This is a genomic window from Agromyces sp. NPDC058126, from assembly GCF_042884595.1.
Lineage (GTDB): Bacteria > Actinomycetota > Actinomycetes > Actinomycetales > Microbacteriaceae > Agromyces.
In genome coordinates this window covers 678703-736373 of the sequence record NZ_JBHVTS010000003.1, presented here as the reverse complement: position 1 = coordinate 736373, position 57671 = coordinate 678703, and the positions used below count along the sequence as shown (strand labels likewise).

50 protein-coding genes (2 of these 50 only partly in view) are annotated in these 57671 nt (G+C 72.0%); 37 read left to right on the top strand and 13 right to left on the bottom strand.

All coding sequences use genetic code 11. The features are described from left to right. The 12 genes from ACFVTR_RS12490 to ACFVTR_RS12435 all read left to right on the top strand — a co-directional run. On the top strand, positions 1–1484 hold the final stretch of the coding sequence (locus ACFVTR_RS12490; RefSeq protein ID WP_387037686.1) for an Ig-like domain-containing protein. 3763 nt of this gene lie to the left of the window's left edge; 1484 of the gene's 5247 nt are visible here — the last part of the coding sequence; its start codon lies beyond the left edge, outside the window; it ends in the stop codon at positions 1482–1484. A 46-nt stretch (positions 1485–1530) separates the two neighbouring features. Beyond that, positions 1531–2499 carry an AAA family ATPase gene (locus tag ACFVTR_RS12485; protein WP_387037684.1) on the top strand — a complete coding sequence of 323 codons (969 nt, stop codon included), beginning with the start codon at positions 1531–1533 and terminating at the stop codon, positions 2497–2499. Then, the gene (locus ACFVTR_RS12480; RefSeq protein WP_387037683.1) at positions 2496–3794 is read left to right on the top strand and encodes a DUF58 domain-containing protein; all 1299 of its coding nucleotides are present in this window, start codon (positions 2496–2498) and stop codon (positions 3792–3794) included. The genes ACFVTR_RS12485 and ACFVTR_RS12480 overlap by 4 nt, the downstream gene beginning before the upstream one ends. After that, the gene (locus ACFVTR_RS12475; protein ID WP_387037681.1) at positions 3791–6103 is read left to right on the top strand and encodes a transglutaminase domain-containing protein; all 2313 of its coding nucleotides are present in this window, start codon (positions 3791–3793) and stop codon (positions 6101–6103) included. Before ACFVTR_RS12480 ends, ACFVTR_RS12475 begins: the two co-directional genes overlap by 4 nt. Positions 6104–6112: 9 nt before the next feature. Beyond that, positions 6113–6667, top strand: coding sequence for an FHA domain-containing protein (locus ACFVTR_RS12470; protein WP_387037680.1), 555 nt, complete (start codon positions 6113–6115; stop codon positions 6665–6667). Positions 6668–6809: 142 nt separating this feature from the next. Beyond that, the gene (leuC, locus tag ACFVTR_RS12465; RefSeq protein ID WP_387037678.1) at positions 6810–8258 is read left to right on the top strand and encodes a 3-isopropylmalate dehydratase large subunit; all 1449 of its coding nucleotides are present in this window, start codon (positions 6810–6812) and stop codon (positions 8256–8258) included. Further along, positions 8258–8878, top strand: coding sequence for a 3-isopropylmalate dehydratase small subunit (gene leuD / locus ACFVTR_RS12460; RefSeq protein WP_387037676.1), 621 nt, complete (start codon positions 8258–8260; stop codon positions 8876–8878). Before leuC ends, leuD begins: the two co-directional genes overlap by 1 nt. Further along, positions 8875–10242 (top strand): UDP-N-acetylglucosamine 1-carboxyvinyltransferase, encoded by a 1368-nt coding sequence (murA, locus tag ACFVTR_RS12455; RefSeq protein WP_387037674.1) that lies wholly within the window; start codon positions 8875–8877, stop codon positions 10240–10242. Before leuD ends, murA begins: the two co-directional genes overlap by 4 nt. A 7-nt stretch (positions 10243–10249) precedes the next feature. Next, positions 10250–11026 (top strand): lysophospholipid acyltransferase family protein, encoded by a 777-nt coding sequence (locus ACFVTR_RS12450; protein WP_376945796.1) that lies wholly within the window; start codon positions 10250–10252, stop codon positions 11024–11026. Next, the gene (locus ACFVTR_RS12445) at positions 11016–12155 is read left to right on the top strand and encodes an NAD(P)H-dependent glycerol-3-phosphate dehydrogenase (protein ID WP_387037672.1); all 1140 of its coding nucleotides are present in this window, start codon (positions 11016–11018) and stop codon (positions 12153–12155) included. The genes ACFVTR_RS12450 and ACFVTR_RS12445 overlap by 11 nt, the downstream gene beginning before the upstream one ends. Beyond that, on the top strand, positions 12055–13146 hold the full coding sequence (locus ACFVTR_RS12440) for a D-alanine--D-alanine ligase family protein (RefSeq protein WP_387037670.1): 1092 nt from the start codon (positions 12055–12057) through the stop codon (positions 13144–13146). The genes ACFVTR_RS12445 and ACFVTR_RS12440 overlap by 101 nt, the downstream gene beginning before the upstream one ends. 8 nt (positions 13147–13154) lie before the next feature. Continuing rightward, a complete protein-coding gene (locus ACFVTR_RS12435) occupies positions 13155–14054 on the top strand; it encodes a hypothetical protein (protein WP_387037669.1) in 900 nt (299 codons plus the stop codon). A gap of 15 nt (positions 14055–14069) precedes the next feature. On the opposite strand, the gene ACFVTR_RS12430 is transcribed toward ACFVTR_RS12435, so the two are convergent. Both ACFVTR_RS12430 and ACFVTR_RS12425 read right to left on the bottom strand, forming a co-directional pair. Beyond that, complete coding sequence (locus tag ACFVTR_RS12430) at positions 14070–14585, bottom strand: DUF3515 domain-containing protein (RefSeq protein WP_387037667.1); 516 nt, start codon at positions 14583–14585, stop codon at positions 14070–14072. Positions 14586–14631: 46 nt separating this feature from the next. Further along, positions 14632–16299: a substrate-binding domain-containing protein gene (locus ACFVTR_RS12425; RefSeq protein ID WP_387037666.1), complete on the bottom strand. Its 1668-nt coding sequence runs from the start codon at positions 16297–16299 to the stop codon at positions 14632–14634. A gap of 206 nt (positions 16300–16505) precedes the next feature. Here ACFVTR_RS12425 and thiL point away from each other — a divergent pair, with 206 nt between their 5' ends. Then, positions 16506–17522, top strand: coding sequence for a thiamine-phosphate kinase (gene thiL / locus ACFVTR_RS12420; RefSeq protein WP_387037664.1), 1017 nt, complete (start codon positions 16506–16508; stop codon positions 17520–17522). On the opposite strand, the gene rsmD is transcribed toward thiL, so the two are convergent. Next, positions 17492–18085, bottom strand: coding sequence for a 16S rRNA (guanine(966)-N(2))-methyltransferase RsmD (gene rsmD / locus ACFVTR_RS12415; protein WP_387037662.1), 594 nt, complete (start codon positions 18083–18085; stop codon positions 17492–17494). The genes thiL and rsmD overlap by 31 nt on opposite strands. A 48-nt stretch (positions 18086–18133) precedes the next feature. On the opposite strand from rsmD, the gene ACFVTR_RS12410 reads away from it, so the two are divergent. The 11 genes from ACFVTR_RS12410 (at position 18134) to mutM (ending at position 31648) form a co-directional block, all read left to right on the top strand. Then, positions 18134–18964 (top strand): hypothetical protein, encoded by an 831-nt coding sequence (locus tag ACFVTR_RS12410; RefSeq protein ID WP_387037661.1) that lies wholly within the window; start codon positions 18134–18136, stop codon positions 18962–18964. Then, positions 18961–21171, top strand: coding sequence for an ATP-dependent DNA helicase RecG (locus tag ACFVTR_RS12405; RefSeq protein ID WP_387037659.1), 2211 nt, complete (start codon positions 18961–18963; stop codon positions 21169–21171). The genes ACFVTR_RS12410 and ACFVTR_RS12405 overlap by 4 nt, the downstream gene beginning before the upstream one ends. A gap of 51 nt (positions 21172–21222) precedes the next feature. Then, complete coding sequence (gene coaD, locus ACFVTR_RS12400; protein WP_157423978.1) at positions 21223–21714, top strand: pantetheine-phosphate adenylyltransferase; 492 nt, start codon at positions 21223–21225, stop codon at positions 21712–21714. Beyond that, on the top strand, positions 21711–22742 hold the full coding sequence (locus tag ACFVTR_RS12395) for an AAA family ATPase (protein ID WP_387037657.1): 1032 nt from the start codon (positions 21711–21713) through the stop codon (positions 22740–22742). Before coaD ends, ACFVTR_RS12395 begins: the two co-directional genes overlap by 4 nt. 1 nt (position 22743) lies before the next feature. Continuing rightward, the gene (locus tag ACFVTR_RS12390; protein ID WP_387037655.1) at positions 22744–24180 is read left to right on the top strand and encodes a DUF58 domain-containing protein; all 1437 of its coding nucleotides are present in this window, start codon (positions 22744–22746) and stop codon (positions 24178–24180) included. Then, complete coding sequence (locus ACFVTR_RS12385; RefSeq protein WP_387037654.1) at positions 24170–26557, top strand: DUF3488 and DUF4129 domain-containing transglutaminase family protein; 2388 nt, start codon at positions 24170–24172, stop codon at positions 26555–26557. The genes ACFVTR_RS12390 and ACFVTR_RS12385 overlap by 11 nt, the downstream gene beginning before the upstream one ends. An 11-nt stretch (positions 26558–26568) precedes the next feature. Next, on the top strand, positions 26569–27138 hold the full coding sequence (locus tag ACFVTR_RS12380) for a YceD family protein (RefSeq protein ID WP_387037652.1): 570 nt from the start codon (positions 26569–26571) through the stop codon (positions 27136–27138). Positions 27139–27140: 2 nt separating this feature from the next. Further along, positions 27141–27344, top strand: a complete 204-nt coding sequence (rpmF, locus tag ACFVTR_RS12375) for a 50S ribosomal protein L32 (RefSeq protein ID WP_022887809.1) — start codon at positions 27141–27143, stop codon at positions 27342–27344. 46 nt (positions 27345–27390) lie between these two features. Beyond that, positions 27391–28101, top strand: a complete 711-nt coding sequence (gene rnc / locus ACFVTR_RS12370) for a ribonuclease III (RefSeq protein WP_387037768.1) — start codon at positions 27391–27393, stop codon at positions 28099–28101. A gap of 111 nt (positions 28102–28212) precedes the next feature. Continuing rightward, the gene (locus ACFVTR_RS12365) at positions 28213–30681 is read left to right on the top strand and encodes a hypothetical protein (protein ID WP_387037650.1); all 2469 of its coding nucleotides are present in this window, start codon (positions 28213–28215) and stop codon (positions 30679–30681) included. Between the two features lie 55 nt (positions 30682–30736). Continuing rightward, positions 30737–31648, top strand: a complete 912-nt coding sequence (mutM, locus tag ACFVTR_RS12360; protein ID WP_387037648.1) for a bifunctional DNA-formamidopyrimidine glycosylase/DNA-(apurinic or apyrimidinic site) lyase — start codon at positions 30737–30739, stop codon at positions 31646–31648. Positions 31649–31727: 79 nt separating this feature from the next. Here mutM and ACFVTR_RS12355 read toward each other — a convergent pair whose 3' ends face one another. The 3 genes from ACFVTR_RS12355 to ACFVTR_RS12345 form a co-directional block, all read right to left on the bottom strand. Further along, positions 31728–32198, bottom strand: coding sequence for a hypothetical protein (locus tag ACFVTR_RS12355; RefSeq protein WP_387037647.1), 471 nt, complete (start codon positions 32196–32198; stop codon positions 31728–31730). Next, the gene (locus ACFVTR_RS12350) at positions 32183–32743 is read right to left on the bottom strand and encodes a hypothetical protein (RefSeq protein ID WP_387037646.1); all 561 of its coding nucleotides are present in this window, start codon (positions 32741–32743) and stop codon (positions 32183–32185) included. Before ACFVTR_RS12350 ends, ACFVTR_RS12355 begins: the two co-directional genes overlap by 16 nt. Before the next feature lie 155 nt (positions 32744–32898). Continuing rightward, complete coding sequence (locus ACFVTR_RS12345) at positions 32899–33456, bottom strand: dihydrofolate reductase family protein (protein WP_387037645.1); 558 nt, start codon at positions 33454–33456, stop codon at positions 32899–32901. Positions 33457–33555: 99 nt separating this feature from the next. On the opposite strand from ACFVTR_RS12345, the gene ACFVTR_RS12340 reads away from it, so the two are divergent. After that, positions 33556–34188: a TetR/AcrR family transcriptional regulator gene (locus ACFVTR_RS12340; protein WP_387037643.1), complete on the top strand. Its 633-nt coding sequence runs from the start codon at positions 33556–33558 to the stop codon at positions 34186–34188. A gap of 9 nt (positions 34189–34197) precedes the next feature. On the opposite strand, the gene ACFVTR_RS12335 is transcribed toward ACFVTR_RS12340, so the two are convergent. Beyond that, a complete protein-coding gene (locus tag ACFVTR_RS12335; protein ID WP_387037641.1) occupies positions 34198–35268 on the bottom strand; it encodes a GNAT family N-acetyltransferase in 1071 nt (356 codons plus the stop codon). A gap of 185 nt (positions 35269–35453) precedes the next feature. Between ACFVTR_RS12335 and smc the strand changes: the two genes are divergently transcribed. Beyond that, on the top strand, positions 35454–38981 hold the full coding sequence (gene smc / locus ACFVTR_RS12330; RefSeq protein WP_387037639.1) for a chromosome segregation protein SMC: 3528 nt from the start codon (positions 35454–35456) through the stop codon (positions 38979–38981). 54 nt (positions 38982–39035) lie between these two features. On the opposite strand, the gene ACFVTR_RS12325 is transcribed toward smc, so the two are convergent. From ACFVTR_RS12325 to ACFVTR_RS12315, 3 genes are all read right to left on the bottom strand, one after another. After that, a complete protein-coding gene (locus tag ACFVTR_RS12325; RefSeq protein ID WP_387037638.1) occupies positions 39036–39659 on the bottom strand; it encodes a hypothetical protein in 624 nt (207 codons plus the stop codon). Between the two features lie 98 nt (positions 39660–39757). After that, the gene (locus tag ACFVTR_RS12320; RefSeq protein ID WP_387037636.1) at positions 39758–41419 is read right to left on the bottom strand and encodes an alpha-amylase family protein; all 1662 of its coding nucleotides are present in this window, start codon (positions 41417–41419) and stop codon (positions 39758–39760) included. Beyond that, positions 41416–42384 (bottom strand): TIGR03885 family FMN-dependent LLM class oxidoreductase, encoded by a 969-nt coding sequence (locus ACFVTR_RS12315; RefSeq protein ID WP_387037635.1) that lies wholly within the window; start codon positions 42382–42384, stop codon positions 41416–41418. The genes ACFVTR_RS12320 and ACFVTR_RS12315 overlap by 4 nt, the downstream gene beginning before the upstream one ends. Positions 42385–42530: 146 nt before the next feature. Here ACFVTR_RS12315 and ftsY point away from each other — a divergent pair, with 146 nt between their 5' ends. Genes ftsY through ffh form a run of 3 tightly spaced genes read left to right on the top strand, consistent with a single transcriptional unit; the run spans position 42531 to position 45541 of the window. Continuing rightward, a complete protein-coding gene (ftsY, locus tag ACFVTR_RS12310; protein WP_376945774.1) occupies positions 42531–43406 on the top strand; it encodes a signal recognition particle-docking protein FtsY in 876 nt (291 codons plus the stop codon). 9 nt (positions 43407–43415) lie between these two features. Next, positions 43416–43904, top strand: a complete 489-nt coding sequence (locus ACFVTR_RS12305) for a hypothetical protein (RefSeq protein WP_387037632.1) — start codon at positions 43416–43418, stop codon at positions 43902–43904. A gap of 50 nt (positions 43905–43954) precedes the next feature. Beyond that, complete coding sequence (ffh, locus tag ACFVTR_RS12300) at positions 43955–45541, top strand: signal recognition particle protein (RefSeq protein WP_387037631.1); 1587 nt, start codon at positions 43955–43957, stop codon at positions 45539–45541. 63 nt (positions 45542–45604) lie between these two features. On the opposite strand, the gene ACFVTR_RS12295 is transcribed toward ffh, so the two are convergent. Beyond that, positions 45605–46774: a glutamate--cysteine ligase gene (locus ACFVTR_RS12295; RefSeq protein WP_387037629.1), complete on the bottom strand. Its 1170-nt coding sequence runs from the start codon at positions 46772–46774 to the stop codon at positions 45605–45607. 174 nt (positions 46775–46948) lie between these two features. Here ACFVTR_RS12295 and ACFVTR_RS12290 point away from each other — a divergent pair, with 174 nt between their 5' ends. From ACFVTR_RS12290 to ACFVTR_RS12260, 7 genes are all read left to right on the top strand, one after another. Beyond that, entirely contained in the window at positions 46949–47614 is a 666-nt protein-coding gene (locus ACFVTR_RS12290; RefSeq protein WP_387037627.1) for a GntR family transcriptional regulator, read from the top strand. 123 nt (positions 47615–47737) lie between these two features. Then, entirely contained in the window at positions 47738–48895 is a 1158-nt protein-coding gene (locus tag ACFVTR_RS12285; protein WP_387037626.1) for an NAD(P)/FAD-dependent oxidoreductase, read from the top strand. Further along, complete coding sequence (locus ACFVTR_RS12280) at positions 48892–49206, top strand: (2Fe-2S)-binding protein (RefSeq protein WP_387037624.1); 315 nt, start codon at positions 48892–48894, stop codon at positions 49204–49206. Before ACFVTR_RS12285 ends, ACFVTR_RS12280 begins: the two co-directional genes overlap by 4 nt. Continuing rightward, complete coding sequence (locus ACFVTR_RS12275) at positions 49203–50660, top strand: FAD-dependent oxidoreductase (protein WP_387037622.1); 1458 nt, start codon at positions 49203–49205, stop codon at positions 50658–50660. The genes ACFVTR_RS12280 and ACFVTR_RS12275 overlap by 4 nt, the downstream gene beginning before the upstream one ends. Before the next feature lie 123 nt (positions 50661–50783). Next, entirely contained in the window at positions 50784–51716 is a 933-nt protein-coding gene (locus ACFVTR_RS12270) for a dihydrodipicolinate synthase family protein (protein ID WP_387037620.1), read from the top strand. After that, entirely contained in the window at positions 51716–52717 is a 1002-nt protein-coding gene (locus tag ACFVTR_RS12265; RefSeq protein WP_387037618.1) for a proline racemase family protein, read from the top strand. Before ACFVTR_RS12270 ends, ACFVTR_RS12265 begins: the two co-directional genes overlap by 1 nt. Continuing rightward, positions 52714–54261, top strand: coding sequence for an aldehyde dehydrogenase family protein (locus tag ACFVTR_RS12260; protein WP_387037766.1), 1548 nt, complete (start codon positions 52714–52716; stop codon positions 54259–54261). Before ACFVTR_RS12265 ends, ACFVTR_RS12260 begins: the two co-directional genes overlap by 4 nt. Positions 54262–54444: 183 nt before the next feature. On the opposite strand, the gene ACFVTR_RS12255 is transcribed toward ACFVTR_RS12260, so the two are convergent. Then, the gene (locus ACFVTR_RS12255; RefSeq protein ID WP_387037617.1) at positions 54445–55428 is read right to left on the bottom strand and encodes a proline racemase family protein; all 984 of its coding nucleotides are present in this window, start codon (positions 55426–55428) and stop codon (positions 54445–54447) included. Continuing rightward, positions 55428–56366: an ornithine cyclodeaminase family protein gene (locus ACFVTR_RS12250; protein ID WP_387037615.1), complete on the bottom strand. Its 939-nt coding sequence runs from the start codon at positions 56364–56366 to the stop codon at positions 55428–55430. Before ACFVTR_RS12250 ends, ACFVTR_RS12255 begins: the two co-directional genes overlap by 1 nt. Positions 56367–56541: 175 nt before the next feature. Between ACFVTR_RS12250 and ACFVTR_RS12245 the strand changes: the two genes are divergently transcribed. Further along, positions 56542–57671 carry the 5' portion of an ABC transporter substrate-binding protein gene (locus tag ACFVTR_RS12245; protein ID WP_387037613.1) on the top strand. The gene runs 634 nt beyond the window's last position, so 1130 of the gene's 1764 nt are visible here — the first part of the coding sequence; the start codon lies at positions 56542–56544; its stop codon lies beyond the right edge, outside the window.

Here is a 57671-nt window from a genome sequence, read left to right as displayed (position 1 = left end):
CGACGTTCACGCCGCGCACCGAGACGCTCGAGGCCGGCGAGGCCCCGCTCCAGATCGACCTCCGGTCGTCGACCTACCAGCCGAACCCCGACAACATCGAGCGTGTCGAGTACACGAACCTCCAGGGCACGTCGAGCGACTTCACGGCGTCGATCGACGGCGGCGACCTCACCGTCTCGTCGCCGCGCGGCGTGCAGGCCGGCACCGCGACGAGGCTGAGCTTCGACCTGAAGTTCGAGTCGTTCACGGTGCCCGGCTACGTCGACGTCAAGGTCGTCTCGTCGACGCGGGCGGCACCGCAGGCGGTCGACGACGGCCCCTACGAGATGGTCCGCAGCGATTCGCGCACGATCGACGTGCTCGCGAACGACTTCAACCCGTTCAACGCCGAGGGCGAGCCGCTGCGCATCGTCGCCGCCGAGATCGACTCGCAGAACGTCGGCGCGAACGCCTCGGTGACGCACACGGCGTCCGATCTCACCGTGCGCACCGGCCCGTCGTTCACCGGACAGCTCAGCGTCATCTACCGCATCGGCGATGCGACGCTCGACCCGCTCCGCGAGGTGCAGGGCCGGGTCACGATCGAGGTGCGCGACCGGCCGGATGCGCCGACCGTCACCGACATCGCGAGTGGCGACCGCAATCTCCGGCTGACGTGGCGCGCGAACGCGACGAACAACTCGCCCATCACCGGCTACGTGGTCTCGGCGAGTCCGAGCGGCGGAGGACCTTGGAACTTCGGCCCGGAAGCGGCCGGTTCGGCTCAGACGATCAGCGGCCTGACGAACGGCACCGCGTACACCTTCACGGTGCGTGCCGTGAACGAAAAGGGCACCTCCGACGCGTCGAACTCGATGAGCGCCACGCCGTACGGCACACCGACCGCCCCGACGAATGTTCGCCACGGCTCCGTCGGCTATGCGAACGCAACGGTGGACGTCGCCTGGGACGCCCCCAACGACACCGGCGGTGGCGGCGTGGAGTACCGCACCAGAATCAACAGCGGAGGATGGTCGGGCTGGCAGAACGGTCAGTCGCGTCAGTTCGGCGGACTCGGTGCCGGTACCTACACCGTGGAGGTCCAGGCGCGCAACAACGGCAGCGGTCAGACCGGCCCCGCGGGATCGACCCGCTTCACCGTCGAGAACGCGCCGCCGCCGCAGGCATCGGGCACGATCGGCAAGGGCCCGAGCCGCACATGCGACAGCGGCGGCAGCGGGTGCGGCAATGTCCGCATCAGCTGGGCGAACATGGACCCGGGCCGCTATCAGGTGTACGTGACCGTCAACGGTTCGTGGAGCAACTGGAAGGGCACCTACGACGTCGGAGCGGGCGGGAACCTCGAGCTGCAGAACCACCTCGGCCGCCGCGCGGCGGGCGAGACGATCGCGGTGCGCTTCGAGAACGTCAGCGGCGGAACGTCGAAGACCCTCGGCGCGATCAGCGGTGCCCAATGGAACAGCCTCGGATTCAACTCGTGGTGAGCCCACGAGCGAAACGACTCGCAATCAGCAGGAGAGAGACGCACACATGTCAGTGACCGAAGAACAGGCCCTGTGGTTCCAGGACGCCTTCTCGAAGCTCGTCGACAACATCGACCGCGCGATCCTCGGCAAGCGCGACGTCATCGAGCTCGTCGTGACGGCGCTGCTGTCCGATGGCCACGTGCTGCTCGAGGACTTCCCGGGCACCGGCAAGACGGTGCTCGCGAAGGCCCTCGCGAACACCCTCGACGGCACGAACTCGCGCATCCAGTTCACGCCCGACCTGCTGCCCTCCGATGTCACCGGCGTGACGATCTACGACCAGGGCAAGGGGCAGTTCGAGTTCCACCGCGGCCCGATCTTCGCGTCGATCGTCCTCGCCGACGAGATCAACCGCGCCTCGCCGAAGACCCAGTCCTCCTTGCTCGAGGTCATGGAGGAGGCGCGGGTCACCGTCGACGGCGTCGGCTACGAGGTCGGCAGCCCGTTCATGGTGATCGCGACGCAGAACCCCGTCGAGCAGGCGGGCACCTACTCGCTGCCCGAGGCGCAGCTCGACCGCTTCCTCATCAAGACCTCGCTCGGCTACCCCGACCACGACACGGCGGTGACCCTGCTGCTCGACTCGGCGAACCGTGCGCGGGCGTCGAAGGTGTCGCCGATCATCGCGCCGAGCTCGATCACGACGATGTCGCAGCTCGCGAGCGAGGTGTACGTCGACGCGGCGGTGCTGTCGTACCTCAACGAGCTCGTCTCGGCGACGCGCGACCACAAGGACGCCGCGCTCGGCGTCAGCATGCGCGGCGCGCTCGCCCTGGCGCGTGCGGTCAAGACCTGGGCGATCGCGCACGGGCGCACGTTCGCGACGCCCGACGACGTGCGCGAGCTCGCGGTGCCGGTGCTCGCGCACCGCATCATCGTCGATCCCGAGTCGGAGTTCGCGGGAGTCACGGCCGAGGACATCGTGGGTCGTGTCCTCGTCGAGGTGGCGCCCCCCGCCTACCGGGCGGCATGACCGCCGAGTCCCGCGCGCCGCAGGCTCCCTCGCAGGCGCGCATCGCAGTGCGCGCCGTCGCACGATCGCTCGCGGCATCCGCCCGCTCGCTCGGCGCCGCCCTCGCGCGCGCCTGGCGCGCGGTGGCCGCGTTCTGCGAACCGGTCACCGGGCTCGTCTCAACGACCGGATGGCTCGTGCTCGCCGCCGCGGTCGTCTCGCTCGTCGTGGCGTGGGCGTTCGGCTGGATCGAGTTCGCCTTCCTCGGCTTCACCCTGCTCGCCGCGGTGCTCGTGTCGATCGCATTCGTGTTCGGGCGCATGCACTTCGCCGTGGGCATCGAGCTGCAGCCGGCGCGCGTCGTCGCGGGGGAGCGGGCGCTCGGCCGCCTGCTCGTGCGCAACGCCGGCACCGCTCCGTCGGCACCTGCGCGCATCGAGCTGCCGGTCGGCGCCGGCCTCGCCGAGTTCGTCGTGCCGCAGCTGGCGGCGGGCGACGAGCACGAGGAGCTCTTCGCCGTGCCGACGAACCGTCGCGCCGTGATCATCGCGGGGCCTGCGGTCTCCGTCCGCGGCGATCAACTCGGGATCCTGCGTCGCTCCGTGCGGTGGACCGATCCCGTCGAGCTGTTCGTGCACCCCGTGACGGCGCGCCTGCGGCCGTCGGCCGCGGGGCTCGTGCGCGACCTCGAGGGCGAGATCACGAAGGTGATCACCGACAACGACATCTCCTTCCACGCGCTCCGCGCCTACGAGCCGGGCGACCCCCTGCGCAACGTGCACTGGCGGACCTCCGCGCGCACCGGCCAGCTCATGGTGCGGCAGTACGAGGAGACGCGGCGATCGCAGCTCATCCTCGTGCAGTCGACCGAGCGCGCCCACTACGCCTCCGACGACGAGTTCGAACTCGGGGTCTCGGTGCTCGCGTCGGTCGGCGTGCAGGTCATCCGCGACGCGACGCGGCTCGCGGTCGTCACCGAGGGCCTCGGGCTCCGCACGGCGACGCCGACCGTGCTCCTCGACGACTCCTCGCGCATCGAGCCCGTCGAGCGTGCGTACCCGACGATGCGCGACTTCGTGCGCGAGTCGACCAAGCGCCTGCCCGCACCGAGCGTCGTCATCACGATCGGCGGCTCGCTCCTGCCGCTCGCCGAGTTCCGCTCGGTCGAGACCGTGTTCGGCAACGACACCCAGACCATCGCGATCCGCGTCGAGGAGGGGGCGTCGAGCTCGCTGACGAAGGTCGCCGGCACCACCGTCGCGACCGTCGGCGCACTCGGCGACCTGCCCCGGATCATGAGGAGGCTGCGCCCGTGAACAGGCTTCCCCGCACCGCGACGACCGACCTGCTCGTCCTCAGCCTCCTCTCGCTGCTCGGCATCCTCGGCTACGAGACCTCCTTCGGCGACCTGAACTTCCTCGTCGCCGCGATCGCCGGCCTCGTCGTCGGGACGCTCGCTGCACTCGCCGGCACGCTCCTGCGGCTCGGCGTCGTCTCGACGGTGCTCATCGCGATCGTCGCCTACTTCCTGCTCGGCACGCCGTTCACGATGCCCGAGACCGGCATCGTCGGCGTGCTGCCCTCGCTCGGCTCGCTCGCCGGGCTCGCCTACGGCGCCGTGTTCGGCTGGGCCGACATCGTGACGATCGGCACCCCGGTCGAAGCGCCGTACTACATCGCCGCGCTGCCGTACTTCGCCGCCTGGCTCGTCTCGCTCGTCGGCGGCCTGCTCGTGCTCCGCTGGCTGCCGAAGCGTCGCACCGCGCTTCGCACGAGCGTGCTCGTCATCGGCCCGGCGCTGCTCTACCTGTCGGGCATCCTGCTCGGCACCGACGAGGCCTACTTCGCCGGTATCCGCGGGGTCGCGTTCGCCGTGATCGCCCTCGTCTGGATCGCCTGGCGCCGCGGCACGACCGTCGAGGCCTCCGGAGACGGCGCGAAGCGCCTGCAGCGGCAGAAGATCACGGGCACGGCGGTGGTCGTGGCCGGCGCCGTCGCGATCGGCGCGGTCGCGGGCCTCGCCGTCGCGCCAGTGAGCCCCGCTCGCTTCGTGCTGCGCGACGAGATCGTCCCTCCGTTCGACCCGCTCGAGTTCCCGAGTCCGCTGTCGGGATTCCGCAAGTACACGAAGGACCTCGCCGAGGAGACGCTCTTCACGGTGCGCGGGCTCGAACCGGGCGACACCCTGCGGCTCGCGACCATGGACGCATACACCGGCCGGCTCTGGAACGTCGCCGGGCCCGAGGACGTCGGCGCCGACGGCGGCGGCTACGGCATCGTGGGCGAGTCGCTGCCCGAGCCCGAGCTCGCCGACCTCGGCTCGGCTCGCGAGATCGAGGTCGAGGTGGGCGCGTATGCCGACGTCTGGCTGCCGACCGTCGGCTACGGGCGCAGCCTGCAGCTGCTCGACGGCGGCAGCGCCGCCCGGGCCGGAGACCTCCGCTACAACCCCGCCGCCGGAACCGCCGTGCTCACGAGCGGCGTCGGCGAGGGCGCGCACTACTCGCTGACGGCGAACGTGCAGCGCGAGCCCGACACCGAGGACCTCCTCGACGTGCCGGTCGCCGATCTCACCCTGCCGATCGTCGAGAACTCGCCCGACGTCACCGAGGCGAAGGCCGGCGAGTTCGCGGGCGAGGCGGTGAGCCCGATCGAGCAGCTCCGCGCGATCGAGCGCGCACTGAAGACGGGCGGGTTCCTGAGCCACGGCCTCGCCTCCGACGCCGTGCCGTCGCGGGCCGGGCACGGCGCCGACCGCATCGACGAGTTGTTCACGCGACAGCAGATGGTCGGCGACGCCGAGCAGTACGCGGCCGCGATGGCCCTGATGGCGCGCGACCTCGGCTACCCCTCGCGCGTCGTGATGGGGTTCGCGCCCGAGGTCGGCGACGGTCAGGAGGAGGTCGAGGTCGTCGGCGACGACGTCACCGCCTGGGTCGAGGTCGCGTTCGACGGCGTCGGCTGGGTGAGCTTCCACCCGACGCCCGACCAGGTCGACGTGCCCCAGGAGGAGACGCCGAAGCCGAAGTCGGAGCCGCAGCCCCAGGTGCGTCAGCCCCCGCGGGCCGAGCACACCGACGACGAACTGCTCGCGACCGTCGAGATCGACGAGACCGACGAGGACGACAAGGACCGTCCGTTCCAGATCCCCGGCTGGGTGTGGGTGACGCTCGGTGCGATCGGCATCCCCGCCGCGATCGTGTTCCTGCCGATGCTCGCCGTCATGCTCGTGAAGGCCGCGCGTCGCCGGAGGCGACGGTCCGGCCCGAACGAGCGTCAGGCCGCCGCCGCCTGGGAGGAGCTGATGGATCGGTACGCCGAGCTCGGCTTCGAGCCGCCGTCGCAGGGCACGCGGCTGCAGTCGGCCCGGGTGCTCGAGGGGCAGCTCGGCGAGCAGGGCCTCGCCGGCGTGCTCCACGGCAGCGGGGCGGATGCCTCGGCGCCGGTGCCGCTCTCGACGCTCGCGACGACGATCGACCGCGACGTCTTCGACGGCGGTGCGGTCTCCGACGAGGTCGTGGCGCGCCGCTGGACGGAGGCGGAGGCCGCGACGGCTGCCGTGACGGCCGCGGTCGGGCGGGCTCGCCGACTCATCAGCCGGTATCGGATCCGATCGCGTCGTTAGGCTGGAGCGGTGGCCGAGTCCGATTTCATCGTCCCGCCGCCGGGCCTCGTCCCGGCGGCGCCAGAGACTGCCGCGCCCGACCGCACGGTGCGCGCGGCGCCCTCGCGGGCGCTGCCGTCGCGCGGGTTGCCGAGCTTCGCCCCCGGCCGCGTCGCCCCCGACCGGCCGCTGCCGGCGTCACCTCGCCCCGAGCCGCCGGCGACCCCGTCGCCGGCCGGGCCGGCGACCTGGCGGCTCGTCGGGGCATCCGGACTCGAGATCGTGGTCGACGGAGTGCTCGTGCTCGGGCGTGATCCGGTCGCCGCGGCGGGCTCGAACGCCAGGGCGGTCGCGATCGACGACCCCACCCGCACGGTGTCGAAGACACATGCCGTCATCGAACCGACCGACGACGGTGTCCGCGTCACCGACCTGCGTTCGACCAACGGGTGCCGCGTCGAGCCGCCCGGCGAGGCGCTGCGCGAGCTCGCCCCCGGCGCGGCGAGTCACGTGCCGGCGGGCTCGGCGCTCTACCTCGGCGAGCTCGGGCTGCGGGTGGATCGGGTCGTCCGCGCGACGGTGTAGCCTGATTCCATGCGCGCGCCACGACTTCTCCTTCGTCGCCGCGGCGGGGCTTCGTTCTGAGGCCTTCCCCGTCGCGGAGTCCGTCGTCGGCCGATTTCTCCGGATCGAAGTCGATCCTCCCGGAACGAAGAGAGACGAACGCATGAGTACTGCGCAGACGAGCGCCGACCGCCCCCGCACCCTGGCCGAGAAGGTCTGGGACGCACACCTCGTGAAGCAGGGCGAGGACGGCACCCCCGACCTGATCTACATCGACCTGCATCTCGTGCACGAGGTCACGAGCCCGCAGGCATTCGACGGACTGCGCGTGGCCGGGCGTCCGGTGCGCCGCCCCGACCTCACGATCGCCACCGAAGACCACAACACGCCGACGCTCGAGATCGACAAGCCGATCGCCGACCTCACGAGCCGCACCCAGATCGAGACCCTGCGCAGGAACGCGGCCGAGTTCGGCATCCGCCTGCACTCGCTCGGCGACAAGGAGCAGGGCATCGTGCACGTCGTCGGGCCGCAGCTCGGCCTCACGCAGCCCGGCATCACCGTCGTCTGCGGCGACTCGCACACCTCGACCCACGGCGCCTTCGGTGCGATGGCGTTCGGCATCGGCACGAGCGAGGTCGAGCACGTGCTCGCGACGCAGACGCTGCCGCTGAAGCCGTTCAAGACCATGGCGATCAACGTCGAGGGCACGCTGCGCCCCGGGGTGACCGCGAAGGACATCATCCTCGCGGTGATCGCGAAGATCGGCACGGGCGGCGGCCAGGGCTACGTGCTCGAGTACCGCGGCTCCGCGATCCGCGCGCTGTCGATGGACGGCCGCATGACGATCTGCAACATGTCGATCGAGGCGGGCGCCCGGGCAGGCATGGTCGCGCCCGACGAGACGACCTACGCGTACCTGAAGGGCCGCGCGCACGCTCCCGAGGGCGACGACTGGGACGCCGCGGTCGAGTACTGGAACACGCTCGCGACCGACGAGGGCGCGAGCTTCGACGCCGAGGTGTCGATCGACGCCGACACGCTCGAGCCGTTCGTGACCTGGGGCACGAACCCGGGCCAAGGCGTCTCGCTCTCGGAGTCGGTCCCCGACCCGGCGACGATCGACGACCAGCACGAGCGCGCCGCGGCCGAGCGGGCGCTCGAGTACATGGACCTCGCCGCGGGCACCCCCCTCAAGGAGATCAAGGTCGACGCGGTCTTCATGGGCTCGTGCACGAACAGCCGTATCGAGGACCTGCGCGCGTTCGCCTCGATCATCAAGGGCAAGCAGAAGGCCGAGGGCGTCCGTGTCATGGTCGTGCCCGGCTCTGCGCGCGTGCGCCTCGAGGCCGAGGCCGAAGGGCTCGACAAGGTCATCACCGACTTCGGCGCCGAGTGGCGCTTCGCGGGCTGCTCGATGTGCCTCGGCATGAACCCCGACCAGCTCGCCCCGGGCGAGCGCTGCGCGTCGACCTCGAACCGCAACTTCGAGGGCCGGCAGGGCAAGGGCGGCCGCACGCACCTCGTCTCGCCGCTCGTGGCGGCCGCGACCGCCATCCGCGGCACGCTGTCGAGCCCCTGGGATCTGCAGAACGAAGGAGAGGCGCGCTGATGCAGAAGATCACGACCGTCACCGGCGTCGCCGTCCCGCTGCGCCGCTCGAACGTCGACACCGACCAGATCATCCCGGCGGTGTTCCTGAAGCGGGTCACGAAGACCGGTTTCGACGACGCCCTGTTCCACGGGTGGCGTCAGGACCCCGAGTTCGTGCTCAATCGTCCCGAATTCGCGGGCGCGAAGGTGCTCATCGCCGGCCCCGACTTCGGCACCGGCTCGAGCCGCGAGCACGCCGTCTGGGCGCTCCGCGACTACGGGTTCGACGTCGTCGTGAGCTCGCGGTTCGGCGACATCTTCCGCGGCAACGCGGGCAAGCAGGGCCTCGTCGCCGCGCAGGTCGCCTACGAGGACATCGAGCGCCTGTGGTCGGTCGTCGAGGCCGACCCGGGAATAGACGTGACCGTCGACCTCGTTGCACGAACGGTGAGCGCAGGCGCGCTCACAGTCTCCTTCGATATCGACGACTACACTCGATGGAGGCTTCTGGAGGGTCTGGACGACATCGCCCTCACTCTCCGGGACGAAGCAGCCATCGCCGAGTTCGAGTCGCATCGAGCGGCATGGCGGCCGAAGACGCTCCCCATCCGGGAGCCGGCGGAATCAGGGAGTCTGTGAACACACTCGGGCAGGATGCCAAGAACCACGGGACGGCAGTCGGGTTGAACGTCGACAAGATCACGATCAACGGCGGCAAACCGCTCCGCGGCCGGATCGAACTGAAGGGGGCCAAGAACCTCGTCACCAAGGCGATGGTCGCGGCGCTCCTCGGCGACACCCCGAGCGTCCTGAAGGACGTGCCGAACATCAGCGATGTCCGCATCGTGCGCGGCCTCCTCGAGGTGCACGGCGTCACCGTGACCCAGGGCGACGCGGGCGAGCTCATCCTCGACCCCTCGGCCGTCGAGACGGCGCACATGGCCGACATCGACGCGCACGCGGGCTCCAGCCGCATCCCGATCCTCTTCTGCGGGCCGCTGCTGCACCGCCTCGGCGAGGCGTTCATCCCCGACCTCGGCGGGTGCCGCATCGGCGACCGGCCGATCGACTACCACCTCGAGGTGCTGCGCAACTTCGGTGCCATCGTCGAGAAGCTGCCGAGCGGCATCCGCATGTCGGCACCGAGCGGCCTGCACGGCGCGAAGGTCGCCCTGCCTTACCCGAGCGTCGGCGCGACCGAGCAGGTGCTGCTCACCGCCGTGCTCGCCGACGGCATCACCGAGCTCTCGGGCGCGGCGATCGAGCCCGAGATCATGGATCTCATCAACATCCTGCAGAAGATGGGCGCCATCATCACGGTCGACACCGACCGGGTGATCCGCATCGAGGGCGTCGACAAGCTCGACGGCTACACGCACCGCGCCCTGTTCGACCGCAACGAGGCAGCCAGCTGGGCCGCCGCAGCGCTCGCGACCGACGGCGACATCTTCGTCGGCGGCGCCCGCCAGGCCGAGATGCTCACCTTCCTCAACGTCTTCCGCAAGGTCGGCGGCGCGTTCGAGATCGCCGAGGACGGCATCCGCTTCTACCACCCCGGTGGCGAGCTGAAGCCGGTCATCATCGAGACCGACGTGCACCCCGGATTCATGACGGACTGGCAGCAGCCCCTCGTCGTCGCCCTGACGAAGGCGAAGGGCGTCTCGATCGTGCACGAGACCGTCTACGAGCAGCGGTTCGGCTTCGTCGACGCGCTCGTCGAGATGGGCGCATCGATCGAGGTGCACAAGGAGTGCCTCGGCGGGCGGCCCTGCCGCTTCGGCCAGCGCAACTTCCAGCACTCGGCCGTGATCTCGGGCCCGGCGCGCCTCACGGGCGCCGACGTCGAGGTGCCCGACCTCCGAGGCGGGTTCAGCCACCTCATCGCCGCGCTCACCGCAGAGGGTCGCTCGACCGTCTCGAACGTCGGAATCATCGCGCGCGGGTACGAGGACTTCATCACGAAGCTCGAGCTGCTCGGGGCGGATTTCGAACTCGAAGGATAATAGGGGAGTGCAACACGACGACTCGTCTGCGAAGGCCCCTGCGAAGCCGCGTTCGGAGACCCGACGCCCCTCGTTCTTCTGGGTACTCGCCGCGCTCATCCTGCCGGTCCTGAACCTCGCCGTCCGCTTCCGGTTCCACCACCGCGAGCGGATGCCCCAGTCCGGGGCGTTCGTGCTCGCGCCGAACCACTACAGCGAGATCGACCCGGTCGTGATGGGCGCTGCCAGCTGGAAGCTCGGGCGCGCCCCGCGCTTCCTCGCGAAGGCCTCGCTCTTCAAGAACCCCGTGCTGGGCTGGTTCCTGCGCACCTCCGGGCAGATCCCGGTCGAGCGTGCGGGCAGCAACGGCCATGCGGCACTCCGCGCGGCCGAGGAGCTCGTCGAGAAGGGGCGCATGGTCGTCGTCTACCCCGAGGGCTCGCTCACCCGCGACCCCGACCTGTGGCCGATGCGTGGCAAGACGGGGGCGGTGCGCATCGCGCTGGAGCGCGACATCCCCATCGTGCCCGCGGCCCACTGGGGCACGCAGGCGCTGATGCCGCGCTACGGCAAGAAGCTCAGCCTCTTCCCGCGCAAGACGATCGACGTCATCGTCGGCGAGCCCCTCGACCTGAGCGCGTACCGCGGCAAGCCGATCGACCAGGCCTCCCTGCTCGCGGCGACCGCGCAGCTGATGGACGCGATCGCCGAGCTCCTCGCCGAGATCCGGCACGAGCCGGCTCCGGCCGAGCGCTGGGATCCGGTGGCCCACGGCCAGAAGGAGACCGGTCGCCTTGAAGACTAAGCACAACCCGCGCAAGCCGGCGGGCAAGCGCGTCGCCGTCCTCGGCGCCGGCAGCTGGGGCACGACGTTCGCGAAGATCCTCGCCGACGGCGGCGCCGACGTCGTGCTCTGGGCCCGCCGCCCCGAGATGGCTCGCGAGATCCAGGAGGCCAAGCGCAACAGCGACTACCTCCCGGGCGTGAACCTGCCGCTCGGCCTGCGCGCGACGAACCGGCTCGACCTCGCGCTCGCGGGCGCCGAGCAGGTGTACGTCTCGGTGCCGAGCCAATCGCTGCGCGACAACCTCAAGCTCATCGCGCCGCACCTGCACGCCCAGGCCACGGTCATCTCGCTGATGAAGGGCGTCGAGAAGTCGACGGGCAAGCGCATGAGCGAGGTCATCGCCGAGGTGCTGCCGATCGACGAGTCGCAGATCGCGGTCATCTCGGGCCCGAACCTCGCGCTCGAGATCGCCAAGGAGCAGCCGACGGCCGCGGTCGTCTCGTCGACGAGCCTCGAGACCGCCCAGGCCGTCGCCTCGGTCGCGCGCAACCGCTACTTCCACTCCTTCGTCAACACCGACGTCATCGGCACCGAGTTCGGCGGCGTGCTGAAGAACCTCATCGCCGTCGCGATCGGCATCGTCGACGGCGCAGGCTACGGCGAGAACACGAAGGCCTCGATCATCACGCGCGGTCTCGTCGAGATGACCGACTTCGCGGTGGCGTTCGGCGCCCACCCCGAGACCCTGTCGGGGCTCGCCGGCCTCGGCGACCTCATCGCGACCAGCCAGTCGCCGCTCTCGCGCAACAACACCGCCGGGCGCCTGCTCGGCCAGGGGTACCACCTCAACGACGTGGTGAACCAGATGCAGCAGACCACGGAGGGGCTCGCCTCGGTCGGGCCGATCCTCGAACTCGCGCGTGCGAAGGGCGTCGACATGCCCATCGTCGAACAGGTGCGTCAGGTGCTCGCGGGCACCCTCGACCCGAAGGACATCGCGCCCCACCTCACGACCGACGACGAGCCCCAGGGCGAAAGGACGAACGATGGACAAGCTCAGGGTGGTTCTGCTGTTCGGCGGGCGTTCAAGCGAGCACTCGATCAGCTGCGCAACGGCGGGCGGAGTGCTGGGGGCGATCGACCGTAGCCGCTTCGAGGTGATCCCCGTCGGGATCACCCGCGAGGGCGCGTACATCCTCGAGTCCGACGAGCCGTCCCGCTTCGCGCTCGACCCGGCGCACCTGCCCGAGGTCGTCGACAACGGCACCCGGGTGCACTGGCCCGAGTCCACGGCGTCCCGCGAGCTGACGGTGACCGATGGCTTGGGCACCCGTTCGCTCGGCGAGGTCGACGTCGTCTTCCCGATCCTGCACGGGCGCTTCGGCGAGGACGGCACGATCCAGGGCCTGCTCGAGCTCGTCGGCCTGCCGTACGTCGGCAACGGGGTGCTCGCCTCGTCGCTCGGCATGGACAAGCACTTCACGAAGACCGTGCTCGAGGGCGCCGGGATCCCGGTCGCTCCCTGGGTGACGGTGACCCGCGCCGCGCTGGCCGCCGACCCCGAGCTCTGGCAGCGGCGCACCCGCAGCCTGGGGCTTCCCGTGTTCGTGAAGCCGGCACGGGCCGGCTCCTCGGTCGGCGTCACCAAGGTGAGCGACTGGGACGCGCTCGACGCAGCGCTCGACGTCGCCTTCGCCGAGGACGGCAGCGTGCTCATCGAGTCGGGAGTCGTCGGCCGCGAGATCGAGTGCGCGGTGCTCGAGGGACGCGACGGCACGGCCCCGCGCGTGAGCGTCGCGGGCGAGGTCGTCGTCACGGGTCGCGAGTTCTACGACTTCGAGGCCAAGTACCTGGATGCCCCGGGCGTCGAGCTCGTGTGCCCCGCCGATCTCGGCGACGGCGAGCTCTTCGAGCTCCAGCGCATCGCACGCCGGGCGTTCGAGGCGATCGGCGGCCAGGGGCTCGCCCGTGTCGACGTGTTCCTCACCGACGAGGGCTTCGTCGTGAACGAGCTCAACACGATGCCGGGCTTCACTCCGATCTCGATGTTCCCGACATGCTGGCTGAACTCGGGCCTCAGCTACCCCGAGCTCATCACCGAGCTCATCGAGGTCGGGTACGCCACCGGTCCGCGCTGAGGGCCGGCATGAAGTCCGCCGAGCTCGATCTCGCACCCCTGACCGAGCCTGCTGACGCTGCGGCGGTGCAGCGCGCCCGCGAACTTGCGCGCGAGCAGGGGCTCGCGCGGTACGAGGCGCTCGGCGGGTGCGTCGTCATCGGGCTGGTCTTCGTGGTCTGCGGGCTCGTCGCGATGATCTTCGTCACGCTCTGGGGCCCGCTCGGGGCAGCGCTTCCTGCGTTCGTCGGAATCGTGGTCGCGGCGATCGTCGTCGTCGTGACCCGGAACCGAGCCGATGCGGGGAGGATCCGACGATTCCGCATGCAGCGCTTCGCCGAGCGCAACGGGGCGCGGTATCTGCCGCGGGTCACCGACCCCGAGCGACCTGGGCGCATCTTCGGCATCGGCTCGGTCGCCGTGTCGAACGACGTCGTCGCCTTCGACGGGGCGCGCGAGATCGAAGTCGGCAACCACGCCTATTCGACCGGCTACCGGGACAGCGTGCGGATGTCGTGGGGCTACGCCTCGGCGAGGCTGCAGCACGAGGCGCCTCGATGCACGGTCGACCTGCGGCGACGCAGCGCGGCCTCCCGGCAGTCGCCTCCCGGGCCCGTCGACGTCGCGCTCGGCGACGTCGACCTCGCCGGGCTCGAGCACGGCGACGAGCTCGCGGCGCGGTTCGCGGTCTCGTCGCAGATCGGTCGGAGCGAGACCGTGCGGGCACTGCTCGGGCGCACCGTGTTCGGGCCCGAGCTCGTCGAGCAGTACACCGCCCGCGGACTCGATCTCGAGATCGTCGATGATCGGCTCATCCTCACCTCGCCCGAGCAGCTCGCGGGCGACGATCCCGAGACGTGGCGGTGGCTGCTGCCGTTGCTCGTCGAGATCGCCGACGCGATCGACGCGGTCCGCCGGCCTGCGGACTGAGCCGGCTCGCGGCCCTCAGCCCTCGGTCGTGGTGCAACCGCCCGTGGACGGGATGACGGAGACGGCCGACGAGAGCTCGGTGATCGCCGTGGTGCCCGAGACGACGTCGTTGTCGACGAGCACCTCGACGGCGGGGGTGCGGCCGTAGGTCGTGAAGCGGAAGTTCGGGGCGTCGGACTCGTCGATCACCCAGTCGACCCCGTTCACGCTCACGCAGCGGTCGGTCGTGGGGCCGGGCGCCGGCACGCCGCAGCGGAGCAGCACGGAGGCGGGGGAGCCCCATGCGCCGGTGCCCTGGGCGTTGGTCTCGCGCTCGGCCTGCTCCTGGCCGGTGTCCCTCGCGATCGAGTCGGGCAGGCGCACGACGACCGCGGCGCAGTCGGGATCGCTCGCATCGGCGGCGGGGTCGATCGGCACGGCCTGGCTGCACCCGCTGAGAGCGAGGGCGGCGGCGCCGGCGACGAGCAGTGCAGCGAAGCGGAGTCGGCGGGGTCGCGGGGAGCGGAGGGTGCGGCCGGTCGGGTGTTCCATCCCCTTCAGGGTAGTGGCCGATCCCGAGTGCCCGCTGCGACATCCGTCAGCAGTTGGGGCGACAGGCCCGCTGCGAGAGGGCGTCCGTGAGCACGACGCTCAGGTCCTGCGGCTTGGCCGCGGAGTACGCCGCTCCGCCCGTGGCCTTCGCGATCGCCCGCATCGCCTTCACATCGGTGTCGGGTCCGATGCCGACCATGATGACGGGCACTGGCCGGGCCGGGTCGTCCAGGTCGGCGAGCTGGGCGAGCAGCTGGTCGAGCGAGATCCCGTTCTCGTCCTCGTTGCGGCCGTCGGTGAGCAGGAGCACCGAGTTCACCTTGCCGGTGTCGTACGTCGACCGCACGTGCGCGACGGCGGCGAGGGTGGTGTCGTAGAGCCCCGTGGCGCCCCCGAGTCGCCCGGGCAGGGAGGCGATGGCGGTACCCAGCCTCGCCTTCTGCGCCTCGTCGCCGAGTCGCTCGATGGGGGCGAGCGCCTCCCAGTCGCGGTCGCCGGCGCGCTCGGTCGAGAAGATCCAGAGCCCGAGATCGACGTCGCCCGAGAACTGGGCGAGCGTCGAGCTCGTCGCCTGGGTGAGCAGGTCGATCCGCCGGAGGCCGGTCACCGTCGGCTCCTCCATCGATCCCGAGACGTCGATGACGGACAGGATGCGCGAACGCAGGCTCAGGACGCCCCAGGTGCGGAGGATCGCGACCTGGGCGCCTGCGGCGGCGGTGTCGACGGCGACGGCCTCGGCGAGGACGCCCTCCTGCTCGAGCTCGCCCGATCCGACGCCGTCGCGGAAGCCGTCGGCGGCGAAGGCGTCCTTCGCGCCCCAGAGCGCGAGCTTCAGCCCGTCGAGTTCTGTCGCCCGGAGTTCGAGCGCACGCGACTCGGCGGTCTCGGGCGCGCGCTCGGCGTCGGAGGCGGGGAGGTTCTTCGCGAGCTCGGTCTCGTCGAGGGAGCGGAGGAACGGGTAGCTGAGGGCGAGCGTGCCGTCGGAGGGGTAGAGGGCGACGAGCGGGGAGGATCCCGCCTCCCGGTTGTGCAGGGCGATCTGCTGCTCGCTGGCGACCGCGAAGGTTCCGGCGGCGCGGGAGCCGAGCTCGGCGAACGCGTCGGCCGCCGTCGGCAGCACGGTGTCGTTGAGCTGGATCATCGCGGACTGGAACTGCCGCGGCGCACCGATGTCGGCCCGCCGCTCCATCGCCTGGAGTGCGCTGAGGCTCGCCGATGAGGCTTCGGGGTCGGCGAGCAGCGCCGTGAAGTCGCCCTTCATGAGCGCGTTCCAGCCGGGTGCGGCATCGCCGAGCTCGCTCGCCCGCTCGGCCGGGGCGGCGAAGACGACGGGGCTCGAGGCGATCGATCGCTCGAGCGCGAAGTTCGGAACCGGCCGGCCGAGCGACCTCGCGGTGCTCGACATGCGGACGAGCCAGACGGGGGAGTCGGGGATCCAGGCGTCGAGCTCGGCGGCGTTGCCCGAGGCGAGCATCGCGGCGGTGTCGACGGACGCCTGCGAGACGACCTCGGTCCGGGAGCACGACTTCTCGCTCGCGTCGTAGTCGGCGGCGATCGCCTTCACGGTCGCGGCGATCGCCGGGTCGGCGACGACGCTGAGCTCGGCCGGGGACGTGCAGGGGATCTCGGGGTTCTGCCAGCGTTCGAGCTCGCCGCTCGCCCAGGCGACGCCGGCGACGCCCGCGATGCCGACGAGCGCGACGGTCGCGGACACCGCCGCGATCGCGATGGTCGTCCGACGGCGTCGCCGACGGTCCGCTGCTCGTTCGCTCCGTCGACTCACGCTCGCTCCATCGCAGGGCGGTGGCAGGGTCGTCCACCGCGGGTCGGGTTCCGCGAACCCAGCGTAGGCATCGCCGCCGAATTCGTAAAGAACCATTACACACTATCGGCGCCCGGCGGGTCACCTACGCTGAGGGGATGTCCGACGACCGTCCCCTCACCGCTGCCGACCCCGTGACGACCGAGACGATCGGAGCGCTCGGCGAGCAGGCCGTGCTGGCACGGATCCTGCCGCGCCTGCACCCCGGCGGATCGGCGCTGCTCGGCGCCGGCGACGACGCCGCGGTGGTCGCCGCACCCGACGGCCGCTTCGTCGTCACCTGCGACATGATGGTCCACGGCCCCGATTTCCGCCTCGCCTGGTCGACGCCCTTCGAGCTCGGCTGGAAGGCGGCCGCGACGAACCTCACCGACGTCGCCGCGATGGGCGCCCGCCCGACGGCGCTCGTCGTCGCGATCGCTGCGCCGCCGACGCTCGACGTCGGGGTGCTCGAGGGCATCGCCGACGGGCTGCGCGAGGGGCTCGCGGCGCTCGCGCCGGGAGCCGGGGTCGTCGGCGGCGACCTCTCGGCCTCGTCCGTGCTGACGATCACGGTCACCGCCTTCGGCGACCTCGAGGGCCGGACGGCGGTGACTCGGTCGGGCGCGCGGGTCGGCGACGTCCTCGCGCACGCCGGCGCCCGCGGCGACGCGGCGCAGGGCCTCCGCCTCCTCTTCGCCGAGGGGGTGGATGCCTCGGGCGAACCCGATCCCGAACGCGCCGCCGCGCTGCGCGCGAGGCATCCGAGCCTCATCGCCGCTCAGCTCGCACCCGAACCCCCCGTCTCGGCCGGGGTCGCCGCGGCCGAGGCGGGCGCGACCGCCATGCTCGACGTCTCCGACGGGCTGGCGCGCGACGCGCGGCGGCTGGCCGAGGCGAGCGCGGTCGGCCTCGACTTCGACGGCGCTGCGCTCGGCGCCGAGGTGCGCCTCGCCCTCGCCGGCGCCGAAGACCACGGCCTGCTCGCGACCTTCCCGGCGGGAACGTCGCTTCCCGTGCCGTTCGAGGCGATCGGCCGCGTCGTCGACGCCCCCGGCGAGCTACGGGTCGACGGCCGGTCGATCACCGCCGACGGGTGGGATCCCTACTCGGGCTGGGACGGCCGCGCCGGCTGATCGGCCGCGGCCCACCAGAGCGTCGTCTCGCCGTAGTCGCGTCGCCGCTCGGGTGCGAGGCCTGCGGGCCACGCGGGCTCGGGCGAGCGGCTGCTGCGCTCGACCATGACGACCGCGTCGTCGGACAGGAGCGGGGCGAGGAGCTCGAGATCGTGCGCGAGCGCGGTCTCGGTGAGATCGTAGGGCGGGTCGATGAACACGAGGTCGAACGGCCCCGCCGCCCCCTCGAGGTAGGCGGCGACCGCGCGCGCCACGACGCGCACGCGCACCGGGTGTCGCCCGCCGTCGGCGCGGCTCACGGCGTCGGCGTTGCGGCGGCAGATCTCGGAGGCGGGCTTCGCGCGTTCGACGAGGACGACCTCGGCGGCGCCCCGGCTCGCGGCCTCGAGGCCGAGCGCGCCGGAGCCGGCGTAGAGATCGAGCACGCGTGCGCCGTGGATGGCGTCCCTGGCCTCGAGCGCGGAGAAGATCGCCTCGCGCACGCGGTCGCTCGTTGGGCGGGTGCCGGAACGCGGAACCTGGAGGCTGAGTGAGCCGGCGAATCCGGCGATGATGCGGGTCATGCTCCCGGCAGCATATCGACGCCCGCTCGGCGCTGCCATGATGGAGGGGTGCCTGCCCCCATTGATGAAGAGACCGGCTCGACCGACCGCGCGCCCGCCGAACCGTCGCGACACCGGGTCGGAGAGCAGCAGCTGCTCGATCGCCTCTGGGACTTCGCTGATCCCGAGGCCAGCGCCGAGCGGTTCCGCGGGCTCGCGGACGACGAGTCGGAGACCGCGCACACCCGGGCCGTCGTGCAGACCCAGCTCGCCCGCGCCCTCGGCCTCCTCGGGCGGGGCGACGAGGCGCTCGCCGTGCTCGACCGGGTCGCGGCCCTGCCCGTCGCCGTCGACGAGCCCGCCGCCTTCGCCGCCGAACTGCGCGCCCGGGTCGCGATCGAGCGCGGCCGGCTCGCCGCGACCGACGGCCGGCCCGCCGATGCGGTCCCCGAACTGACGCGCGGGGTGCGCGAGGCCGCGATCGCCGGCTCGACCTTCCTCGTGCTCGACGCCCTGCACATGCTCGCGCTCAACGACGTCGGCCACGAGGAGGAATGGGCGACCGAGGGCTTCGACGTGCTCGACGGCACCCGCGACCCGCGGCTACGCCGCTGGGGCGTCGCGCTCCACAACAACCTCGGCTGGACCCTGCACGACTCGGGCCGGCTCACCGGTGCGCTGATGCAGTTCGAGGAGGCGGCACGGGCGGCCGAGGCGTACGGCACCGCCCAGCAGCGGCACGTGGCGAAGTGGTCGGTCGCGCGGTGCCTTCGCAGCCTCGGCCGCAACGACGAGGCCCTCGAGCTCCAGCGCGCCCTCGCGGCCGAGCGTCCCGACGACCCCTACGTGCAGGCCGAGCTCGCGGCGCTGACGGAGGCGCCGCCTACGATCGAGGCATGACCGCACGACCAGCGGACGCCCCGGAGGAGGCGACCCCCGGCAGCTACACGCTCGACTCCAAGCTGGCGGGAGCCCTCGGCGGGCGCACCGCCCAGGCGATCGAGCGGGCGTTCGGCTACGTCACGGTCGGCGAGCTCCTCGCGCACTACCCGCGGCGATACGCCTTGCGGGGCGAGCTCACGGCGCTCGCGTCGCTCCCGCTCGACGAGAACGTCACGATCGTCGCCGAGGTGATCGAGGTGCGCGTCCGCGAGATGCGCCAGCGCCGGGGCTCGATCGTCGAGGCGAAGATCACCGACGGCACGGGCGTGCTGACCCTCACCTTCTTCAACCAGCGGTGGCGCGAGAACGACCTCCGTCCCGGCCGCCGGGGCATCTTCGCCGGCAAGGTCGGCGACTACCGGGGCAATCGCCAGCTCGCGCATCCCGACTACGAGCTCTTCGACGACGAGGTCCCCGCCGAGGTCGGCGACGCCGCCGCGAAGCGCTGGGCCGAGGCGCCGATCGCGATCTACCCCGCCACCTCCACGCTCGCGAGCTGGCAGCTGGCGAAGTCGATCGCGCTGCTGCTCGACGGCCTCGGCCGGGTCGACGATCCGATGCCCGGCTCGGTGCGCGAGGCGCGCGGGCTCCTCCCGCACCGGCAAGCGCTCGAGCGGGTGCACCGCCCCGAGCGCGAGTCCGACTGGAAGGCGGCCCGACGCACCCTCCGCTTCACCGAGGCGTTCGTGCTGCAGTCGGCGCTGCTCGAACGCCGCGCCGCCCTGCGGGCGCGCCACGCCCTCGCCCGCCGCCCGGCGCCCGGCGGGCTCCTCGAGCGATTCGACGCCGCACTGCCGTTCGCCCTCACCGGCGACCAGGACCAGGTCGGCGCCGAGATCGCCCACGACCTCGGCGAGCCCGTGCCGATGAACCGCCTCGTCCAGGGCGAGGTCGGCTCGGGCAAGACGGTCGTCGCGCTGCGGGCGATGCTCGCGGTCGCCGACTCGGGCGGCCAGTCGGCACTGCTCGCCCCGACCGAGGTGCTCGCCGCCCAGCACCTCCGCTCGATCGTGAAGATGCTCGGCCCCGAGCTCTCGGCCGAGCTGATCCCCACGCTCCTCACCGGCCAGCTGCCGGCCGCCGAACGCAAGAAGGCGCTGCTGCGCGCCGCGGCCGGGCAGTCGCGGCTCGTCGTCGGCACCCACGCGCTCCTCGGCGACACGGTCACCTTCGCCGACCTCGGCCTCGTCGTCGTCGACGAGCAGCACCGCTTCGGCGTCGAGCAGCGCGAGGCGCTGCGGCTGAAGGGCGCCGAGCCCCCGCACGTGCTCGTGCTCACGGCCACCCCGATCCCGCGCACCGTCGCGATGACCGTGTTCGGCGACCTCGACGTCTCGACGATCGCCGAGCTCCCGGCCGGCCGCGCCGGCATCGAGTCGCAGGTGGTGCCGCTCGCGATCCGACCGGCTTGGCGGCCGCGCGTCTGGGAGCGCCTCGCCGAGGAGATCGCCCTCGGACGCCAGGGCTTCGTCGTGTGCCCGGCGATCGAGACGCGGGTCGCCGAGGACGACGGCGCCGAGCCGGCGCCGGGCGAGACGGAGGGCGCCGGCCCCGTGGCGTCCGTCGCCTCCGTGCTCGCCGAGCTGGGCGAGCACCCCCGCTTCGCCGAGCTCCGCGTCGCGCCGCTGCACGGGCGCATGAGCGCCGACGAGAAAGACCGCACGATGCGCGCCTTCGCCGCCGGCGAGCTCGACGTGCTCGTCTCGACGACGGTCATCGAGGTGGGCGTCGACGTGCCGAACGCGAGCGTCATGGTCGTCTTCGACGCCGACCGCTTCGGCGTCTCCCAGTTGCACCAGCTCCGCGGGCGGGTCGGCCGGGGCGCCGTGCCCGGGCTGTGCCTCCTGGTCACGGGCGCACCGCCGAACTCGCTCGCCCTGCAGCGGGTCGAGGCCGTCGCCGCCACGCTCGACGGCTTCGAGCTGGCCCGCGTCGACCTCGAGCTCCGCCAGGAGGGCGACGTGCTCGGCGCGACGCAGTCGGGCGGGCGATCCTCGCTGAAGCTGCTGCGCGTGGTGCGCGACGGCGAGGTCATCGCCGACGCCCGCGCCGAGGCCGAGGCGATCCTCGAGGTCGACCCGACCCTCGCCGGCCACCCCGCGCTGGCCGCCGCCGTCCGCCGACGCCTCGACGACGAGGCGAGCGGGTACCTGAGCAAGGGCTGAGACTCTCCACCGGGCGCCGCCGAGGCCCCTGCTGGCGCTACGCTGGTGCGTATGCAGCGGATCGCCGTCGTCCCAGGATCGTTCGACCCCGTCACGCGCGGCCACCTCGACGTGATCTCGCGGGCCGCGGGCCTCTACGACGAGCTGCACGTCGTCGTCGTGCACAACCCCGACAAGTCGGCGCTCCTGCCGATCGCCCAGCGAGTCTCGCTCATCGAGCAGTCGATCGCCGACGCCGGCATCGAGGGCCGCATCGTCGTCGCCGCCTGGAGCATGGGCCTCCTCGTCGACTACTGCACCGACGTCGGGGCGAGCGTGCTCGTCAAGGGCGTCCGCTCGCAGCTCGACGTCGCGTACGAGACGCCGATGGCGATCGTGAACCGGCATCTCGCCGGCGTCGAGACGGTCTTCCTCCTGCCCGATCCGGCGAACGCCCACGTGTCGAGCTCCCTCGTCCGGCAGGTCGCCTCGCTCGGCGGCGACGTCGCACCCTACGTGCCCGCCGTGGTCGCCGACTACCTCGCGGTGGCGATGACGCCATGAGCAGCGAGGTCGCGGTGACGGGCGGGTCGGGTTCGGCGGCGCGCGCCGCGACCATGGGCATCGACGAGGTCGGGTCGCTCGCCGCGGCCATCGTGGCGAACGTCGAGACGGTGATCGCCGGCAAGCGCGACGCGGTCACCGCGGCGCTCACCGTGCTCCTCGCCGAGGGCCACCTCCTCATCGAGGACGTGCCGGGCGTCGGCAAGACGATGCTCGCGAAGGCGCTCGCGCGCTCGGTCGACGCGAGCGTCAACCGAATCCAGTTCACCCCAGACCTGCTGCCGAGCGACGTGACCGGCGTGTCGGTCTTCGACCAGGCGAGCCGGCGCTTCGAGTTCAAGCGCGGCCCGGTCTTCGCGAACCTCGTCATCGGCGACGAGATCAACCGGGCGAGCCCGAAGACCCAGTCGGCCCTGCTCGAGTGCATGGAGGAGCGCCAGGTCACGGCCGACGGCACCACCTACCGCCTCGATCCGCCGTTCACGGTCGTCGCGACCCAGAACCCCGTCGAGATGGAGGGCACCTATCCGCTGCCCGAGGCCCAGCGCGACCGCTTCATGGCGCGCATCTCGATGGGCTACCCCGCGCCGGCCGACGAGCTCGCGATGCTCACGACGCGCGAGACCTCGAGCCCGTTCGACGTGCTCGACGCGGTCGTCTCGCTCGGCGAGCTCCGCGCGATGATCGCCGCCGTGCACCAGGTGTTCACCTCGCAGCCCGTGCAGGAGTACGCGGTCGAGCTCGCCCGCGCCACCCGCGAGGACCGCCAGCTCCGGCTCGGCGCGAGCCCGCGCGCGACGCTCCAGCTCGTGCGCGCGGCGAAGGCGCACGCGGCGATGCACGGCCGCGACTTCGTGCTGCCCGACGACATCGACGCGCTCGCCGTTCCGGTGCTCGCGCACCGGCTCGTTCCGACGAGCCGTGCGCTCGGGGCGCACGATCGCGACGCCGGTCCGCTCATCGACGCCATCGTCCGACGCATCGTGGGGGAGACGCCGGTTCCGGTCGGCAGCGCACGAAGGAACTGAGATGAGGCGCCCCCGTCCACTTCGCGTCGCGGCCTGGCCGCGACTCACCCGGCGTGGCGGCGCACTGCTGGTGGTCGGGGCGGTGCTCCTCGCCGCCTCGCTCTGGTTCGACCTGCGCGACATCATGCTGCTCGCCTTCGTCGGCATCGCGATGCCCGGGGTCGCCGCGCTCTTCGTCACGCTGCGGGTGCCGCGGCTCGGCGTGACCCGCAGGTTCTCGCCGCCGGTCGTCGCCGCAGGCACCTCGACGGCCGTCGCTATCGCGGTGCGCAACCGCTCGCGGCGCACGCTCGACGGCGCGCACTGGCGCGACCGGGTGCCGGAGGGGCTCGACGCGCCGGCCGAGGCGGTGCTGCCGGCCCTCGGCCCGTACGAGGGCGTGCTGCCGTCGGGCGACGACACCGTGCACCTCGAGTACCGCCTGCGGCTGCCCCGCCGCGGCGTCTACGGCATCGGCCCCATGCGGATCGGGGTCGCCGACCCGTTCGGGCTCGCCCGCATCGACCGCGACGCAGGACCCCGCCACGAGGTGGTGGTGACGCCCCGGGTGACCCCCCTCGAGCGGGCCCTCGGCTCCGCCGCGAGCGTCGACGGCGTGCTGCACGGGCTGCAGCGGCGCTCCCACCCGAACTCCGACGAGCTCATCGCCCGCGAGTACCGCTACGGCGACCCGCTGCGCCGGGTGAACTGGCCGGCGACGGCCCGGCGCGGCGAGCTCATGGTGCGCGAGGAGGAGCAGCGCGGCGACCCCGAGGTCCGGATCCTCCTCGACACCACGCTCTCCGGGCAGTTCGCCGCAGGCGGCCAGCGGCCCGAGTGGGCCGACCGCGTCCACCTCGGATTCGAGCTCGGCGTCGAGGTTGCTGCGTCGATCGGCATGCACCTGCTCGAGCGCGGGTTCCGCGTCCGCTGCGATCCGCTCGGCGATCCGGGTCGCGGCGGCGTCGGCGAGGGCGTGCCGGGCGCCTACCGGATGCCCGGCGGCGATCACCTGCTGCTCGAGGACCTCGCCCGCCTCGACACCCCGGGCCGCGGCGAGCGGGCCGAGGGCTCTGCCGCGCGCGGCAGCCGGATCGCCGAGGGCGTCGGTCGCGGCGAGGTGCGCGCACGCGAGGCGAGGATGCCGGGCTTCGCGGTGCTCGTCGACCCCGACGAACAGGATGCCGCGACGCTCGTCTCGCTTCGGACCGGATTCGAGCCCGCCGTCGCCTTCGTCGGCGAGGGCGTCTCACCGCGCGTCGTCGACGCGCTGGAGCAGGCCGACTGGCGCGTCGTGCGCGTGCGGCGGGCCGCCACGATCGGCGACGCCTGGGCGGGCGCCGCCCAGCACGACCGGTCGAGCGGGGCGGGAGCGGCGGATTCCGCACGCGCGAGCGCGGCGGGCGTCGCCGGCCGCGCCCCGACCCGTCCGGCGGCAGGGGGGCGCGATGCGTCCTGACGCCCTGCCGCTCACCCGCGGTCAACGACTCGCCCTCACCGCGGCGAGCTTCCTGCTGCTCGCGGTCTCGACGATGGCGCTCGGGCCGCTCATCTCGGGCAGCGGGTGGTGGTGGCTCTGCGCCTTCGTCGCGGCCGGCACGCTGTTCGGCGGCGCCGGTCTCCGTGCGGTCCGGGTTCCCGCCTCGCTGGTGCCCGTGCTCGAGCTCGTGGTGCTCCTGCTGCTCCTCACGCTGCTGTTCGGCGGGTCGACGAGCTTCGCGCTCGTCGTGCCGACGCAGGACACCTTCGTCCACTTCGGCGAGCTGTTCGACGGCGCCCAGCGCACGATCCAGCAGCAGTCCGTGCCGGCGATCCCGGTGCCGGCGCTCAACTTCGTCCTCGCCCTCGGCGTCGGGGTGCTCGCGATCTGCATGGACGTGCTCGTCCAGACGGTCCGCATGCCCGCGCTCGCCGCGGCCCCGGCGCTCGTGCCGATCCTCATCCCCGGGTTCATCATCGAGGCCGGCGCCGAGGTGCCGACGCTCGTCTTCTCGGCAGCTTCGTACCTGCTGCTCCTGCGCATCGACGTGCGCGCGCGTCGGCGCGCGCTGCTCGCCGCCGCGGAGCGGGACGACGAGACGGGCGGCACCACCGTCATCCCGCCCGCGCGGGTGCCGATCGTCTCGAGCCTCGGCGCGACGCTCGGCCTCACCGCGGTGGGCATCCTCACGGCCGCGGTGCTCACCGCCTCGACCCCGAGCATCTCCACGAGCCTGCTGCTCGGTTCGGGCGCGCCGTCGACGAGCTTCGCCCGCGGCGTGAGCCCGTTCATCGACCTCGGACGGGACCTGCGCCGGCCCGAGCCGCGGCCGGCGTTCCACTACTTCGCGCGGGACAACGACCGCCCGTACTTCACGGTGCTGACGCTCGACCAGTTCGAGGGCCAGGCCTGGGGTGTCACGGAGCGGCCGGTCGACGCCGACAACACCGTCGACGCCATGCCGCGGCCCGACGGCCTCGACGACGACGTCGCCGCCACGGAGCATCCGATCGACATCATCGTCGACGAGGTGCGCACGACCTGGCTGCCGCTGCCGTACCCGACCCGGCAGGTCGAGGGGCTCAGCGGTTCGTGGTTCTGGGACGACGGCCCGCTGACGGTGCGCAGCGTCGATGCCGACACCGGCGGGCAGCGCTATCGCGCGACGTGGCTCGAGGTCGACCCGAGCCCGTCCCAGCTGCGGGCGGCGGGCGGGCAGGCCGGCGAGGAGTTCGATGCGTTCCTCGAATTGCCCGACGACGCGCCGCCCATCATCGCCGAGACCGCGGCGACCGTCGCACGGGGTTCGGCGTCGCAGTACGACGCGGCGGTCGCGATCCAGTCGTTCCTGCGCTCCTCCGCCTTCGAGTACTCGACGGAGGCGCCGGTCGAGGCCGGCTACGACGGCGGCGGCTTCGACGTGATCGCCCAGTTCCTCGAGGAGCGCTCGGGCTACTGCGTGCACTTCGCCTCGACCATGGCGGTGCTCGCCCGCGAGATCGGCATCCCGTCGCGCATCTCGGTGGGCTACACGCAGGGCACGGCGACGCAGGAGAGGGTCGGCGGCGTGCAGCGCGTCGAGGTCGATTCGCACGACCTGCACGCGTGGCCCGAGCTCTACTTCGAGGGCGTCGGCTGGGTTCCCTTCGAGCCCACGCCGGGCCGGGGCACGGTGCCCGACTACTCCCGGCCGGGGGCGGGTGACGCCGAGGCGGCACCGCCGCTCGCCACGGGCACCGCGAGCGCGCCGCCGAGCGGGAGGCCCGAGCTCGACCCCGATCGCAACCTCACGGGCAGCAGCGGCACGGCGTCCGCCGCCGACTCGTGGTGGTTCCGCGGCGGCATCGCCCTGCTCCTCGTCGCGGGCCTCCTCCTGGCCCCGGCCGCCCTGCGCGCCGGGCAGCGCGCCTCCCGACGTCGGCGAATCGCACGCGGCGACGGGCCGGCGGATGCCGCGTGGGACGAGTTCGTCGCGACGGCGCGCGATCTCGGGCTCCGTCTCGAGCCGACCTCGACCCCGCGCGCGATCGCCGGGCGGCTCGGCGAACGGGAGGGCTTCGCCGGAGCGACGGGCGACGAGGCTCGGGCGGCGCTCACGACGCTCCGCGACGCGGTCGAACGCGAACGCTACGGACCGGTGGCGGCGCGATCCGGCGCCGGCGCACCACGCCCGGAGGGACGGGGCGGGGGCGCTGCCGAGGCATCCGACCCGCTGATGCGGGCGCTCGGGGTCGCCTGCGCCGCGCTCGCGGAGGGGGAGTCGCTGCCCGTCAGATGGCGTGCGACCCTCGTGCCGCGCTCGCTGATCGACCGGGCACGGCCGACGTTCGGCGAACGCCCACCTGTCGACGCGTAGAATCGTCGATCGTGGCCATCAAGCATTCCGTGTTCGACCTCAGCGTGCGCGATCTCGTGAACCGTCCGGGCGAGATGCGCGAGGAGCGCTTCAGCGCGCCCGCGCCCGAGCAACTCGGCGAAGGTCTCGTCGCCGTGAAGGAGGGTGCGGCGATCGATCTCGACGTCCGGCTCGAATCCGTGCACGAGGGCATCCTCGTCACCGCCGAGGTCGACGCGACCGCCGACGGCGAGTGCGGGCGCTGCCTCATCGAACTCGCCGTGCCCGTCCAAGTCGAGTTCCAAGAACTCTTCGGGTATCATGGCGGGGAAGCCATCGAGTATGAGGTTCAAGACGACCACGTGGATCTTGAACCACTCATCCGAGATGCGGTAGTGCTGGCACTGCCGTTCCAGCCGGTGTGCCGACCGGATTGCCCAGGTCTCGACCCCGAGACCGGTGTCCGACTGGCCGATCATCCGGAACTCGTCACCCCTGAGCACAGCGATCCTCGCTGGGCCGCGCTTGCGGGGTTCCAGGCTTCCGAAGACAACGGTCCGGATTCCATGTCCGGCGCCGACCAGCAGAGAGAAGAGAGATAGTCATGGCTGTTCCCAAGCGGAAGAAGTCACGCGCCAACACCCACGCGCGCCGTTCGCAGTGGAAGGCCGAGGTCCCCACGCTCGTCAAGACCGTCGAGAACGGCAAGGTCACCTACAGCCTTCCGCACCGCGCGAAGGTCGTCGAGGACTCGGCGGGCACCCCGCTCTTCCTCGAGTACAAGGGCCGCAAGGTCGCCGACGTCTAGTCGGCCCGAGACGCACCGACGACCGGTCGTGACGCGAACGGAACGCATGGGAGGCGAGCGCACCGCGCTCGAAGATCGTACGCTCGACGAGCTGCAGCAGACGCTGCAGGTCGACATCGATCCCGACCTGCTTCTGCTCGCGCTCACGCACCGGTCGTTCGCGTACGAGAACGGCGGCATCCCGACGAACGAGCGCCTCGAGTTCCTCGGCGACTCGATCCTCGGGCAGGCCGTCACGGTCAGGCTCTTCACGGATCACCCCGACCTCGATGAGGGCGAGCTCGCGAAGCGGCGCGCCAGCCTCGTGTCGAGTGTCGCCCTCGCCGAGGTCGGCCGCACCATCGGTGTGGGCTCCTACATCCGGCTCGGCCGCGGCGAGACGATGACCGGCGGCGCCGACAAGCCGTCGATCCTCGCCGACACCGTCGAGGCGATCATCGGCGCGGTCTACCTCGACGCCGGCGGCGACGCCGCGACCGAGCTGGTGCTGCGCCTCATCACCCCGCTCATGCAGGACCCCGAGCGCTTCGGCGCCGCGATGGACCCGAAGACGAGCCTGCAGGAGATCGCGGCCCGCCGCGGTGCCCCCGCGCCGTCGTACTCGGTCGCCGAATCCGGCCCCGACCACAACAAGCACTTCGTCGCGACCGTCACGGTCGGCGAACTCGTGCAGGCGTCGGGCGAGGGCTCGAGCAAGAAGCAGGCAGAGATGGCCGCCGCACTCGAGGCCTGGACCCGGATCAACGGCGCAGCCTGAGGGACTCCTCGGTCGATCGGGAGCCCCCGAAAGGGGGCGGTGAGTCGGCGCAGGACAGTTGGTCCGCCTCAGTAGGCTGATGCGAACTTTGCCTTTCTGAACGGAGCCGTCGTGTCCCGAATTCTCAACGCCGCAGCGATGACGGCGTCGGTCGCCCTCGTCGTCAGCATGTTCACCGCGAGCCCCGCGCTCGCTGCGACTGGCGATGAGCCGGCGACGGGCGGAGCGATCACCGGCACGGTGCGCGGTGTGCTCGGCGAGGCGTTCGGCGACGGGTGCGTCACGGTGTCGTCGGACGTGGACGGTGACGGCGTCTGGTCCGCGGTCGGGCTTCAGGTCGAGACCGCACCCGACGGCTCGTATGTCGTGGAAGGCCTCGCGGCGGGGACGTACGCCGTCTCGGCCGAGGCATGCGACGGCGACCCGTCGTACGAAACGACCTGGTACCACTCGGGCGCCGTCCCGCCGACGACGGCTGAGGAGGGGCTGATCTCCATCGTCGAGTCGGGCTCGGCGTCGGCCGTCGACCTGCAGATGATCCCCGCGGCGATCCAGAACCTCACCGTGCCGACCGTGTCGGACCTGCCGTCGGTCGGTGTCGAATCGACCGCCGATCCCGGCACCTGGAGCGTCGATGGGCTGGCCTTCGAGGTCAAGTGGTTCGCCGATGGCGCGGAGATCGCCGGGGCGACCGGCGCGAAGTTCGTGCCGACGGCCGCGCAGCTGGGTGCCGAACTCTCGGTGACCGTCCGCGCGGAACGTCCGGGCTTCGATCCGGCCACGGCTGCGTCGGCGTCGACCGGTCCGGTCCTCCCCGGAACGCAGACGGAGTTCTCGGCAGTGATCTCCGGCGTCGCGAAGGTCGGCGAGACCCTGACGACCACGCTCCCCAATGGCGAGGGGGTCACGGTGCAGTGGAACCGCGACGGTGCGCCGGTACCTGGGGCGGTCTCGACCTCGTTCGTTCTCAGCGCGGACGACCTCGGCGCGGCGATGACGGTCACCGTGAGTCAGGTGCTCGAGGGGTATGAGCCGCTGGTCGTCACGAGCGCGCCGACGGCGCCCGTCGAGCTCGGGAGCCAGTCGTCGTTCACACCACTGGTCACCGGCACGGTCGCGGTCGGCAAGACACTCTCGGTCTCCGTTCCGGCCGGTCCGTCGTACTCGTACCAGTGGATACGGAACGGCGCAGCGATCTCGGGTGCGACGTCGAACAGCTACACGGCCGTTGCCGCCGACCTCGGCCTGCAGCTCAAAGTGCGGGTGATCGCCAGCGTCTCGGGCTTCGCCGATCGCACCGCGGAGTCCGCGTCGACCGTCAAGGTCGCGGCCGGCACCATCGCCGCGTTCACGCCGGCGGTCAAGGGTGTTGCGGTCGTGGGCTCCACTCTGAGCGTGTCGGTGCCGACCGGGAACTCGTACGCCTACCAGTGGCTGCGCAACGGGGCGAAGATCGCGGCAGCGACCGGATCGACGTACAAACTCGTCAGCGCTGACGCAGGCACCGGCATCTCCGTCACCGTCACCGCCTCTCGCCCCGGGTACGGTTCCCTGACGAAGACGGCGCCGCCGACCGCGACGGTACTGCGTGCGCTGACCGCGTCGCCGACGCCCACCATCTCTGGCACTCGTAAGGTCGGGCAGACGCTGACGGCGGTGCCCGGCAGCTGGTCGCCTGCTCCAGTGACGTTGCGCTACCAGTGGTATCGATCGGGCGCGGCCATCACCGGTGCGACGTCGTCGAGCTACCGGACCGCCGCCGCGGACCTCGGAAAGTCGATCTCGGTCGTCGTGAACGGTTCGAAGTCGGGGTATGCGTCGGTCGTACGCAAGTCGGGAGGGACGGCGGGGATCGCCGCAGGCACGATCTCCGTGCCGACGCCGACCGTCTCCGGCACGGTTCGGGTCGGGTACACGCTTGCCGCGAGTGCGGCGGTGTCGCCGAGCGGTTCGACCCTCGCGTATCAATGGTACCGATCCGGAACCGCGATCACCGGGGCAACGGCGGCGACGTACAGACTCACGACGAGTGACTACGGGAAGACGATCTCCGTCCGAATCACGGCCTCACGCCTCGCGTACACGACGACGGCGAAGGCCAGTGTCGCGACGTCCGCGGTGGGTCCGGGGGCGATGACGGGTCCGACTCCCAGCGTCACGGGAACGGCGCGGCTCGGGTACACGCTGAAGGCAGCGGCTGGTACCTGGCCGAGCGGAACGACCCTGAAGTACCAGTGGCGCGCGAACGGCGTGGCCATCTCGGGGGCGACCGGTTCGTCCTACTTCCTCAACTCCGGTTCGCTCGGAGGAAAGCGGATCACTGTCAGCGTGACCGGGAGCAGGTACGCGTTCTCCCCGCTCACGCGGACGTCGAGTGCCACCGCTGCGGTCGTCGTGCCCGGATCCACGATCCCGGTCGTGGACTGGACGTGTCCGTCGTGGGCGCCGATCAAGGGCAACCAGAGTTCGATGATCTATCACATGCCCGGTCAGCGCTACTACAACGCGACGAACCCTGAGATGTGCTTCTCAACGGAGCGCGCCGCGGTGAGTGCGGGGTACCGCAAGGCGAAGGTCTGACGCCGGCGCGGCAGCACGGTCACCGTCGGGTCGACGGGTTGCATACACTCGACTGGTGCCAGAACTCCCCGAGGTCGAGGTCGTCCGCTCCGGGCTCGCGCCCGCGGTGACCGGTGCCGTCGTCGCCGCCGTCGAGGTGCTCGATCGGCGATCGTTGCGAAGGCACGACCCGGTCATGGGCGAATTCGAGCGTCTCGTCACGGGCGCGCGCGTCGCCGCGGCGGTGCGGCGCGGCAAGTTCCTCTGGCTGCCAATCGGCGACGAGCGGGCGATCGTCGGGCACCTCGGCATGAGCGGGCAGATGCTCCTGCGCACCCCCGACCACCCCGGCGACGACCGGCACGCGCGGGTGCGGCTGCACCTCGACCATCCCGCGCACGGCGAGCTCCGCGTCGACTTCGTCGACCAGCGCATCTTCGGGTCGCTCGCCGTCGACCGCATGCTGCCCACCGCCGACGGCGGGCTCGGCGGCTTCTCAGCGGCCGAAACGGGCGAATGGGCCAGGCTCATCCCGAGTCAGGTCGCACACATCGCCCGCGACCCGCTCGACCCCGAGTTCTCCGACGACGCGTTCGCGCGTCAGCTCGCTCGTCGCGGAACGGGCATCAAGCGGGTGCTGCTCGACCAGGGCGTGGTGAGCGGCATCGGCAACATCTACGCCGACGAGTCGCTCTGGGTGGTGCGCCTGCACCCCGAGCAGCCTGCCGCGTCGCTCAGCGCACGGCGCGTGCGCGAGCTGCTCGGCGCGGTGCGCGACGTGCTCGGCCGGGCGCTCACCGAGGGCGGCACGAGCTTCGACGCCCAGTACGTCAACGTGAACGGCGCCTCGGGCTACTTCGAGCACTCGCTGAACGCCTACGGGCGGGCGGGCGAGCCGTGCCCGCGGTGCGGTACGGCGATGGTGCGCGAGCCCTTCATGAACCGCTCCTCGCACCGCTGCCCGAAGTGCCAGCGCCGGCGCGTCTAGGGCTGCTTCGCCGGGCGGCGATTGCCGCGCCGCTTCGCCGTCTTGGGCGCCGCGCGGCGCCGGGTGCCGAAGTCGTAGCTCACCTCTCGAGCCCGGCCTCGATGTCGTCGAAGCGCGACCGCAGCATCGGGATGAAGGCCTCGGCGTCGAAGTCCTGGAATCGCGTTCGATACTTCTGCAGCATGGCTTCGATCTGCTCACGAACCTGGGACGACATGAGCCGGCGCGTCTCATCGACGGTGAGTGCTGCGTAGTCGGCGGTCACGAGCACCTGGTCGATCACGAGCCGGTCGTCCCGAGCGGAGTACCGCGCGTAGGAACGATGGTTGTTCGCCTCGACGCTCTCGGGCCTGAACAGCCTCAGGAAGACGCTGATCGCGATGTGGCTGTACCGGTTGTCGAGCGTCCGAAGCCGGGGCGCGATGCCGTCCTGCCAGTGGTAGTCCAGGAGGCCAGCGAGGATCTCGTCGAGGATCCGCTGGTTCTTCTCCGCTTCACGTGCGGAGGCGCCGCCCTCGGACTGGGAGGTGATCTTCAGGAAGATGCCCATGCGGAATCCTCCACTCCGGATCCGGTCGCGGCGGCGAGGACCCGCTCGATCTCGGCGAGCGCACGGAGCGCATCGGGGCGATGCGGCCAGTGCGGATACCTCGTGGTGTCGGACGCCATGATCTCCAGCGCACGCAGGCCGCGTCGCGCCTCGTCACCCAGAGCGGGTGAGACTGCGCCGGTGATCTTGAGCTCGCCGAGCGCGGCAGCGACCCGCGCACGCGACTCCGAGGTGAGGAACACTTCGTTCATCTCGTCCTCCGCGAGCCACGCGACGAGATGCTCGGCCCGGGCGTCGGAGATGTCGTGCGGAACGTCGAACTCCCACTCGCGCAGCAGCGCCGTGAGGAAATCTGCGGCGTCTGCGTTCGGGCCGTGCTCCCGGTAGAAGTCCTCCAGTCCGCGCAGCGTATCGTGCCCGTCGTCACTGCCGAAGGGGGCGAAGTCGTCGCCCTCGTCGAAGAACTCGGGCGGCGCGAGCTCGGTGAAGCGAGCGTGACTGGTCACGGGGGAGAGGCCCTCGTCGGGGTCGTCGAGGTGAAGCATGGGGCCACCCTATCGAGCACGGCGACGAACCGGTCCGGGAGCGGTCAGTCCCAGACCAGGAACACGATGCGCTCGTGACCTGACACGTCGGGGATGCCGCATGAACCGCTCCTCGCACCGCTGCCCGAAGTGCCAGCGCCGGCGCTGAGCTCGGCTCATCGGGTTCGGTAGCGAGCCGAGATCAGTCCGGACGGGAATGCGCGCTGCTCGACGAGGTCGAGGTCGAGGCGCACGCCGTCGGGGAAGAACCGCTTGCCGCCGCCGACCACGCTCGTGGTGATGAAGAGGTGGTACTCGTCGACGAGGCCGGCCCTGATCGCCTGGGCCGCGAGGTTGGGGCCGTCCACCGAGAGGTCGTGGTCGGATTCCGCCTTGAGCCGCCGGACCGCCTCGGGGTCGAAACTCCGCTCGATGCGGGTCCTCTCGCTCGAGACCGACTCCAGCGTCGTCGAGTAGACGATCTTCTCCGCGGCTCGCCAGTCGTTCGCGTACTGGAGGATGAACGGCGGCACCTCGGGTTCGTCGCGCACGGTCTCCCAGAAGACCATGGTCTCGTACATCCGCCGGCCGTAGAGGAAGGTGCCGACGTCGCGGAACGCGTCGCCGATGAAGGTGTGCACCTCCTCGTCCTCCGCACCCCTGCCGAGGTCGCCCTCTGCGGCTTCGGCGTACCCGTCGAGCGAGGTGATCATCGAGTAGATGAGCTTGGCCATGTTCAGCTCCTTCGCGAGAGGTGAGTCGGTGGGCTCACCTCTTCAGACGGTAGTCCTCCTTGAGTGGTGAGTCAATGGGCTCACCTCTATACTTGCGGCATGTCACGCGAGCTCTCGAGCTATCATCGCCAGGTCGCCGCGACCAACCGGGCGACGATCCTCGACGCCGCCAACGAGCTGTTCCTCGAGCACGGCTACGACCGCACGTCACTGGCGCGCGTCGCCGAGCGCGCAGGCGTGTCCAAGGCGACGCTGTTCAAGCAGTTCCCGACCAAGGCCGAGCTCTTCGAGGCGATGGTGCTCGCCGCGGCCGGCTCGCCCGAGGGCGCCTTCGAGGATCCGCCATCCGGCGACTTCCGCGCGAGCCTGACCGGCTTGGGTCTCGCCTACGTCGAGCTCTTGAACCGGCCCGGGATGACGGATCTGATCCGCGCGGTGATCGGTGAATCGTCGCGGTTCCCCGAACTGCGAGAACGGGTCTTCGACTTCGGAACGCTGCCGCTGTTCGCGGCGGTGCGGCGCTGCTTCGTCACCGCAAGCGCCGAGGGGACCGCGGTCGTCGACGACCCCGACTCGGCGGCGTCGCAGTTCCTCGGCATGATCTCGACCGTCGTCTTCTGGCCGCGACTGATCCACGGCGGCTGGTCGCTGAGCGACGCCGAGATGCGCCGCGTGGTGGACGAGGCGGCGCTGACCATCGTGGCGCGATACGGCGCGCGGACGGCCGGCTGACCGGCCGGATCAGCCGCGCTGGAACTCGGCGCCGAAGCCGTGCAGCTCGAACCCGAGCGCGAGGTTGATCGCGAGCATGTGCTCGTTCTCGTCGGCGTTCCACGTGTAGACCGCCGTGCGCTCGGGGGCGAACTCGGCGAGGCGCACGAGGTTCGCGAGTTTCACCCGCATGCCGAGCCCGTGCCCGCGATGGGCCGCGACCACGAGCGTGTCGGACTGGTAGGCGAGCGGCTTGCCCGGCGGCAGTTCGAGCTCGGTGTAGCCCGCGATCGATCCGTCGGGCGCGACGGCGGCCGCGACGAGCAGCGTGCGGCCGCCTCGGGTCGCGTGCGATTCGTGCACGCGCACCCGGTCGGCGTCCCAGAACTCCTCGTCGATGTCGAGGCCGCCCGCGGGCACGTCGATCGCCATGCGGGCGCGCGCCGCCGCGTAGCTGTCGACGAGCGCGTCGGGCACGTGGTCGATCCATCCGGTGATGCGGTAGTCGGATGCCTCGGCCTCGAGCCGCGCGGACTCCGCACGGAACTCGTCGGTGCGAGCGGCGATCTGGAGGACGCTCGCCCGCTCGAGCTGGCCGAGCACGTAGCCGTGGTGGGTCGCGAAGCGCACGCTCGGCAGCTCCGCGGGCAGTGACGCCTCGCCGTCGGGCGCGTGCAGCCGAGGGCCCGGGACGTCGAGGGCTGCGAGCGGAAAGTCGATCCACCCGGTGTTCCGGTGCCGGCCGAGCGCGGTGATCACGCCCTCGGCGTGCTCGAGCAGTCGGCTGCCGATGCCCTGCCGACGGAAGTCGGGGGCGACCTCGACGATGACGATCCCGCTCTCCGCGGCAGCATCCCGTTCACCCCAGGAGATGGTGCGACCGACGCAGGTGTCGCCGTGCCAGGCGGCGAACGCCCGCTTGATCTCGTAGTCGTCGTCGCGGTAGATCGACAGCATCTCCGCGGGCGTGTAGGCGAACCGGTCGTCGCCCCAGCGCTCGACCTCGATGTCGATGGCGAAGGCGGCGTAGCGTTCGAACTCGACGGCCTCGGGCGTGCCGAGTCGCTCGGGGAGCGTGATCGGCCGGATCTCGACGGACATGCGCGGGGCTCCTCTCGGTTGGTGCGTCGGGCGACGTGCCGCCCGGTGGGCAGCCGCCCAGACTACCGAGCGCAGCCGGCGGCGACAACCGTGGAATCCCGCGGGCGCGGCGCGCGTGCGCGGCGGGGGCGGAATCCTCGGATACGGTAGTCCGCAGCGTTCTCGCGCACAGGGGAGGGTAGGACGTGTACCTCAAGAGCCTGACGCTCAAGGGCTTCAAGTCCTTCGCGCAGCCGACGACCTTCGCCTTCGAGCCCGGCGTGACCTGCATCGTCGGCCCGAACGGCTCGGGCAAGTCGAACGTCGTCGACGCGCTCGCCTGGGTGATGGGCGAGCAGGGCGCGAAGACCCTCCGCGGCGGCAAGATGGAGGACGTCATCTTCGCCGGCACCTCGACGAGAGGCCCGCTCGGCCGCGCCGAGGTGAGCCTCACGATCGACAACTCGGACGGCGCCCTGCCGATCGAGTACAGCGAGGTCACGATCTCGCGCACCCTGTTCCGCAACGGCACGAGCGAGTACGCCATCAATGGCGACCAGTGCCGGCTGCTCGACGTCCAGGAGCTCCTGAGCGACTCGGGACTCGGCCGGGAGATGCACGTCATCGTCGGCCAGGGCCAGCTCGACCAGGTGTTGCGTGCGACCCCCGAGGACCGGCGCGGCTTCATCGAGGAGGCCGCCGGCATCCTGAAGCATCGTCGCCGCAAGGAGAAGACGCTCCGCAAGCTCGACGCGATGCAGACGAACCTCACCCGTCTGTCCGACCTCGCCGGCGAGATCCGACGGCAGTTGAAGCCGCTCGGCCGTCAGGCCGAGGTCGCCCGCGAGGCCGCGACCATTGCCGCGGTCGTGCGCGACGCGAAGGCGCGACTGCTCGCCGACGAGGTCGTCGGCCTCCGACGCGCACTCGAGGAGCACGGCAGGAGCGAACACGAACGCCACTCCGAGCGGCTCGTGCTGCAGGAGCGCCTCGAGCAGCACCAGGCGAAGGTCACCCGGCTCGAGGAGGCGCAGGGCGGCGACGACGTCGACCGCGCCCGGTCGACGAGCTTCGCGCTCGAACAGGCCCAGTCGCGCCTCCGCTCGCTCGACTCGCTCGCACGGCAGCGGATCGCGCTCCTCGAGGGTGCCTCCGACGAATCGGATGCCGCGCCGAGCGTGACCCGCGAGATGATCGACGGCGCCGTCGCCGAGCTCGTCGGGCTCCGCGACGGCATCGGCGCCGAGGCATCCGCCCTCGATCTCGCACACGAGCAGACGATGCGCACCCGCGCCGAGCTCGACTCGGTCGACGAGGGCATCGCGCGGCAGTCCGCGCTCGTCTCCGCGTACGACCTCGAGCTCTCGAAGCTCACCGGGCAGGCCGACTCGGCGGCCTCGAAGCTCGCCGCCGTGCGCGGCGAGGTGCTGCGCCACGCGAACGCGCTCGACGCCTCCGCGGCCCGTCGCGAAGCGGCCGCTGCCGCGCTCGCCGAGGCCGAGGCCGCTGCGGGCGAGGAGCAGACCGCCGAGACCGATCTCGACGAGGCCTACGAGCTCGCGCAGGGCGCCGTGTTCGAAGCCGAGGCCGAGATCGAGCGAATCCGGGAAGAGCTGCACGGCCGCGAACGCGAGCACGGCGCCCTCAGCGCCCGCACGCAGGCGCTCTCGCTCGCACTCGACCAGAAGGACGGCTCGGCCGCCCTCGTCGCCGCCGGAGTCCCGGGCGTCCGCGGCCTCCTCGCCGAGTCGATGCAGGTCGAGCCCGGGTACGAGGCCGCGATCGCCGCGGCGCTCGGCTCGCTCGCCGACGCCGTGCTCGTCGACGACCGCGATGCCGCGTATCGCGCACTCGACCGTGCCGAGTCGGGCGAGCTCGGCCGCGTCGCGCTCGCCGTCGCCGAAGCCGGCGGCGAGCCGAGCGCCGCGCCGACGCTCGACGGGCTCACCGCCGCCGCCTCGGTGGTCGCCGCGCCGGCAGGGGTGCGGGGGCTCCTCGCCGAGATCTTCATCGCCGACGACCTCGCCGCGGCGCGCGCCGCGGAACCCGCGCTCGCCGAGGCATCCCGCCCCGCGACCGTGATCACCCGTGACGGCACCGTCATCGGACGCTACGTGGTGCGCGGCGGCTCGGGCCGGAAGCAGAGCCGCATCGAGCTCATCGCCGAGCGCGACCGCGCCGCCGCCCGCCTCGAGGAGGTGCGCGGCGAGATCGAGCGCAGCCGCGCCGAGCTCGCCGAGCAGCGGCAGCTCGTCGAGGCCTCGAAGGAGCAGTCCAAGCGCGCGCTCGCCGCGCTCCGCGAGTTCGACGCGCAGCTCGCGCAGCGCACCGAACGGCTGAATCGCGCCCGGGTGCAGGCCGAAGCCGCCGAGGCGGAGTCGGAGCGGCTCCGGCAGACCTCCGCGAACGCCGAGGAACGCGTCGCCGAGGCCGAGGAGGCGGCGGGCGAGGCCAAGGCCGCACTCGAGTCGGCACGCGCCGTGCCGCGACCGGTGCTCGACGTCTCCGTGCGCGACGCGGCCCTCGCGACCGTCGAGTCGGCGCGGGAGGCCGAGGTCGAGGCGAAGCTCCGGCTCGAGACCGCGAAGGAGCGGGTGCGCGCTGAGGAGGCCCGCATCCGCACGATGGAGGCCCAGTACGACGCCGAACGTCGGGCCGCGGTCGAGGCCGCCCGTCGCGCGGTGATCCGCCGGGCGCAGCTCGAGGCCGCGCGGCGCGTGGCCGACGCCCTGCCGCCCGCGCTCGAGTCCGTCGACGCCTCCGTCGCCGAGGCCCGAGTCGCCCTGGGTCGGGCCGAGGCCGAGCGCTCCAGCCGCAACGAGGAGCTGCAGGCGGTGCGCCGCGAGGAGACCGCCGTGCGCGAGCGCCTGCACTCGGTCACCGAGGACGTGCACGGGCTCGAACTGCGCATCTACGAGAAGAAGCTGCACGTCGGCGGGCTCGTCGAGCGCGCCGAGTCGGAGCTCGGACTCGATGAGGAGGTGCTGATCGCCGAATACGGACCCGACGAACTCATCCCCGCCGAGGGCGCGGACGGCGAGGAGGCCGAACCGCGGCCGTTCCGCCGCGAGGAGCAGCAGCGGCGCCTCGCCGGTGCGGAGCGCAAGCTCGCCCAGCTCGGCCGGGTCAACCCGCTCGCGCTCGAGGAGTTCGCGGCGCTCGAGCAGCGACACCAGTTCCTCAGCGAGCAGCTCACGGACCTCGCGAACACGCGCAAGGACCTGCTCACGATCATCGAGGAGATCGACGGCCGCATGGAGTCGATCTTCCGCAGCGCCTTCGACGACACGAAGGCGGCCTTCGCCGAGGTGTTCCCCGTGCTCTTCCCGGGCGGCACCGGCAGCATCTCGCTGACGAACCCCGACGACATGCTGACCACCGGCATCGAGGTGAGCGTGAAGCCCGCCGGCAAGAAGATCGAGCGGCTGTCGCTGCTCTCGGGCGGAGAGCGCTCGCTCGCGGCGGTCGCGCTGCTCATGGCGATCTTCAAGGCGCGCCCCAGCCCGTTCTACATCATGGACGAGGTGGAGGCCGCCCTCGACGATGCTAACCTCGGGCGCCTGCTCACGACCTTCGAGAGCCTGCGCGATGCGAGCCAGCTCATCGTGATCACGCATCAGAAGCGCACGATGGAGATCGCCGACGCCCTCTACGGCGTCTCGATGCGCCAGGACGGCGTCTCGGCGGTCGTCGGCCAGCGCGTTCGCGAGGAGCGCGAGGCGAAGGCGAGCTGAGGCGTTCCCGCGGTTCGGCGCGGTGCGGGCACCGGACCGCGTCACCCGACCGGGTCAGCCGCCCAGGATGCGGCGCTGCACCGGGTCGCGGCGGGCGTGTGCACGATTCACGCGGAACACGCCGCCGAAGACGCCGCACCCGACGACGATCAGGAGCGCCCCGATCGCGCCGACGGCGATCCGGATCGCCGTGTCGCCCGGCGTCGGGGCGAAGGCCATGGACCCGAGCATGATGCCGAACAGCAGGGCGAGCGATGACGCAGCGATGCGCCAGAACACGAAGGGCTCGAACACGAACGTCCGCGCGAGGATGACATCGCCGATCGAGTCGCCGCCCTCGTGTACGACGGTGAGCCGATCGGCGAGCGCGATCGACAGCCGTCGGCCGCTGCGATGGAGTTCGACGAGCAGCCACGCGGCGGCGGCACCGATCGCCGCGAACGGGAGCGCGAACACCACCGCGAACGCATTCTCGAGCCCGACGGCGACGATGAGGCCGGTGACGATGAAGATCACGACGACGAGCACGATCGTCGCGGCGATGCCGAGCAGGAGTCGCGACGCCCGACCGTAGTCGGCGCGCAGCACGTCGACCTGGCGGCGCAGCGGTGCGGTGCTGTCGGTGGAGTCGTCGTCGAGGAGGGGACGGGAGTCGTCGAGCACCAGTCGGAAAGCCACTCGCCGAGTCTATGCAGCGGACCGGGCGCGAGGCGGCCGTGGCGCATCGCCGCCGCACGTTCCCGTCGCCGCAGGTGCCCGGGGCGCCTCGACCCGGGTCAGGTGATCCGACGGTCGTCGGGCTCGACGATCCGGAACCAGCGGTACCCGTACGCATCGAGGTGCACCTCGATGCGCCCGCGCTCGTCGATCGGGAAGGTGTCGGCCGCGAACAGGTCGGAGAGCACCGTGTCGGGGGCGACCTTCCCGAGCTCGAGGGGTACGAGCGTGGGCGTCGGTGCGAAGTTGTGCACCGCGACGAACCGTCCGACGTCGGCGGTGATGCGGTGGGCGAGCACTGCGTCCTGCCCGGTGACCAGCACGTCGAGCTCGCCCCAGCCGATCTCGGGAGAACTGCGGTACCGCCTCGCGAGCTGCTTGATGAACGAGAGCAGCGACTCGGGGTCGTGTATCTGCGCCTCCACGTTCACGTGCTCGGGGGAGTACCCGTCGCGAGGCGGCGAGGCGACGAGCCGGGACGGGGCGGCCCGGGAGAATCCGCCGTTGCGCTCATCGGTCCATTGCATGGGCGTGCGCACCGCCTGCCGGCCCTGCTGCGCGCGGTTCTCGCCCATGCCGATCTCCTCGCCGTAGAACAGCACGGGCGTGCCGGGCAGCGAGAAGAGCAGGCTGTAGACGAGGTGGATGCGACGGGGGTCGCCGTCGAGCATCGTCGGCAGCCTGCGCACGATGCCACGATCGTAGACGCGCATCCACTCCTCGGGAGCGAACGCGTCGAAGACCTCCTCGCGCTCGGCTTCGGAGAGCTTGTCGAGCGTGAGCTCGTCGTGGTTGCGCACGAAGTTCGCCCACTGCGCCTCGGGCTCGAGCGTCGGCCGCTTCGCGAGCGACTCGGCCAGCGGGCGGGCGTCCTCTCGCGCGAGCGAGAGGTAGAGCGCCTGCATCGCGAGGAAGTCGAACTGCATCGTGAGCTCGGCCGCGTCGCCGGTGCGGCCGAAGAAGTCGAGCTGCTGCTCGTAGGGCAGGTTCACCTCGCCGAGCAGCACCGCTTCGCTCGAACGACGCTGCAGGAACCGGCGGAGGTCGCGGAGGAACTCGTGCGGATCGCCGATGTCGACACCCTCGGGAGGCTCGATCAGGAACGGCACCGCGTCGACCCGGAACCCCGAGATCCCGAGCTCCAGCCAGAAGCCGAGCGTACGCGCGATCTCGTCGCGCACCGCAGGGTTCGCGATGTTCAGGTCGGGCTGGTGCCGGTAGAAGCTGTGCAGGTAGTACTGCTCGGTGCGCTCCTCGAACTCCCAGATCGAGTCCTCCTCGCCGGGGAACACCGCGTTCGCCTCGTTGGGCGGGTCGTCCCGCCACACGTACCAGTCGCGGAACGGCGAGGTGCGGCTGCGCCGCGCGGCCTTGAACCACGGATGCCGCTCCGAGGTGTGGTTCATGACGAAGTCGATGATCACGCGCATGCCGCGATCGCGCGCCGTGCGGGTGAACTCCGCGACGTCGCCCAGCGAGCCGAGTCGCGGATCGACCCCGAGGAAGTCGGTGATGTCGTACCCGTCGTCGCGATCGGGGGTCGGCTGGAAGGGCATCAGCCAGATGCAGGTGACGCCGAGCTCCGCGAGGTGGTCGAGGCGATGGGCGAGGCCCTCGAAGTCGCCCGAGCCGTCGTCGTTCCAGTCCATGTAGGTCTCGACGTCGAGACAGTAGACGACCGCCGTCTTCCACCAGAGGTCGCTCCGATCGGTGATCCTCATGCGGAGACCGCCTCGAGCTCGGGCACGACGCGCTCGCCGAACACCTCGATGAATCGAGTCTGCTCGGTGCCGACGTGGTGCAGGTAGATCCGGTCGACCCCGAGCTCGGCGATGCGCAGGAGGTGGTCGCGGTGGCGCGAGGGGTCGGCGGAGACGAGCAGCGTCTCCGCGACCTGCGCGGGGGTCGCATCGGCGGTGCGGGCGTCGAATTCCTCCGGCCGGTCGAGCTCCCAGGCGAGGTGCGCAGGAACCAGGCTCTGCCGCCACTGCTCGTGGGCGATCGCGAGCGCCTCGTCGTCGGTGCGCGCCCAGCTCAGGTGCACCTGCACGGCGACCGGTCCGCGACCACCCGAACCGCGATAGGCGTCGATGAACTCGCGCAGAACGTCGCGAGGCTGGTCGACGGTGATCACCCCGTCGGCCCAGTTCGCCGCGGCGCGTGCGGTGTCGGGGCTCACCGCGGCGGCGAAGAGCTCCGGCGGGACTGCGGGCAGGCTCCACAGCCGGGCCCGATCGACGCGGATCAGCCCGTCGGCGGTCACCTCCTCGCCGGCGAGCAGGCGGCGCATCACCTCGACCGATTCGAGCAGGCGGGCATCCCGCTCGTCCTTCGGCGGCCACCGCTCGCCCGTGATGTGCTCGTTGATCGCCTCGCCGCTGCCGAGCGCCGCCCAGAATCGGCCCGGGTACATCTCGGCGAGCGTCGCGATCTTCTGCGCGGCGACGGCCGGGTGGTAGCGCTGCCCGGGGGCCGTCACGACCCCGAGCGAGAACCGGGTGGCCTCGAGGGCGGCGCCGAGCCAGCTCCAGGCGTAGCCCGAGTGCCCCTGTCGGACGCTCCAGGGGGCGAAGTGGTCGCTGCACATCGCGGCGGTGAAGCCCGCCTGCTCGGCGCGCTTCACGGCCTCGAGCAGGAGACCGGGCGGCATCTGCTCGTGCGAGGCGTGGATACCCACGGACGTCATCCGCACTCCTTCCGATGCCCCGAGACTCCTCCGACCGTGCGGCGGCGGGCAACCCCTTGCACGGCCGTGCACCTCCGTGCATCGGCGCCGGCGCGCACACGGGGCGGCCCGCGCGGTCGGGTCATCCGCCCCCGTAGGCTGGAGGCATGGCAGAACGCGCATCCTGGTCGCTCGGCGCGGCCCTTCGCGGGGTCTTCGGCGCGAAGACGATCGACGACGACACCTGGGACGACCTCGAATCGGCACTCATCCGGGCCGACTTCGGTCCCGCGGTCACCGAGGAGATCGTCGAGCAGATCCGCGCACAGGTCGAGCGGTACAAGACGACCGACCCGAAGGACGTCCAGCGGATGCTCCGCGAGGTCGTCGAGGAGCGCCTCGCCAAGTACGACCCGACCCTGAAGCTCACCGAGCGGCCCGCCGTCGTGCTCGTCGTCGGCGTCAACGGCGTCGGCAAGACGACGACCATCGGCAAGTTCGCGCGCTTCCTCCGCAGCTACGACCGCTCGGTCGTCGTCGGTGCGGCCGACACCTTCCGTGCGGCCGCCGTCGACCAGCTCGCGACCTGGGCCGAGCGCGCCGGCGTCGGCATCGTCCGCCCCGAGCGCGAGGGCCAGGACCCGGCCTCGGTCGCGTTCCAGACGGTCGACAAGGCCAAGCAGGACGGCACCGAGATCGTGATCATCGACACCGCCGGCCGCCTGCACACCAAGGGCGGGCTCATGGACGAGCTCGGCAAGATCCGACGCGTGGTCGAGAAGCAGGCGCCGATCAGCGAGGTGCTGCTCGTGCTCGACGCGACGACGGGCCAGAACGGACTCGCCCAGGCGGAGGCGTTCATCGAGCACGGTGGAGTGACGGGCCTCGTGCTGACGAAGCTCGACGGCAGCGCGAAGGGCGGCTTCGTGCTCGCCGTGCAGGAGAAGACGGGCCTGCCGATCAAGCTCATCGGGCAGGGCGAGGGCATCGGCGACCTCACCGGCTTCACGCCGCACGTCTTCGCCCAGAAACTCGTCGGATAGGAGCATCCCATGTCGATCGAACACGACTACTTCGGCCTCGTCGGCGACTACTGGTCCGAGACGTTCGAGTACGCCGACCAGCGCGTCGAGGTCGTGCTCGACGCCGACGCCGACCTCGTCTCGCTCCCGTCGCTCGACATCGCCTCGTCGCTCGTCGGCGAGCTCGAACTCGTCGACGACGAGCTGCGTCAGGCCTTCGTCAGCCAGCTCGACAGCAAGAGCTCGCCGATCGTGCGCTACCTCGACGTCGTGCTCGACCCCGAGCTCGAGCAGGCCGACGACATCGACGCGGCGATCGGCCGCGACTCGGGCGACCGGCAGGTCGACGCGCTGCGTTCGCTGAGCCTCGTGCGCGTCGACCTCCGCCCCGACGCCGACGAGCCCGGCGACGCCTTCGCCGAGTTCGAGTACGCGCTCGCCCCCGACGACACCGACGAGCGACTCGTCGCGTCGATCGACCTCGAGCGCGAGATCGTCGACGTGCGCTTCGAGGGCTGACGCCGTCCTGAAAAAGTCGTGGCGCCGGGGCACGTAGAATCGGAGGCACCATGGCTACCTTCGGAAACCTGTCTGACCGCCTCGCGGAGACCTTCAAGAACCTCCGCACCAAGGGCAAGCTCTCCGCTTCCGACGTCGACGGCACGGTGCGCGAGATCCGCCGCGCCCTGCTCGACGCCGACGTGTCGCTCGACGTGGTCAAGCAGTTCACCGGGCACGTGCGCGAGCGCGCGCTCGGCGACGAGGTCAACAAGGCCCTGAACCCGGCCCAGCAGGTCGTGCAGATCGTCAACGAGGAGCTCGTCGCGATCCTCGGCGGCCAGCAGCGCCGACTGCAGTTCGCGAAGAACCCGCCGACGGTGATCATGCTCGCGGGCCTCCAGGGTGCCGGCAAGACGACCCTCGCGGGCAAGCTCGCGAAGCACCTCGCGAAGGAGGGCCACACGCCGCTGCTCGTCGCGAGCGACCTGCAGCGCCCGAACGCCGTCAACCAGTTGCAGGTCGTCGGCTCGCAGGCCGGTGTGCCGGTCTTCGCCCCCGAGCCCGGCAACGGCGTCGGCGACCCGGTGAAGGTCGCGAAGGCGGGCGTCGAGCAGGCGCGCCGCGCGCAGCACGACGTCGTCATCATCGACACCGCCGGCCGCCTCGGCGTCGACGCCGAGATGATGAAGCAGGCCTCGAACATCCGCAAGGCGACGAACCCCGACGAGGTGCTCTTCGTCATCGACGCGATGATCGGCCAGGACGCGGTCACGACCGCGAAGGCATTCCAGGAGGGCGTCGACTTCACGGGCGTCGTGCTCTCGAAGCTCGACGGCGACGCGCGCGGCGGCGCCGCGCTCTCGGTGGCCTCGGTGACGGGCCGCCCGATCATCTTCGCGTCGACCGGTGAGGGCCTCGACGACTTCGAGCCGTTCCACCCCGACCGCATGGCGAGCCGCATCCTCGACCTCGGCGACATCCTCACCCTCATCGAGCAGGCCCAGCAGGCCTTCGACGAGGAGGAGGCGCTGAAGGTCGCCGAGAAGCTCGCGACCGAGCAGTTCACGCTCGACGACTTCCTCGCGCAGATGCAGCAGCTGCGCGGCGCCGGCTCGATCAAGAAGATGCTCGGCATGCTGCCGGGCGCGGGCGGCATGAAGCAGCAGCTCGAGAACTTCGACGAGCGCGAGATCGTGCGCACCGAGGCGATCATCCAGTCGATGACCCCGGCCGAGCGCAAGAACACCAAGCTCCTGAACGGCTCGCGGCGACTGCGCATCGCGAAGGGTTCGGGCATGACGGTCACCGACGTGAACCAGCTCGTGCAGCGCTTCGAACAGGCCGCGAAGATGATGAAGACCGTCGCCCGCGGCGGCGTGCCGCAGATCCCCGGCATGGGCCCGATCCCGGGCGCCGGCGGCTACGGCGGCGGCAAGCGACAGGCCGCGAAGGCGAAGAAGAAGTCGGGCGGTTCGCGCTCGGGCAACCCCGCGAAGCGGGCGGCCGAGAACCAGGCCATCGCGTCCGGCGCGACGCCGGCCGGCCAGGGGCAGGCGCCGACCGGTTCGGGCTTCGGCCTCGGCGGCGCCAAGAAGGGCGGCGCGCCGAGCGAGGCCGACCTCGCGGCGATGCAGAAGATGCTCGGCGGCCGCTGATCGGCTGAGCCGCTGAGCCGCCGGGTTGGCGGCGCACGGCGTCGCGCGACGCGGCGGCGCGTTTCAGCGGGCGGATGCCCCGTGGTCGCCGTGCGACGCGACCCCCTCGCGCAGCTCGCGTGCGAGGTGCGCGACGACGGCCCGCAGGTCGCCGCCCGCCGCTCGCGCGACGTCGAGCTGTCGCTGCGCACTCGCGCCCGCGTCGAGGGTCGCGCGAACCCCCTGGAGTTCGGCCGCACAGCCGAGCCGCTCGGCGATGGGCGCGAGGGTCGTGAGGAGCTCGCGCAGGTCGTCGGCGACGGGCTTCTCGGTGCCCGAGACATCCGTGATGACCTCGGCGGCGAGCCCGTACCGGGCCGCGCGCCACTTGTTCTCGCGCACGTACCAGGGCTGCAGCACGGTGAGCGTCTCGCCGTCGTCGAGCCGCGTGGACATCCACTCGACGAGGCACTGCACGAGGGCGCCGATCGCGGCGATCTCGGCTGCGGTCGAGACGCCGTCGCAGACGCGCACCTCGACGGTGCCCCAGCGGGGTGATGGGCGGATGTCCCAGCGGACCTCGCTGTGGTCCTCGATGACGCCGGTGCGCACGAGGTCGCCGACGTAGCGCTCGTAGGCCGCCCAGTCGGCGAGCGGGTAGGGGAGTCCGGCGGTGGGCAGCTGCTGGAACATGAGGGCGCGATTCGAGGCGTAACCCGTGTCGACGCCCGCCCAGAACGGGCTCGAGGCGCTGAGGGCCTGCAGGTGCGGCAGATAGGCGAGCAGCCCGTCGAGGATCGGCAGCGCCTTGTCGCGATCCTCGAGGCCGACGTGCACGTGCACGCCCCAGATCATCATGTTGCGGCCCCACCAGCGGGTGCGCTCGATGAGCTTGTGGTACCTGGGCTTGTCGGTGAGGTGCTGGTCGTACCACTGGCTGAACGGGTGCGAGCCGCTGCAGATGAGCTCGTACTCGCCGAGCCCGTCGATGACCGCGCGCACCTCGGCGAGCTGCTGTTCGAGGTCGCGCACGGCGCCCGCGATGGTCGTGTGCACCTCGCTCACGAGTTCGACGGTGTTCGTCAGCAGTTCTGAGGTGATGGAGGGGTGCTTGCCGCCCGGGCTGCCCGCATCGAGCAGTTCGAGCACCCGATCCCCGATCGAGGCGAGTTCGCCGGTCGCGCGATCGACGATCGCGATCTCCCATTCGAGGCCGACGGTGGATCGTCGGGAATGCGCGAACTCGATCGGCATGGCGGCCCTTCCTCAGGGTCGCGCGCGGGGGGCGGGGCCCGTGCGCCAATCATCCCACGGTGCACCCCGCCGATCGCCGGTGCGACGCGGGATGACGCCGGGGCGGAGATCATCGGCTCGACCACCGGACTGGAGTACGATGTGCCGCATGACATCTCGCCAGGTGGGTACCCCGTGAGCCCCGAGCCGATGCGGCTGCTCGAGGTGCAGAGCCTGCGCGAACAGGTCGAGCGTACGCTCTCGTCGCGGATCGTGGCGGGCGAGTTCGCCCCGGGCACCGTGCTCACGGTGCCGACGCTCGCCACGGAGTTCGGCGTCAGCGCGACGCCGGTGCGCGAGGCGATGCTGAACCTCGCCCGACGCGGGTTCCTCAGCCCGATCCGCAACCGCGGCTTCCGGGTGACCGAGATCTCGCTCGACGAGCTCAAGGAGCTCGGCGAGGTGCGGGTGCTCCTCGAGGCGCCGCCGATGCGGCAGCTCGCCGGCAACCTGTCCGACGCGACGGTCGCCCGGCTCGAGGAGCTCGCGGCCGAGATCGTCGCCGCCGGCCGGGAGGGCCGGTTCGAGGACTACCTCGAGGCCGACACCGCGTTCCACCTCACCCTGCTCGAGCTCACCGGCAACCGGCACCTCGTGCGACTCGTGAGCGAGCTCCGGCAGCAGACGCGACTCGTCGGGCTCGTGAACCTGGCCGAGAGCGATGCGCTCGTGGCCTCCTCGCTGGAGCACACCGAGCTGGTGCGGCTCCTCGTGGAGGGCGACGGGGTCGCCGCCGAAGACCTGATGCGCCGCCACGTCGGCCACGTCGCCGGGCTCTGGAGCGGCCAGGACGAGGGCTGACCGCGGTCGGGTCGCCCACTCGTTTCGGCGTCGGTCGAATCGATCGTGTGAAGACCGCGTCGTGTGAGTAATATGTCACGTACCGCGCGGTGATCTCCGCAGGCGGGCATGGAAGGGACGACGATGCGGATCGCAGTGATCGGGGCGGGCATCGTCGGCGCCGCGTGCGCCCTCGAACTCGCTGAGCGGGGCGCCGAGGTGGTGCTCGTCGACCGGGTGGGCATCGCCGGCGAGACGTCGAGCCGATGCGAGGGAAACCTGCTCGTGAGCGACAAGGCGCCGGGACCCGAGGCCGACCTCGCCATCCACTCGAACGCGCGCTGGCGCGCGCTCGCCGAGCGACTCGACGCCGAGCGCGAGGGCGGCCAGCCCGAGACCGAGTTCGAGGCCAAGGGCGGCGTCGTGGTCGCGTTCCCGGGCGGCGAGGAGGCGCTGCGCCACTTCGCCGCGGCCCAGCGCGGCATCGGCATCCAGGCGGAAGGGCTCGATGCCGATCGCCTGCTCGCAGCTGAGCCGCACCTCTCGCCCGAGGTCGCCCTCGCGATCCACTACCCCGACGACGCCCAGCTGCAGCCGTCGAACACCACCCAGGCCCTCGCCGCCGCGGCCATCCGGCGGGGTGCCCGCCTCGTCGTCGCCGAGGTCACCGGCGCGCGCACCGCGGGCGGACGCGTCGTCGCCGTCGAGACGACGTCGGGCCCGATCGACGTCGACGCGGTCGTCAACTGCGCGGGGCCCTGGGCGGGCGAGCTCGGCCGCCGCCTCGGCGCGCCGATCGACATCCGGCCGCGCCGCGGCGTCATCCTCGTCACGACCCCGATGCCCCAACGGGTCTTCCACAAGGTCTACGACGCCGACTACGTCGGGGCGGTCGGTTCGGGGGATGCCGCGTTGCAGACCTCGACCGTCGTCGAATCGACTCCCGGCGGCACCGTGCTCATCGGGTCGAGCCGGGAGCGCGTCGGGTTCGACGAGCGCCCGGGCGTCGACCCGGTGCGCGCGATCGCGGCCAAGGCCACCCGTCTGTTCCCCTTCCTCGAGGAGACCATCCTGCTCCGCAGCTACTTCGGGTTCCGCCCGTACGCCCCCGACCACCTGCCCGTGATCGGCGAGGACCCCCGCGTCGGCGGCCTCTTCCACGCGACCGGCCACGAGGGGGCCGGAATCGGCCTCGCCCCGGCGACGGCCGAGCTCGTCGCCCACGCCGTGCTCGGCGCGCCGACCTCGCTCGACCCGGTGCCCTTCCTGCCCGGTCGCCCGGGGATCGGAGCGGCCGCGTGAGCGGGGGGCGGAACGGACGCGGCGCGACCGGGGCGGCCGGCGCGAGCGGCGTGCCGGGCGTGAACGGCACCGTCGAGATCCTCGTCGAGGGTGAGGCCGTGACCGGGCGCGCGGGGCAGACGATCGCCGGGGTCCTGCTCGGCTCGGGCCGCGTCGCGTGGCGCGGCGCGCAGCAGGGCGAACGCGGCGTCTTCTGCGGCATCGGCGTCTGCCACGACTGCCTCGTCACCGTCAACGGCGTCGAGGGTGTGCGCGCGTGCCAGCGCGAGGCCGTCGCCGGCGACCGCATCGAACGCGAGGTGCGCGGATGACCCGCGTCGCGATCCTCGGAGCCGGGCCGGCCGGACTCGCCGCCGCCGAGGCGGCGCTCGCCGCGGGGGCCCGCGTGACCGTGCTCGACGAGGGCGCGCGCCCGGGCGGGCAGTTCTGGCGCCACCGCCCGGGGCTGACCGATCCGCGCATGCAGCACGGGACGCGCCGCTTCGAGCAGCTGCAGGCCGCGCTCGCCGGCGCCGAGGTGCACTCGGGTGCCGCGGTGTGGTCGGTCGAACTGCGCGAGCCCGGCGAGGCAGGCGCCGCCGTGGTGCTCCGCGCCGCCGTCGGCCCCGTCGACGGCGCCGGCCGTGATGCCGTGGTCGTCGAGGCCGATGCGCTCGTCATCGCGACGGGAGCCCACGACCTCGCGCTGCCGATCCCGGGGTGGACACTGCCCGGGGTGACCACCGCGGGCGCAGCCCAGGCCCTCGCGAAGCGCGACGGCGTCTCCGTCGGGCGGCGCACGCTCGTCGCCGGGGCGGGGCCGTTCCTGCTGCCCGTCGCCCAGTCGCTGGCGCTGGTCGGCTCGGAGGTCGTCGGCATCCACGAGGCATCCCGTATCGGAGCCCTCGCCAGCGGCTGGCTGCCGAAGCCGTGGCAGCTCATCGGCAAGTCGGGCGAGCTCGCGGAGTACGCGGGCGCGCTCGTGCGTCACCGCATCCCGTACCGGATCGGCAGCGGGGTCGTGCGGGTGCTCGGCGACGAGCGGGTCGAGGGCGCGGTCGTCGCGCAACTCGACGCCGACTGGCGGCCGCTGCCCGGCACCGAGCGCATCATCGAGTGCGATGCCGTCGCGCTCGGCCACGGGTTCACCCCGCGGCTCGAGGCGGCGATCATGCTCGGCTGCGAGGTGGCCGGCGACCGGCGCGGGCGTTTCGTCGTGGTCGACGACGCGCAGCGCACGTCGCAGCCGCAGGTGTTCGCCGCCGGCGAGGTCACGGGCATCGGCGGCGCCGACGCCGCGCTCGCCGAGGGCGCGATCGCGGGATCCCGCGCGGCGGGACTCGCGCAGGACGACCCGCGGCTGCGCGACGCACTCCGCGTCCGCGACCGGATGCGCCGCTTCGCACAGCGGCTCGAGACGGCGCACGGCATCCGTCGGGGCTGGACGGCGTGGCTCGACGACGACACGATCATCTGCCGTTGCGAGGCGGTCGCGAAGCGCGCAATCGTCGAGCGCGCCGAGGTGCCCCTGCGGGCGATGCGCCTCGCCACGCGGGCGGGGCTGGGACCCTGCCAGGCGCGGACCTGCGGACGCGCGGTCGAGGCGATCGTCGCCGAGACGCGGATGACGGTCGCCGGTGGCGGAGCAACGGGGGAGGCCGCCGACGGCGCGAGCGCGGGTGCCGAGGGCGACGGCGCCACCGGCTTCGATCGCCGTCCGTTGCTCGCGCCCGTGCGGCTCGGCGAACTCGGCGGGTCGGATCGGCCGCCGCGCGAGGAGAATTGACGGGAAACCGCACATCTCCTCGTAGTGCGTGATATATTACACATTACTTGAGGTCGAGGATGTCCCGTCGACTCCCCGAGACCCACCAGACCCGCATCGAGACCGACAGGATGGACAACCCCGATGACCGAGAAGAACATGGACCTGGGCGGTGTCGTCGTCGCCACCACCCTCGCCTTCCGTGAGGACGCCTCGGCGCCCGCCGGGCTCGCCGTCGACTACGACAAGTTCGGCGAGCACGTCGACTTCCTCATGTCGAACGGCTGCCGCGGCGTCGGCCCGAACGGCTCCCTCGGCGAGTACTCCTCGCTGACCGATGAGGAGCGCCGCAAGGTGATCCAGGTCGCGGTCGAGGCCGTCGACGGCCGCGGCATCGTGATCGCCGGCGTCCACGGCGTCGGCAGCCACCAGGCGCGCAAATGGGCCGAGATCTCGCAGGAGGACGGCGCCGACGGCGTGCTGCTGCTGCCCCCGACGCTCTACCGCGCGAACGAGGCCGAGGTCATCGCGCACTACCAGGAGGTCGCGAAGGTGGGCCTCCCGATCATGGCCTACAACAACCCCTTCGACACCAAGGTCGACCTCGTGCCCTCGCTCGTCGCGAAGCTCGCCGAGATCCCCGAGGTCGTCGCGATCAAGGAGTTCTCGGGTGACGTGCGCCGCGTCTACGAGATCAAGGAGAAGTGCGACATCGACGTCATCGCCGGCGCCGACGACGTGCTCTTCGAGCTCATGGTGAACGGCGCCGTCGGCTGGTTCGCCGGCTACCCGAACGCGTTCCCGCGTGAGGCCGTCGAGCTCTACAACCTCTGCGCCGACGGCAAGTGGCACGAGGCGAAGGCGCTCTACGAGCAGCTCGTCGCGGTCTTCCGCTGGGACTCGCGCACCGAGTTCGTGCAGGCGATCAAGCTCTCGATGGACATCTGCGGCAACTCCTACGGCGGCCCGACCCGCCCGCCGCGCGGCCCGCTCTCGCCCGAGCAGCACGCCCAGGTCACCGCCGACACCGAGCGCGCCCTGGCCGCGCTCGCGGCACGACAGACGGTGCTCGCCTGATGCGGGCGCGCCGGGTGATCCAGGCCGTCGACTCGCACACCGAGGGCATGCCGACCCGTGTCGTCACGGGCGGCGTCGGCCGGATCCCCGGCGCGACCATGAACGACCGCAGGCTCTACGCGATGGAGCACCTCGACGGGCTGCGGGGCCTGCTCATGAACGAGCCCCGCGGCCACGCGTCGATGTCGGGCGCGCTCCTGCAGCCGCCCGCGCGCGACGACGCCGACTGGGGCGTCGTGTTCATCGAGGCGAGCGGGTTCCTGCCCATGTGCGGGCACGGCACCATCGGCGTCGCGACCGTGCTCGTCGAGACCGGCATGGTCGAGGTGACCGAGCCGGTCACCGAGATCCGGCTCGACGTGCCGGCCGGCCTCGTGATCGCGCGCGTCGCGGTCGAGGGCGGCCGTGCGAAGCACGTCACGATCGAGAACGTGCCGAGCTTCAGCGAGCGGCTGGATGCCTCGATCGAGGTGCCCGGCTACGGCGAGGTGCCGTACTCGATCGCCTTCGGCGGCAACTTCTACGCGCTCGTCGAGCTCGACGACGTCGGCCTGCCGTTCGACCGCTCCCGCCAGGACGAGATCCTCCGTGCGGGGCTCGCGATCATGGACGCGATCAACACGCAGGCTCCGCCGCAGCATCCCGTGATCGCGGGCGCGAACCACGTGCACCACGTCGAGTTCATCGCGCCCGGGTCCGACGCCGTGCGCTCGCGGCACGCGATGGCGATCCACCCCGGGTGGTTCGACCGCTCGCCCTGCGGCACCGGCACGAGCGCGCGCATGGCCGAGCTCTTCGCCCGCGGCGAGCTGGCGCTCGACACCGACTTCGTCAACGAGTCGTTCATCGGCACCGAGTTCACGGGGCGGCTGCTCCGGGAGACCGAGGTCGGCGGCATCCCGGCCGTCGTCCCGACGATCACCGGCCGCGCCTGGGTGACGGGCCTCGGCCAGTACCTGCTCGACGACGACGACCCCTTCCCCGAGGGCTTCGTCTTCTGAGCGGTCCCGCCGGGCGCAGCCATCCGAATCGACCAGTTGGAGATCCACGCATGACCACCGAGATCGACCTCGACGCGGTCGCCGCGCGCGCCGCGGCCGCCGCACGCCCATTCGCCGACACCGAGCCGCGCGTCCGGGCGGTGGCGCTCGTCGCCGCCGCCGACGCGCTCGACGCGGCATCCGCCGAGCTCATCGCCATCGCGATGCGCGAGACCGGCCTCACGGAGGCCCGCCTCACGGGCGAGGTGCGCCGCACTACGAACCAGCTCCGATTGTTCGCCGAGGTGATCGTCGACGGCGGCTACCTCGACGCGCGCATCGACGACGCCGACCCCGGCTACGTGATCGGGCCCCGTCCCGACGTGCGGCGCGTGCTCGAGCCGGTCGGCCCGGTGCTGAACTTCGCGGCCTCGAACTTCCCGTTCGCCTTCTCGGTCGCGGGAGGCGACTCGGCCGCTGCGCTCGCGGCGGGCTGCCCGCTCATCGTCAAGGCGCACTCGGGGCACCCCGAGCTCTCGCGCCGCACGGGCGAGATCGTGGCCGCGGCGCTCGCCGGGGCGGGCATGCCCGACGGCGTCTTCCAGGTGGTCGCCGGTCAGCAGGCGGGCGTCGAGCTGCTGAAGGACGACCGTGTCCGCGCCGGCGCCTTCACGGGCTCGACGCACGTGGGCCGCCTGCTCGCCGACATCGCGGCGTCGCGCCCCCGCCCGATCCCGTTCTACGGCGAGCTCGGCAGCGTGAACCCGGTCTACGCGACGGCGGGCGCCGTCGCGGGCGACCCCGAGCTGCTGCAGGGGTTCCTGACCTCGGTCGCGGGATCGGCGGGGCAGCTCTGCACGAAGCCCGGCTTCCTCTTCGTGCCGCAGGGCGCCGATCTCGGCGCCGTCGGGGCGGCGGCGGCGTCGGTCGCCGAGCACCGCCTGCTGAACCCGGGCATCGGTCGCGCCTTCGAGGAGCGCCGCACCGCCGTGCTCGGCGCCCAGGGCGTCACGGTGCTCGCCGAGGGCGCCGTGCGCGTCGACGACGCCGAGCAGCGCTTCGCGACGCCCACCGTCGTCGAGGTCGACCTCGACACCCTGCGCGAGCACCGCGAGGAGCTCCTCGAGGAGTCGTTCGGCCCGCTCTCGATCGTCGTCCGCTACGACGACGCGGCCGCGCTGCCCGCCGTGCAGCGCGAGCTGTTCCCCGGCAACCTCACCTCGACGCTGCACGCGAGCGACTCCGAGCTCGCGGACGGCGGTCTCGCCGAACTCGTCGACGCCCTCGCCGAGACGAGCGGCCGGGTGCTCTTCGGCGGCTGGCCCACGGGCGTCTCGGTGACGAGCGCGATGCAGCACGGCGGGCCGTACCCGGCGACCACGAGCGACGCGACGAGCGTCGGCACCGCGGCGATCACGCGGTTCCTGCGCGGCGTCGCGTACCAGAACGCGCCGCAGGCGCTGCTGCCGGCGGCGCTCCGCGACGACAACCCGTGGGGCGTGCCGCAGCGGCGCAGCGCCGCGGGCCGCTCGAGCGGGTGGGGGAGCCTCACCGGCGAGCACTGAGCACGAAGCACGACGGCGGATGCCCCGGGGTCGGCCCCGGGGCATCCGCCGTCGTCGTTCGCACCCGCGACCCCCACCGTCTCAGGAACGCGAACGCCGCTCAGGACGGAATCTCGAGGATCGTCCTGAGCGGCGGTCGTGGTCCTGAAACCGTGTGATGCACGAGGCGCCGGGCGCGGGCGGTCAGCGCAGACTGAAGCCCTCGGCGAGGGGGTCGGCGGGGTCGAGCTCGAACTCGCAGCTGCCGACGCGGTACGCCTGGCCGGTGACCTCGGGGATGACCCCGTCGGCGGTGCGTTCGGCGATGCGCGCGAGGAACCGGGTGCCGATGATGGAGTCGTGCGTGAGCGTCTCGCCGTCGGCGAGCTCGCCCGTGTGCGCGAGGAGGGCGACGCGCGAGGCGGTGCCCGAGCCGCACGGGCTTCGGTCGACCTCGCCGTCGGCGAAGACCGTGACGTTGCGCTGCCACGGCCCGTCGTCGGTGCGGCCGAGCTCGTCGACGAGGATCGTGCCGTAGACGCCCGAGAGCCGGTCGTCGTCGAGCTGCGCGGCGGGGTGGTCGTTCAGCGCCCACTTGATCTCGCGGCCGAGCCGGATGAGCTCGGTCGTGTGCACGGGCGTCACCTCGAGGCCGAGCGATGCAGCGGGCAGCGTGGCGTAGACGGCGCCGCCGAAGACGAGGTCGACGAGCACCTCGCCGCGGCTCGTCGCGAGGGGGATGCCGCGGGCGAGCACCCGGGAGGCCACGTTGCGGAAGACGACGCCCGTCGTGACCCCTCCCGAGCGCTGCACGCGCGCCTCGACGCGTCCGCTCGGCACGTCGATCACGACCACGGCCTCGCCGTCGTCGGGCGCGTCGACGCGCCCGGTGGCGACGGCCCAGGCGCCGAGGGCCATGGTGCCGTGCCCGCAGGCCGTCGAGAAGCTGTCCTTGTGCCAGAACAGCACGCCGAAGTCGGCGCCGTCGTCGTCGGGCGGTGTGATGAAGCCGCCGTACATGTCGTCGTGGCCGCGCGGCTCGAGGCAGAGGAAGCGGCGCACGGCATCGGGTTCGCCGGTCATCGCGTGCACCCGTCGCTCGGCGACGGTCGCGCCCTCGGTCGCGACGCCCTCGACGATCCGGAACGGTTCGCCGGCGGTATGCCAGTCCTCGGTGGTCCAGCGCATCACGCGTCCTCCTCCTCGATCGCGGCCGCGGCGACCGCGAGATCCTGCCATCCCATGCCGCAGGTCTTCACGACCCGCGGACGGTCCCGCGCCACCGCGACGTCGCCGGTCGCGATCCGTGCCATCGGCACGACGTCGCCGGGGGAGAGATGCCCCTCCTCGACGGCCATGATCACATCCCCGGCCTCGGTGCGCGAGACCCGGTCGGTCTCCACGATCACCTGCGCACGCCCGAGGAGCGCGCCCGGCAGCTCGCGTGCGTCGCGCTCGTGCGAGCCGACGGCGACGAGCGCGGTGCGGTCGCGCACGAGGGCGGCGTCGAAGAGCGGTTCGCGCGCGGTCGTCGCGCACACCACGAGGTCGGCGTCGGCGACGTCGCGGGCGCTGCCGACGGCGACGTCGAGGCCGGATGCCGCGAAGGCGGCCACCGCGCGTTCGGCCCGACCCTGATCGCGGCCGACGAAGCGCACCCGCTCGACCGGGCGGATGGCTCGCATCGCCTCGACGTGGCGGACGCCCTGCGGGCCGGTGCCGAACACCACGAGGCTCGCGGCGTCGGGCTCGGCGACGAGGTCGAGCATCGCCGCCGACATCGCGGGGGTGCGCAGGTTCGTGAGCTCGGTGCCGTCGAGGAGGGCGACGGGGGAGAGGGTCTCGGCGTCGAGCACGATGTAGACGGCCTGGATGCGTTCGAGGCCGCGCCCGGGGTTCGCGGGGGCGACCGTCGCGAGCTTCTGCCCCGCGTAGCGCCCGAGGTCGGCCGGCATCAGCAGCAGCTGCCCGTGCCGGACGTCGACGATCGATCGCGGCGGATCGTCGTCGGGGTCGAACCCGGCGCGAAGCGCACCCTGCAGTGCGCGGACGGCGTGGGGGAGGTCGATGCGGGCGCGGAGCGCCGCGGCATCCAGGACGCGCATGGCGGCGATGACATCGGTCATGTCGACAATCCTACTGTGTGATGTGTAATATGCCACACATCGCGGATTGTTCGACGAAGCGCGTCCGAGGTTCGCCGGGCCCCATTTGGAGGGGCCGGGCGGCCGGGCCCCCGTCGCAGCCGGCGATCCGCGGTGCTGTCCGGCATCGCGGCACGGATGAACCCGAAGGTGACCGATGTCCCGGAAGCTCCTCGTGCCTGCCACCGCCCTCACCGTCGCCACGGTGCTCGCGCTGGCCGCGTGCGCGCCATCGACCGACGACTCCGCGGGCGGGGGTGAACCCAAGACCGGCGGAACGCTCAAGGTCCTCGCCAACGGCGACGTCGACCACCTCGACCCCCAGCTCGTCGCATACGTGCCCACCTACAACGTCATGCGCTCGATCTCGCGCTCACTGCTGAGCTACTCGGCGAGCAACGACGCCGCCGAGCGGATCGTGCTGCAGCCCGACCTCGCCGAGGCCGTGCCCGAGCCCAGCGCCGACGGCCTGAGCTACAGCATCACGCTGCGCGACGGCATCACCTGGGGCGCGCCCGACGGCGAGCGCGCGATCGTCGCATCCGACGTCGAGCGCGGCATCAAGCGGCTCTGCAACCCGCTCATCTCGGGTGCGCTCGCCGGCTACTTCACCGGCCTGATCGAGGGCATGGAGGAGTTCTGCACGGGCTTCGCCGCCGTCGCCCCCGAGGTCGACCCCATGCGCGAGTACATCGAGAACACCGACATCTCGGGCATCGAGACGCCCGACGACACGACCGTCGTGTTCACCCTCACGAAGCCCGCGAGCGACTTCCCCTTCATGCTCTCGCTCGACGCGGCCGACCCCGCCCCCATCGAGGCGCTCGACAACCTGCCCGACTCGCCCGAGTTCCGGCGCAGCTTCGTCTCCTCCGGCCCCTACAAGGTGGCCGACTACACGCCCGACGCCAAGCTCGTGCTCGAGCGCAACGAGGCGTGGAACCCCGACAGCGACCCGCTGCGCAAGGCCTACGTCGACTCCATCGAGATGACGATGGGCGTCGAGGGCGACGCCGCGATGCAGCAGCTGCAGGCGGGCTCCGCCGACCTGCTGTTCGACCTGACCCCGAGCCCCGCGAACATCCAGCAGCTCAAGGCGCAGAACGACGACAAGTTCTCCACGATGGAGAACGGCGGCGTCGACCAGTTCATGTGGATCAACACCAAGTCGCCGAACAACGGCGGCGCGCTCGCCGACCTCGAGCTCCGCCAGGCGCTGCAGTACGCGATCGACAAGACCGCGGTCGTGCAGACCATGGGCGGCGAGGAGCTCGCCGGCGTCACCAA

What these genes read in the sequence shown, in the direction of transcription:
- ACFVTR_RS12315 (WP_387037635.1), bottom strand. Translation starts at nt 42,384, where the DNA reads ATGACGTCCGTGGGTATCCACGCCTCGCACGAGCAGATGCCGCCCGGT.
- ACFVTR_RS12385 (WP_387037654.1), top strand. Translation starts at nt 24,170, where the DNA reads ATGCGTCCTGACGCCCTGCCGCTCACCCGCGGTCAACGACTCGCCCTC.
- rsmD (WP_387037662.1), bottom strand. Translation starts at nt 18,085, where the DNA reads ATGACCCGCATCATCGCCGGATTCGCCGGCTCACTCAGCCTCCAGGTT.
- ACFVTR_RS12270 (WP_387037620.1), top strand. Translation starts at nt 50,784, where the DNA reads ATGACCGAGAAGAACATGGACCTGGGCGGTGTCGTCGTCGCCACCACC.
- ACFVTR_RS12480 (WP_387037683.1), top strand. Translation starts at nt 2,496, where the DNA reads ATGACCGCCGAGTCCCGCGCGCCGCAGGCTCCCTCGCAGGCGCGCATC.
- ACFVTR_RS12485 (WP_387037684.1), top strand. Translation starts at nt 1,531, where the DNA reads ATGTCAGTGACCGAAGAACAGGCCCTGTGGTTCCAGGACGCCTTCTCG.
- ACFVTR_RS12265 (WP_387037618.1), top strand. Translation starts at nt 51,716, where the DNA reads ATGCGGGCGCGCCGGGTGATCCAGGCCGTCGACTCGCACACCGAGGGC.
- ACFVTR_RS12355 (WP_387037647.1), bottom strand. Translation starts at nt 32,198, where the DNA reads ATGGGCATCTTCCTGAAGATCACCTCCCAGTCCGAGGGCGGCGCCTCC.
- ACFVTR_RS12295 (WP_387037629.1), bottom strand. Translation starts at nt 46,774, where the DNA reads ATGCCGATCGAGTTCGCGCATTCCCGACGATCCACCGTCGGCCTCGAA.
- ACFVTR_RS12255 (WP_387037617.1), bottom strand. Translation starts at nt 55,428, where the DNA reads ATGCGCTGGACCACCGAGGACTGGCATACCGCCGGCGAACCGTTCCGG.
- ACFVTR_RS12335 (WP_387037641.1), bottom strand. Translation starts at nt 35,268, where the DNA reads ATGTCCGTCGAGATCCGGCCGATCACGCTCCCCGAGCGACTCGGCACG.
- ACFVTR_RS12435 (WP_387037669.1), top strand. Translation starts at nt 13,155, where the DNA reads ATGAAGTCCGCCGAGCTCGATCTCGCACCCCTGACCGAGCCTGCTGAC.
- leuD (WP_387037676.1), top strand. Translation starts at nt 8,258, where the DNA reads ATGCAGAAGATCACGACCGTCACCGGCGTCGCCGTCCCGCTGCGCCGC.
- rpmF (WP_022887809.1), top strand. Translation starts at nt 27,141, where the DNA reads ATGGCTGTTCCCAAGCGGAAGAAGTCACGCGCCAACACCCACGCGCGC.
- leuC (WP_387037678.1), top strand. Translation starts at nt 6,810, where the DNA reads ATGAGTACTGCGCAGACGAGCGCCGACCGCCCCCGCACCCTGGCCGAG.
- ACFVTR_RS12345 (WP_387037645.1), bottom strand. Translation starts at nt 33,456, where the DNA reads ATGGCCAAGCTCATCTACTCGATGATCACCTCGCTCGACGGGTACGCC.
- ACFVTR_RS12350 (WP_387037646.1), bottom strand. Translation starts at nt 32,743, where the DNA reads ATGCTTCACCTCGACGACCCCGACGAGGGCCTCTCCCCCGTGACCAGT.
- ACFVTR_RS12250 (WP_387037615.1), bottom strand. Translation starts at nt 56,366, where the DNA reads ATGACCGATGTCATCGCCGCCATGCGCGTCCTGGATGCCGCGGCGCTC.
- ACFVTR_RS12390 (WP_387037655.1), top strand. Translation starts at nt 22,744, where the DNA reads ATGAGGCGCCCCCGTCCACTTCGCGTCGCGGCCTGGCCGCGACTCACC.
- ACFVTR_RS12340 (WP_387037643.1), top strand. Translation starts at nt 33,556, where the DNA reads ATGTCACGCGAGCTCTCGAGCTATCATCGCCAGGTCGCCGCGACCAAC.
- ACFVTR_RS12440 (WP_387037670.1), top strand. Translation starts at nt 12,055, where the DNA reads ATGGACAAGCTCAGGGTGGTTCTGCTGTTCGGCGGGCGTTCAAGCGAG.
- ACFVTR_RS12305 (WP_387037632.1), top strand. Translation starts at nt 43,416, where the DNA reads ATGTCGATCGAACACGACTACTTCGGCCTCGTCGGCGACTACTGGTCC.
- ftsY (WP_376945774.1), top strand. Translation starts at nt 42,531, where the DNA reads ATGGCAGAACGCGCATCCTGGTCGCTCGGCGCGGCCCTTCGCGGGGTC.
- ACFVTR_RS12320 (WP_387037636.1), bottom strand. Translation starts at nt 41,419, where the DNA reads ATGAGGATCACCGATCGGAGCGACCTCTGGTGGAAGACGGCGGTCGTC.
- ACFVTR_RS12395 (WP_387037657.1), top strand. Translation starts at nt 21,711, where the DNA reads ATGAGCAGCGAGGTCGCGGTGACGGGCGGGTCGGGTTCGGCGGCGCGC.
- ACFVTR_RS12405 (WP_387037659.1), top strand. Translation starts at nt 18,961, where the DNA reads ATGACCGCACGACCAGCGGACGCCCCGGAGGAGGCGACCCCCGGCAGC.
- ffh (WP_387037631.1), top strand. Translation starts at nt 43,955, where the DNA reads ATGGCTACCTTCGGAAACCTGTCTGACCGCCTCGCGGAGACCTTCAAG.
- ACFVTR_RS12430 (WP_387037667.1), bottom strand. Translation starts at nt 14,585, where the DNA reads ATGGAACACCCGACCGGCCGCACCCTCCGCTCCCCGCGACCCCGCCGA.
- ACFVTR_RS12275 (WP_387037622.1), top strand. Translation starts at nt 49,203, where the DNA reads ATGACCCGCGTCGCGATCCTCGGAGCCGGGCCGGCCGGACTCGCCGCC.
- ACFVTR_RS12285 (WP_387037626.1), top strand. Translation starts at nt 47,738, where the DNA reads ATGCGGATCGCAGTGATCGGGGCGGGCATCGTCGGCGCCGCGTGCGCC.
- thiL (WP_387037664.1), top strand. Translation starts at nt 16,506, where the DNA reads ATGTCCGACGACCGTCCCCTCACCGCTGCCGACCCCGTGACGACCGAG.
- rnc (WP_387037768.1), top strand. Translation starts at nt 27,391, where the DNA reads ATGGGAGGCGAGCGCACCGCGCTCGAAGATCGTACGCTCGACGAGCTG.
- coaD (WP_157423978.1), top strand. Translation starts at nt 21,223, where the DNA reads ATGCAGCGGATCGCCGTCGTCCCAGGATCGTTCGACCCCGTCACGCGC.